Source organism: Streptomyces sp. NPDC001700 (assembly GCF_053596435.1).
This window is the reverse complement of sequence record NZ_JBSFGE010000017.1, coordinates 124523-180723: the sequence shown is the minus strand read 5'-3', so window position 1 is coordinate 180723 and position 56201 is coordinate 124523. Positions and strand designations below refer to the sequence as shown.

Sequence of the window (56201 nt, the reverse complement as noted above, 5' to 3'; positions counted from 1 at the left end):
CCAAGACACTTCAGTACCGGACCGACGGCCCCGAGGACGGGCCCGTACTCGTCCTCGGCCCGTCGCTGGGCACGACCTGGCATATGTGGGACCGCCAGATACCCGAGCTGTCCCGCCACTGGCGCGTCCTCCGCTTCGACCTCCCGGGCCACGGCGGCTCGCCCGCCCACCCCGCCCCCTCCGTCGCGGAGCTGGCCGCCCGGCTGCTGGCCACCCTCGACATGCTGGGCATCGACCGCTTCGGCTACGCGGGCTGTTCGCTCGGCGGGGCCATCGGCGCCGAGCTGGCGCTACGACATCCCCTGAGAGTGGGCTCACTCGCTCTCGTCTCCGCCTCCCCGCGCTTCGGCACCGCCGACTCCTTCCGGCAGCGCGGCGTCGTGGTCCGCACCAACGGCCTCGACCCGATCGCCCGCGCCACCCCCGAGCGCTGGTTCACCCCCACCTTCTCCGCCGCCCAGCCCGCCATCGTCGACTGGGCCGTCCAGATGGTCCGTACGACCGACCCCGGCTGCTACATCGCCGCGTGCGAGGCGCTGGCCGCCTTCGACATCCGGCCCGAGCTGGGCCGTATCGGCATCCCCACGCTGGTGCTGGCCGGGGCCGAGGACCAGGTCACCCCGGCCGCCGACGCCCGCGTCCTGGTGGCGGGCATACCCGACGCCCGGCTCGCGCTCGTTCCCGGTACGTCCCATCTGGCGCCCGTCGAGCAGCCCGCCGCCGTCACCGATCTGCTCGTACGCCACTTCTCCAGCTCGTGGCAGTCCTCGGACCACCCCACCGGGATGACGGCGGTCTCCGCCCCGTCCGTCAAGCCCGTGCTGACGCCCGTGCCGCCGCCGATCACCGCGCCCGCCCCGCCGCGTGCCGCCCCGGCCGCCGCCGTGCCCGCCGGGCCGCCCGTCGAGATCGGCTACACCCAGCCGTCCGAGCCGCTGGGGGACGGCCGCGCCGACCGCTACGACCAGGGCATGAAGGTCCGGCGCGAGGTGCTGGGCGACGCCCATGTGGACCGCGCGGAGTCGCAGGTCGACGAGTTCACCGGCGACTTCCAGGACTTCATCACCCGCTATGTGTGGGGCGAGGTGTGGACCCGGCCCGGCATCGACCGCCGCACCCGCAGCGTGATCACCCTCACCGCCATGGCCGCCCGTGGCCACCTCGACGAGCTGGCCTTCCACACCCGGGCCGCGCTGCGGAACGGGCTGACGCCGACCGAGATCAAGGAAGTGCTGCTGCACACCGGCGTCTACTGCGGGGTGCCCGCCGCGAACTCGGCCTTCGCCGTGGCCCAGCGGGTCATCCGCGAGGAGACCAGCCCCGAGGAGTAGGCGTGTGACGCGGGTGGTGGGGGAGGACAATGATCCCCATGAAGCTCACCAAGAAGGGCCACGCCTGCGTCCACCTGGAAAAGGACGGGCAGCGGCTCGTCATCGACCCCGGCGGGGTCAGCGAAGAGGACGCGGCGGTCGGCGCGGACGCGATCCTGGTCACCCATGAGCACTTCGACCACTTCAACGAGGAGCGGCTGCGGGCGGCGCTCGACGCCAACCCCGGTGCGCGGATCTGGACCCTGGCCAGTGTCGCCGGACAGATCGCGGCGGCGTTCCCCGGGCGGGTGCACACGGTCGGCGAGGGCGACACCTTCACGGCGGCCGGGTTCGAGGTCGAGGTGCACGGCCAGCTGCACGCCGTCATCCACCCCGACATCCCCCGGATCACGAATGTCGGCTACGTCGTCGACGGCTCGGTCTTCCACCCCGGCGACGCGCTCACCGTCCCGGACCGGCCCGTGGAGACGCTGCTGCTGCCGCTGCACGCGCCGTGGAACAAGTTCTCCGAGGTCCTCGACTATGTGCGCGAGGTCGCCCCGCGGCGGGCGGTCGATATTCACGACGCCCTGCTGTCCGACCTGGGCCCGATGGTCTACGGCCGGATGCTGGGCCCGGAGGGCCCGGGCACGGGCGGCGCGGAACACATCCGCCTGACCCCAGGCGAGGACTTGGCTCTCTGAGCGCTCCGAGGGTTGTCAGACCCGGGATGTAAGTTGTCCCCCATGCGCATCGCGACCTGGAACGTCAATTCGATCACTGCCCGGCTGCCCCGGCTGCTCGCCTGGCTGGAGAGCAGCGGCACGGATGTGCTGTGCGTCCAGGAGACCAAGTGCGCCGAGGCCGCGTTCCCGTATGAGCCGCTGCGCGAGCTGGGCTACGAGGCGGCGGTCAACGCCACCGGCCGGTGGAACGGCGTGGCCGTCCTCTCCCGGGTCGGCCTCACCGACGTGGTCTCCGGCCTCCCCGGCGGCCCCGACTACGAGGGTGACCAGGAGCCGCGTGCCATAGCCGCCACGTGCGGTGCCGTGCGGGTCTGGTCGGTCTACGTGCCGAACGGTCGCGAGATCGGCCACCCCCACTACGACTACAAGCTGCGCTGGCTGGACGCGCTGCGGGAGGTTGTGGCCGAGGACGCGAAGGGCTCCCGGCCCTTCGCCGTCCTCGGCGACTTCAACGTCGCCCCGACGGATGACGATGTCTGGGACCGCACCCGCTTCGACGGCCTCACGCATGTGACGGACAAGGAGCGCGAGGCCCTGACCGCCCTGCGCGGCGCGGGTCTGTCGGACGTCGTCCCCCGCCCCCTGAAGTACGACCACCCCTTCACGTACTGGGACTACCGGGAGCTGTGCTTCCCGAAGAACCGCGGTATGCGGATCGACTTGGTCTACGGCAACGCGCCCTTTTCCGACGCTGTCGGGGACGCGTACGTGGACCGCGAGGAACGAAAGGGCAAGGGCGCCTCCGACCACGCCCCGGTGGTGGTAGACGTCCAGCCGTAACCCGTGTGCGGGCCCACCCCAACGCCGCGCCAAACCGGGGCGCCCCCGGAGGCCTCGCGTACGGGTGCGGCCCGGTGCGGTGCGCCTTACCGGGGTGCCCCCGGAGCTTTCGTACGCGGGTGCGGCCCGGTGGCCGGGTTGTGCCCACCCGTTCCTCCCCCAGCTACCGCTGGGAGGTGCCCCCTCCGCGGAACGATTGCCCACAACCGGGGGGCCGACCCGGCGGCGCGGCCTCGGGACCGGGCCGGGGCCCGGGGGCGGAGCCCCGGTGGGGCCGGGGAACGGCCCCACTGGGTTCGGCCGGGCCGGGCCGGGGGCCGGGGGCGGAGCCACGGTGGGGGTTTGGGGGCGAAGCCCCCACGGGGGTCCGGGGGCGGAGCCTCCGGTTTCGGGGAGGGGCGGGGTGGGGAAGTGACCCTCTCAGCCCACCAGCGCGCCGCCTAGCCCCGCACGCCCCGCCCGGGTTCGGGGCGCCGGGGCCGGGCCGGGGATCAGCGTGCGGTCAGGGAGCGTAGGGGGATCGCGTCTGCCATGGCCTGCAGGCCCGCGTCTCCCGGGTGCAGGTGGTCGCCGCTGTCGTAGGCCGGGAGGATCCGGGAGGGGCGCGCCGGGTCGCGGACCACCGCGTCGAAGTCCACGACCGCGTCGAACACCCCACCGCTGTCGCGGATGAAGGCGTTCACCACGGAACGCCGCGCATCCGCGTCGGCGGTGCACAACGCCTCGCCCTCGCAGGGCGTGATCGTCCCGCCGACGACCCGCAACCCCCGGGCGTGCGCCCGCGCGGCGAGGCCGCGAAGCCCCGCGATGACGGACTCGGCAGAGGTGCCCCACCGCAGATCGTTGATGCCCTGGAAGATGACGACCGTACGGGCCGAGGTCTGGGCCAGGGCGTCCCGCTCCAGGCGGCTGCCCGCGCTCACCCCGCTGGTGACCGTACTGACCCCGTCGCCCGGGTAGACGTCCGTGACCACGCGGTTGGCGGAGATGCCGCTGTTGACGACGCCGTACGCGGGCACACCCGCCCCCGGCGCGCGCAGCCGACGGGCGAGGACGTCGGGCCAGCGCCGGTTGGCGTCCATCGTGGACTTGGTGCCGTCGGTGATGGAGTCGCCGAGCGCCACCACCGACCCCGGCCCGCCCCGCACGTCGACCCCGGTGAGGAAGGGCCACGTGGTGAGGGTGCCGGTGTACGCGTCGCCGCCCGCCTCGCCCGTGCGGTCACCACTGCCCGGCGCGCTCAGAAAGGAGCGCTGCGTGGCCTGCGTGTGCACCGGCACCGCGGCGACCGGCCCGGGAAGGTGAATGCTGACCAAAAGGTTCGTGTCCGCCGGTACGTCGAAGTTCACGGGGTCGCTGAAGACCTGCGCGCCCGCCGGGATCGACGTACCGGCCCGCCCCCGGAAGGTCAGCGGCACCGGAGTGCCGTGCGCCGCCGCGCCGTTCGACTGGAGGGCGACCGTGGCGTGGCCGATGTCGACGGGCGCGGCGGCGAAGGTGTTCTCCAGCCGCACCCGCGCCCCCGGCCCGCCCGCGCTGGTGTGCACGACGAGCCGCAGTGTCTGGTCGGTCCACGGCCCGACCTTGGTGTAACCGGCGGTGCTCGCCGCCCAGCTGCCGGTCCAGCCCCGCGCGGGCTGCCGCAGCGAGGCGGCGAAGACGTGCAGATCGGCCCCCGAGCCCGGATCCTTCGGCAGGGTCACCGACGCCACCTCCCGGTCGCCGCGCAGCGGCACCGTCACCGCGTACAGCCGGGCCGCCTCCTGCCGCTGCCCGTCGGCGGTGTTGAGGTGGGGGAGGCCGACCGCCTTGGTGGCGGCGGGGCCCGCGCGCCAGTCGGGCGCGCTGAGGGTGTACGTACCGGACGAACCGTCCCGGTAGCGGACCCGGCCGGTGCCGCTCGCCCCGGCGCCGGGGCCGCCCGGGGAGCTGCTCGCCACCAGGAAGGTGAGCGCGTCGCCGCGCCCCCGCAGCCGGACCTTCTGCCCATCCGCGATCACGTTGTCCGGCTGGCGCCCCGCGCTCCGCGGCCACGTGAGCCGCGCCGCGTCGAGGGCGATGGCGCGCCCGGGCGTCCAGCCCGCGGCGCGCAGGTCCTGCGCGGAGAGGGAGTTGCCCGCTCCGTCGAAGTCCGCCGTGCCCGGCGCCGCGTCGTCGCCGACCGCCCGGTTGTCGAAAAGCCGCTCCAGAGGGAGCGGCTTCGTGGTGGTGGGGCCTTGGGCCACCGAGGGTGCGGCCGGTGCGAGGAGTACGAGGGCGGCACCTCCCGCGACGATCCCGGCCACCGACCATGGTCTGCCGACGCGCATATGTGTCCCCTCTCGTAACCGACCCGACCGGCGATTCGACAGGTGCATGGCGAACGTAGGAAGACGGCCGGGTGTCGTCAAGACAAGCAACGGGTCACGGAGCCCACCGCGCGCCCTGTGGTGCGCCCGTGCGCTTGGTGCGACGCTGAGCTGTATGAACATCCCCTTCCTGGACAACTGGCGCAAGCGGCATGGTGCGGCCTCCGGTACGGCGCTGATGAGCGCCCAGGAGGCGGACCCCCAGGGCGTGGCGCAACTCCTCTCCGAATGCGAACTGCTGCGCGCCCGGGCCGAACAGGCGGGCATCGGGCTCGACGACTCGGCCGGATCGCTGGAGGCGCTGGACCAACTGGTCCCGCGCTGGCGCGACGACCCGGAGGAGTTGCCCTGGCTCGGTAACGACGCCGGGCTCTATCTGGGCACGGTCATCATCCGCACCGTCCCGGGCGCCGTCTGGCAGGTGTGGCCCAATGGCCGCCCCGTGGTCCGGCTCGGCTCCGGCCGGGAGGTCGACGTGGTCGAGGCGGGCCACCAATGGGCCGCCGACGGCGCCCCCGAGCTGTCCCAGCTGTACGCGGAGGTCTCGGAGGCGTAAGCCCCGCCCCCGACCCGGCCCCTAACGGGCGTCATCCGCCCCTCGGTGCGTGTCCTGGCCGAAATGCCGCTTTCGTGCGGATAGTTTGCGCGGTATGCCCGTTGGTGAACCGTTGATCGAGCTGCGCAACGTCAACAAATACTTCGGCGCGCTGCACGTCCTCCAGGACATCGACCTCACCGTCGGCCGCGGGGAAGTGGTCGTGGTCATCGGACCGTCCGGGTCCGGGAAGTCCACGCTGTGCCGGACGATCAACCGGCTGGAGACCATCCAGTCCGGCTCGATCGTGGTGGACGGACGGCCGCTTCCGGAGGAGGGGAAGGAACTCGCGCGGCTGCGGGCCGAAGTGGGGATGGTCTTCCAGTCGTTCAATCTGTTCGCCCACCGGACCGTGCTGGACAACGTGATGCTCGGCCAGGTGAAGGTCCGTAAGCGCGGCAAGGCGGAGGCCGCCCGGCGCGCCCGGGAGCTGCTGGACCGGGTGGGGCTCGCGGACCAGGCGGACAAGTACCCCGCGCAGCTCTCCGGCGGCCAGCAGCAGCGCGTGGCGATCGCGCGGGCGCTGGCGATGGACCCGAAGGTGATGCTCTTCGACGAGCCGACCTCGGCGCTCGACCCGGAGATGATCAACGAGGTGCTGGAGGTCATGCGGCAGCTCGCCAGCGACGGGATGACGATGACCGTCGTCACCCATGAGATGGGCTTCGCCCGGTACGCCGCGAACCGCGTGGTCTTCATGGCCGACGGCCGCATCGTGGAGGACCGCAGCCCGGAGGCGTTCTTCAAGGCGCCGGAGTCCGACCGGGCCAGGGACTTCCTCTCCAAGATCCTCAAGCACTGAGCCGGGCGATGACGCACATGACGCACATGAGGCGCACCCTGACCGTTGTCCTCGCACTGCTCCTCGCACTCACCGGAACCGGCTGCGGCAAGGAGGGCAGTCCGCCCGCCAAGGGCTCGAAGGCCGAGCAGCTGCCGCACTACACGGTGGCCACCGACGTCCGGCTCCCCTCCTCGCCCACCTGGCGCAAGGCCGAGCGGCGCGGCTATCTCAACGTCGGGGTCAAGGAAGACCAGCCCTACCTCGGCGAGAAGGACCCGGCCACCGGCCGCTACTCCGGATTCGACATCGAGATCGCCAAGATGATGGCGGCCTCCCTCGGCTTCCCGCCCCGGAGCATCCGGTTCCGGGCCGTCGCCTCCGCCAACCGGGAAACCGCGCTCCAGAACGGCCAGATCGACTACTACGTCGGCACCTACACCATCAACCCGCTGCGCAAGCGGCTGGTCGGCTTCGCCGGTCCGTACTACATGGCCGGTCAGGCGCTGCTGGTCCGCGCCGATACGGACGACATCCACGGCCCCGCCGACCTGGCGGGCAAGACGGTCTGCTCGGCGGCCGGTTCCACCCCGCTGCAGCGCATCCAGCACGACTACCCGAAGGCCCACGCGGTCGCGTACGACAACTACTCGGTGTGCGTCGACAACCTGCTCAGCTACCAGGTCGACGCGGTCACCACGGACAACGTGATCCTGCTCGGCTACGCGGCCAAGGCGCCCGAGGAGCTGAAGGTCGTGGGCAAGCCCTTCTCCAAGGAGCCCTACGGCATCGGCGTCCCCAGGCGGGACAACGCGCTGCGCTTCGCGCTGGACGACGCCATCGAGGCCCATGAGCGCAACGGCGACTGGAGACGCGCGTACAACGCGACCCTCGGCCTCTCCGGTGTGCCCGCCCCGAAACCGCCCGCCGTCGACCGCTACCACTGAGGTCCGAGCCATGGACGTCCTCACCGACAACTTCTCGCTCTACGGCCGGGGCCTCCTCGGCACCGTCGAGCTGACCGTCTACGCCTCGCTGCTCGCCCTCGCGCTCGGCGTCCTGATGGCCGCCTTCCGGGTCGCGCCGGTCGCGAGCCTGCGCGCCTTCGGCACCGCCTGGGTGGCGGTGCTGCGCAACACCCCGCTGACGCTGCTGTTCTTCGCGGTGATGCTGGGGCTGCCGCGCTTCGGGCTGATCCTGCCGTTCACGGCCTTCGCGGTGCTCGCGCTCGGCTGCTACACCTCGGCGTTCATCTGCGAGGCGGTGCGCTCGGGCATCAACACGGTGCCGGTCGGGCAGGGCGAGGCCGCCCGCAGCCTGGGCATGACCTTCGAGCAGACGCTCGGGGCGGTGGTGCTGCCGCAGGCGTTCCGCGCCGTCATCCCGCCGGTCGGCTCGACGCTGATCGCGCTCGCCAAGAACTCGGCCATCGCCGGGTCGTTCAGCGTCACCGAACTGCTCGGCACGTACAAGCCGCTCAATGAGATGGGCTACAGCATCATCTGGTCCTTCGTCTGGATCGCCGTCGGCTATCTGCTCGTGACCCTGACCATCAGCGCGATCTTCACCGTGCTGGAGAAGCGCTGGGGAGTGCCGCGTTGACCGCCACCGCCGTTCTCTACGACGCCCCCGGGCCCCGTACCGTCCGCCGTCACCGCCTCTACGGGGTGATCGCCACGGTGGTGCTGCTGGCCCTGATTGCCTGGGTGATCTATCTCCTTGTCGACACGGGTCAGTTCGCGTACCGGAAGTGGATGCCCTTCGAGTACGTGGGCATCCAGGAGCTGCTGCTGCGCGGGCTCGCCAACACGCTCAAGGCGTTCGGGCTCGCCGCCGTCCTCTCGCTGGCGCTGGGCGGGGTGCTGGCCGCCGGGCGGCTGTCCGACCACCGCCCGGTGCGCTGGCTGGCCACGCTGGTCGTGGAGTTCTTCCGCGCGATGCCCGTGCTGGTGATGATCTTCTTCGTCTTCGTGGCCCTGAAGGTGCAGCCGCTGCCCGCCCTGGTCACCGGGCTGACCCTCTACAACGGCTCGGTGCTCGCCGAGGTGTTCCGCGCGGGCGTGGCGGCGGTGGATCGGGGGCAGCGGGAGGCGGCGTACTCGCTGGGGCTGCGCAAGACGCAGGTCATGGCGTACGTCCTGGTGCCCCAGGGGGTACGGGCGATGCTGCCCGCGATCATCAGCCAGCTGGTGGTGGCCCTGAAGGACACCTCGCTCGGCTTCCTCATCACCTACGAAGAGTTCCTGCACGCGGGCAAGCTGATCGCGTCCAACCTCGACTACGACCTGCCGTTCATCCCCGTCGTGATGGTCATCTCGCCGGTCTACATCGGGATGTGCATGCTGCTGTCGTGGTGCGCGAACTGGGTGGCGAAGCGGCAGCGGCGCAGCGTGAAGACGGAGAAGGTGCGCGTGGCGCCGCCCGGCCCGGCCGCGCCGCTGCCGGGCGACACCCGCGGTACTTAGTCGCGCACCGGGACCGACAGATACGAGGGGTCGGCCGCCGGGGAGGAGAACGTGAGGTGGGCGCCGTCCGGGTTGTGCTCGATGTAGAGCGGGTCGACGGTGTCGACCACCAGCGCGAGCCGGTGCCCGGCCGGGACGTCGTACGCCGTCGAGAACAGGTCGAGGTCGACCGGGAACGGCTTGCCGGGGGTGCGGTCGTGGAAGGTGACGGGCGCGTTGGTGATGAGCTTGCCGACGCCGAGCGGGCCCACGTCATAGAGGTAGGCGACCGCGGTGCCGTCGGCCTTGTCGCTGGTGAGGGTGGTGTGGAGCTTCACCGTGCCGCGCACGCGCTGCTGGGTCGCGTACGGCCCGGTCTGCCAGACGGCGGCGTACGAGCGCGGCAGCAGCGGGATCGAGGCGAGCGGCGGGAGCTTCAGGAACTGGTCGAGCGCGCCGCTGAGCATGACGGTTCCGGCGTTGGCGCCCGAGTCGTGGTTCGCGGTGACGCTCTCGGTCCGCTCCAGCGCGACCCGGCGCCGCTCCGAGGGCACGGCGGACCAGCTGGCGTAGCCCTCGTAGCCGCCGCCGGTACGGGACATGAGCTGCACCGGCCGCTCGCTGTCGATGCCGTTGCGCTCGCCCTTGAGATAGCGGTCGAGCCAGCGCTTGCTGTGCTCCCAGGTGTCGTTCGGCAGCCCGAAGAGCCCGCCGAACTCGGCGGTCGCGTGGTCGCCCGGCCGGAACTCCAGCCGCTTGGGGCCGGTGAGCTTGTCGTAGAAGTCGGCGTAGCTGTTGGGCGGGAAGATGGAGTCGCCCCAGGCGTTGCCCAGCATGATGGCCGCGCCATTGGCGTTGATCTTGTCGAGGTAGGTGGCCGCCGAGCGCTTGCCGCCCCACTCGATCATCTCCGGTTCCTTGGCCAGGTTGGAGCCGAGGAAGTCCTTCATGATCTGCTGGAATTCATCGCTGGGGCGCCCGGTGAGCGCCCCCGCCCCGCCGAGCAGCCCGGCGGCCTGGGCGTGCTGGGTGCGGCCGCTGTAGATGGACGCGATCAGATCCGCCCAGCCGCTCATCGAGACAACCGCCTTGACGCGCTTGTCGAAACCGGCGGCGAGCAGGCTGATCCCGGCGCCGTACGACACGCCCGCCATGCCGATGTGGTCGGGGTCGGCGGCGGTGTTGGCCAGCGCCCAGTCGATGACTTTCGACGCGTCGGCGACATCGGGTGGCCCGGCCGTCTCGATCCGGCCGCCGGACTGCCAGAAGCCGCGGGTGTTGTAACTGACCACGACATAGCCGGAGTCGGCGAGCTTCTTGGCCTGCGCGAGGTATTCGATCTGCGGCATGGACCAGCTGGTGGGCAGCACGACGAGGGGGTGGCGGCGCGAGGTGTCCGCCGGGGCGACGACGTTGGCGGCCAGCGTGACGCCGCCGTCGCCCGGGATGTCGACGAACCGTACGGAGGTGTCGGCGGCCGCAGTCGTGTGGGGCGCGGTGGGGGCGGCCGTGGCGGCGGGGGCGAGGACGAAGGTCGCACCGGCCAGGACGGTTGCCGAAAGGGAGGCGGCGGCGGTCGTGCGCAGCGCTCGGCGGGCAGGGGTCACTGTAGCTCCAGACGTGGATGCCGTGGGGGGCTGGGGGAGCACCGGTGCAGGCCCGAGGGCCTAAGTGACCTGACGGTAACTCGGCGCCTTACCGCTGGTAATAGGGCGGTAAGTTACGCCTGGGTAACGATGCGGGTGTAGTGATCCCGTGGACCGTCCGCGATGCGGTAACTCGCCTTGGCTCAGGGGGCCTTGGCTCAGCCCTCCTTGAGGGTCGCCTTCGCGGCCGCCCGGCCGCCCGCCGTAGTGGCCGCCTTGGTGACGTCCGCGACCAGCTCGACCACATCCGGGCCGTACGCCTGCGAGTTGACGACCTTCAGCAGCAGACAGAACGAGCCCTGCGAGCCGTACTTGCGGGCCAGCTTGGCGCGGTTGCGCACCAGGTGGCGTACGGCGGCGCGGTGGGTGACCGGGCGCTGCCCGGAGGCCAGGAAGACGGGACGGCCGCCGTCGCCCGCCGTCAGCCGCGCCACCAGGACGTGCTCCAGCTCCCCGGGCTCCGGGCGGTACTCGGTGCCGCCGATGGTGAAGGCGCCCCGGTTCACGCCGGAGTCGTCGCCCGGGTCCACGCTCACGCCCGGCAGCAGGTTCGCCATGTGCGCGGACAGGCGGCGGTGCGCGATCGGATCGCCGACGCAGAACTCGGTGCGCGCGCCGAAGCCCTGCAGCCCGGTGTCGTGCGGGGCCACCTCGGCGTGCGCCCCGCAGTTCTCCACGACGGAGGCGAGCCCGAGCAGCGCGAGGGCGTCATGGCGCGGGATGGACCAGTGCGCCGAGCTGCTGTCCCGGTGGGTGACCAGCACGCATTCCGAGCCGTCCGGCAGCCCGAAGAAGCGCTGCTCACGGGCGCGCCCCCGGCGCCGGGCCGCCGCGTGCACGGCCCAGCCGAGCGCCAGCCCCACGATCAGGGCCGCTCCGGAAGCGATCAGGTCCTGCACGGTGTCAGTCATGGCCGCGCATCGTAGCTGCCATACGGGTGGGTGTTCGAGCGAATCCCAAAGGGGCACTCAAGGGGGCACGCGAGCTGCTACTCAAGATGCCGTTACGGGGCCACCCCAGGGGCGCTCCAGGGGCGCTCCAGGGCCACCCCAGGGACGCTCCGGGATCACTCGCCCTCTGTCGTGAGCATGAGCGTCGCCGGTAGGCTCCCGCTCTCTGCCGTTCGCCAGGAGGTCCGGATGGGGCACGCCGCACGACCAGCCGCAGCAACCAGCAGCGCCACGGCCCGGGGAGCCGTCCGGCACCGGCTGCCCGCGCTCGCCGCGGCGGCCGGGATGGTCGCCGTGCTCGGCGTCGCCCCGGCCGGTGCGCACGCGGCCCCCTCGGGTGCTGACACCCCCGCCAAGACGCCGGTGGCCACCGGCTACGGCGGCGCGGTCTCCAGCGTCGACCCGGACGCCTCGGCGGCCGGGATCGACGTGCTGCGGCGCGGCGGCAACGCGGTCGACGCGGCGGTGGCGACGGCGGCCGCGCTCGGGGTCACCGAGCCGTACTCGGCGGGCGTCGGCGGCGGCGGATACTTCGTCTACTACAACGCCAAGCGGCACACCGTCTCCACGCTCGACGGCCGCGAGACCGCCCCGCACAGCGCGGACAAGGACCTCTTCCTGGACGACGAGGGCAAGCCGCTGCCGTTCGCCGACGCCGTCACCAGCGGGCTCAGCGTCGGCACCCCCGGCACCCCGGCCACCTGGCGGGACGCGCTCCGCGCCTGGGGCACCGAATCGCTCGCCCAGGTGCTGAGGCCCGCCGAGCGGCTGGCCCGCGACGGCTTCACCGTCGACAAGACCTTCCGCCAGCAGACCGCCGACAACGAGGACCGCTTCAAGGACTTCCCGGCCTCCGCGAAGCTGTTCCTGCCCGGCGGAAAGCTCCCCGCCGTCGGCTCGACGCTCCGTAACCCCGACCTCGCCCGCACCTACGCCCTGCTCGCCAAGAAGGGCGTCGGCGCGATCTACAAGGGCGAGGTGGGCCGCGACATCGTCTCCACGGTGCGCAAGCCCCCCGTCGATCCGGAGGCGCGGCGCACCGTGCACCCCGGCGATCTGCGCGCCGAGGACCTGCGGGAGTACGAGGCGAAGCGGCAGGCCCCGACCCGTACGTCCTACCGGGGCCTGGACGTGTACGGCATGGCGCCCTCGTCCTCCGGCGGCACCAGCGTCGCCGAGGCGCTGAACATCCTGGAGCGCACCGACCTCTCCAAGCTCGGCGAGCGCGAGTATCTGCACCGCTTCATCGAGGCCTCCCGCATAGCGTTCGCCGACCGGGGCCGATGGGTCGGCGACCCGGCCGCCGAGAACGTGCCGACCAAGGCGCTCACCTCGCAGCGGTACGCCGACTCCCGGGCCTGCCTCATCAAGCCCGACGCGGTGCTCAAGAGCCCGCTCGCCCCCGGCGACCCGACCGACCCGGGCGCCCCCGGCTCCTGCGACACGCGCGGGCATGCCGCCCCGACGACGTACGAGGGCGAGAGCACCACGCACCTGACGACCGCCGACAAGTGGGGCAACGTCGTCGCGTACACCCTCACCATCGAGCAGACCGGCGGCAGCGGCATCACCGTCCCCGGGCGGGGCTTCCTGCTCAACAACGAGCTGACCGACTTCTCCTTCGCGCCCGCCGACCCCGCCGTCCACGACCCGAACCTGCCGGGTCCGGGCAAGCGGCCGCGCTCGTCCATGTCGCCGACCATCGTCCTCGACGGCCCCAAGCCGGTGCTGGCGCTCGGCTCGCCCGGTGGCGCAACGATCATCACCACCGTGCTGCAGACCCTGCTGAACCATGTCGACCGGGGCATGCCGCTGGTCGACGCGATCGCCGCACCGCGCGCCAGCCAGCGCAACGCCGCCCAGACGGAGCTGGAGCCCGGGCTCTGGAACAGCCCGGAGCGGGCCCGTCTCGAGGCGCTGGGCCACGCCTTCAAGCAGAACCCCGAGATCGGGGCCGCGACCGGCGTCCAGCGGCTCGGCGACGGCCGGTGGCTGGCCGCCGCCGAGACGGAGCGGCGGGGCGGCGGCGCGGCGATGGTGGTGAGGCCCGCGCGCTGATCGCCGGGCCCGCTTCACCCTTCCCGCTTCCCGCTTCCCACAGGAACCTCACAAGGTTGCCTGTCGTGTACGAATCCGGAAATCTACTCGTAGCGCATCAGTATCCAGGTCCGTAGCATGCGGGTGTCGAACGCGGGGGTGGCGATGGCGGGTAGACAACTCCCGGCGGCGATCGAGGAGTTCGCGAGCTATCTGCGTGCGTTGACACGGCGGATCGACCCGGACACGGGCTGGTACGCCGTCTTCGCGCAACGCGACCCGGAGGGGCTGCGGGCCTGTCTGGACGGCGAGGAGATCCCACCGTGGGACGTCGTCCAGGCGCTCCTCCAGGACCTCTCCGCCCAGCGTGGCGCCCAGACGGCGAACGTGGCGGCGGCCCGCGCGGCCACCCTGTACCGCGCCTCGATCACCGTCCACGACGCGGCCCCCGGCACCCGCGAGGCGCTCCGCGCCCGCCTGGCCGCGATGCACCGCGAACGGACCGCCGCCGCCGACCGCGAACGCGAGCTGCAGGCGGCCCAGCGCGCCGGTGCCGACGCCACGACGGACGGCGAGCCCCTGGACGCGGCCCTGGCCTGGGCCCAAGACGACCACCACCGCGCCACGGCCCGCTGCGAAGAACTAACCGCCCGCCTGGAAGCCCTCCCCGGGGCCGCAACCACGACGCCCCCGGGCACGCCACCAGGCCCCGGTCCGGGGCGCCCGGCGGCGGACGCTGCCCCTGCCAGGGAGCCCGCCGGTGCTCCGCCCGGGCCCTGGCCCGGCCCGGAGCCGGGGCGACGGCCGATGGCAGGCACGGATCCCGCCGCACGACCTGCGGGCGCCGCGCCCGGCGAGGCGTCCGGGTCGGGGCGGCGCCCGGCGGGGGGTACAGATTCCGCCGCAAGGCCCGCTGGCACCCGGCCCGGACCGGAGTCGGGACCGGCGCCTGGCCCGGCACCGTGGCCGGTAGCGGGTGCAGAACCCGCCACAGGGTCTACGGGCGCCGCATCTGGAGCGTGGCCCGGAGCGGCAACCCGGCCCGGGCGTCCGGTGGCGGATGGGGATCCCGCCGGAGGGCCCGCAGGTGCCCCGTCCGGGCCGTGGTCCGGGTCGGAGCCCGGAGCGGCGCGTGGCCAGGATCGGTGGCCGGGGGACGGTGCGGATCCCGCCGTGGGGCCTGCGGGCGCCTCGTCTGGAGCGTGGTCCGGAGCGGCAACCGGGCCGGGGCGTCCGGTGGCGGATGGGGATCCCGCCGGAGGGCCCGCTGGTGCCCCGTCCGGGGCGTGGTCCGGTTCGGAGCCGGGACCGGCATCCGGTCCGGGGCCCGGGTCGGCGCCTGGCCCGGATCAGTGGTCGGGGGCGGGCGCCGCCCCTGCCGGAGGGTCCGGGGACGCCTCGCCCGGATCGCGGCCCGGCTCGGGGCCCGGCCCGGCACCGTGGCCGGTGGTGGGCCAGGACCCCGCCGCGCGGTCTGCGACCACCCCGTCTGCATCGGGGCCCGGTCCGGCACGGGGACCCGTGGCGGGGACAGGCCCCGCTGGCCCGGCGTCCGGATCGGCGTCTGGCCAAGATCGGTGGCCGGGGGCGGATGCGGACTCCGCCACAGGGCCCGCGGGTGGCGCGCCCCGGGCGGCATCCGGGCCGGGGCTGGCGGGTGCTGATCCTGGCGATGGGCCCGCAGGCGCGCCATCCAGACCGGCGCCCGGGCCCGCGTCCGGAGCCGGGCGGGCGTCCTGGATGGCGGGTGGGTTGCAGGATCCCTCGATCGCGGGGCTTGCTGGGCGGTCCCAGACGGATGGGTCGCCGTCGCAGGCGGATGGGGCGCCGCCCCCTCGGCCTCGGGGGGCTCGGTTCGCCGCGGCGTACGACGACGCCCCGGGCCCGGCCGCCGAGGCGGCGCCACCCTCGCGGCCGCGCGGGGCGCGGTTCGCGGGGGCTGAGGCCGCGCCCGCGAAGAGTCGGTGGGGCGGGGGGCGGAAGCGGGGGCGGGAGGCGGAGCTGCGGGCTCGGGCCAGTGAGCAGCAGGAGCTGGCCGAGGCCCGGCGGGCGGCCGCCGGGGCCGTGACGCGGCTGGGGCGGCTGCGGGCGGAGGGCCGCAGCGGGGAGGCGCACGCCGTGCTGTGCGAGACGGCCGTCTGGCCCGCCGGGCGGCTGCCGGTGCTGGCGGGGGAGCTGGAGCGGGCGGGGCTCGGGGCCGACGTGGCCACGCTGCTGTGGGAGATGGCCTGCCTGCCGCCCGAGCCGCTCGCCGCCGCCGCGCAGGCACTGATCGCGGCGGGCCGGGAGCCCGACGGGGAGCGGCTGCTGCGGCAGAGCGTCGCCCGGCCCCTGCCCGAGGTGGCGCAGACGGCGCTCGCCCTGCTGGGGAGCGCGGCGCACAGCGAGGTGGCGTTGCTGCTGACGGCGCTCATACGGGCCCGTACGCCCGCCGAGGTGGCCGAGGCGGCGGCCGAGGACCCGGGGGCGCTGGTGCCCCTGCTCCTGGACGCGGCGGGCTCGGTGTCCGCGGGCAGTCAGCACGATCTCGCCCATGCCTTCCGCGTGGCGGGTATCCAGCACACCAGCTGAAGGCCCACCGGCCGACGGTCCCGATTAAGCGCGACATCACACGAAATGTGATCGTCTTCGTTGAGTAACGGCGGCGGTATTGCCAGAGTGGTGAGTGCGCTTCTACGTTCTTCACCACAGCGAGACTCTACGTGCGTAGACACAGGCTGACGACGGGGGCATGCCCCCGGAGCACTGCTGTGAAGGAGCTGATCATGGCCAATCTCGTCCGTGCCGCGCTCGTCCAGTGCACCTGGACCGGCGACACCGAATCGATGATCGCGAAGCATGAGGAGTACGCCCGTCAGGCGGCCGCCCAGGGCGCCAAGGTGATCGGCTTCCAGGAGGTGTTCAACGCCCCGTACTTCTGCCAGGTGCAAGAGCCGGAGCACTACCGGTGGGCGGAGCCGGTCCCGGACGGGCCCACGGTGCGGCGGATGCGGGAGCTGGCCCGGGAGACCGGGATGGTCATCGTGGTCCCGGTGTACGAGGTCGAGGGGTCCGGCTTCTACTACAACACCGCCGCCGTGATCGACGCCGACGGCAGCTACCTCGGCAAGTACCGCAAGCACCACATCCCCCAGCTCAAGGGGTTCTGGGAGAAGTACTACTTCAAGCCGGGCAACCTCGGCTGGCCGGTGTTCGACACCGCAGTCGGCAAGGTCGGCGTCTACATCTGCTACGACCGCCACTTCCCGGAGGGCTGGCGCGCCCTGGGGCTGGCCGGTGCGCAGCTCGTCTACAACCCGTCCGCCACCTCCCGAGGACTCTCCTCGCACCTGTGGCAGCTGGAGCAGCCCGCCTCGGCGGTGGCGAACGCGTACTACATCGCGGCGATCAACCGCGTCGGCACCGAGGAGTACGGCGACAACGACTTCTACGGCACCAGCTACTTCGTCGATCCGCGCGGCCAGTTCGTCGGGGACGTGGCCAGCGACAAGGCGGAGGAGCTGATCGTCCGCGACCTCGACTTCGACGTCATCGACGAGGTGCGGCGGCAGTGGGCCTTCTACCGGGACCGCCGCCCCGACGCGTACGACGAACTGGTCAAGCCATGACCACCGGCGGTGAAGCCATGACCACCGGCGACCAGCTGTACGCACGCCACCGGGCCGTCCTCCCGGACTGGCTGGCGCTCTACTACCGGCGCCCCATCGAGATCACCCACGGCGAGGGACGCCACGTCTGGGACGCGGACGGCAACCGCTACCTCGACTTCTTCGGCGGCATCCTCACCACCATGACCGCCCACGCGCTGCCCGAGGTCACCAAGGCGATCGCCGAGCAGGCGGGCCGCATCCTGCACAGCTCCACGCTCTACCTCGACCGCCCGATGGTCGACCTCGCCGAGCGCGTCGCCCGGCTGTCCGGCATCCCCGACGCGCGGGTCTTCTTCACCACCTCCGGCACCGAGGCCAACGACACAGCGCTGCTGCTCGCCACCACGTACCGCCGCTCCAACCAGATCCTGGCGATGCGCAACAGCTACCACGGCCGGTCGTTCTCGGCGGTCGGCATCACCGGCAACCGCGCCTGGTCGCCGACCAGCATCTCCCCGCTGCAGACGCTGTACGTGCACGGCGGGGTCCGGACCCGGGGGCCGTTCGCTGAGCTGTCGGACGGCGCGTACATCGACGCCTGCGTGGCCGACCTCGAAGACCTCCTCGGCCAGGCACACGGCAACGTGGCCGCGCTGATCGCCGAACCGATCCAGGGCGTGGGCGGCTTCACCTCCCCGCCGGACGGGCTGTTCGCCGCCTTCCGCGAGGTGCTGGACCGGCACGGCATCCTGTGGATCACCGACGAGGTGCAGACCGGCTGGGGCCGCACCGGCGACCACTTCTGGGGCTGGCAGGCCCACGACGCCGCCGGTCCGCCGGACCTCCTCACCTTCGCCAAGGGCATCGGCAACGGCATGTCGATCGGCGGCGTCGTGGCCCGCGCGGAGGTCATGAACTGCCTCGGCGCCAACTCCATCTCCACCTTCGGCGGCAGCCCGGTCACGATGGCCGCCGGTCTCGCCAACCTCAACCACCTCGTCGAGCACGACCTCCAGGGCAACGCCCGCCGCGTCGGCGGACTGCTCATCGAGCGGCTGCGCGCGGCCTGCGCCGGGCTCGACGGCGTACGCGAAGTACGCGGCCGGGGGCTGATGATCGGCGTCGAACTGGTCGAGCCGGGCACCGGCGAGCCGTCCCCCGAGGCCGCCTCGGCCGTCCTGGAGGCCGCCCGCGAGCGCGGGCTGCTCCTCGGCAAGGGCGGCGCCCACAACAGCAGCGTCCTGCGCATCGCCCCGCCGCTCAGCCTCACCGTGGCGGAGGCGGAGGAGGGCGCGGACATCCTCGAAGCAGCTCTCAACACCACCCTGTAGGGAAGGAGTGCGGGCTGATGCCTCGTACCGTGATCCGCGGCGGGCTCGTCATCACCGCCGCCGATGAGACCCACGCCGACGTCCTGATCGAGGACGAGCGGGTGGTGGCGCTGGCCGCGTCCGACAGTGACATCGCGCGCGGCTGGACCGCCGACCGTACGATCGACGCGACCGGCAAGTACGTCATCCCGGGCGGTGTCGATCCGCACACCCACATGGAGATGCCGTTCGGCGGCACCTTCGCCGCCGACACCTTCGAGACCGGTACCCGGGCCGCGGCCTGGGGCGGCACCACCACCATCGTGGACTTCGCCATCCAGACCAAGGGGCACGCCCTGCGGGAAGGGCTGGACGCCTGGCATCTGAAGGCGGGCGGCAACTGCGCCATCGACTACGGCTTCCACATGATCCTCTCCGACGTGGACGAGGGCTCCCTGAAGGAGATGGACCTCCTCGTGGACGAGGGGGTGAGTTCGTTCAAGCTTTTTATGGCCTATCCCGGGGTCTTCTACAGCGACGACGGGCAGATCCTGCGCGCCATGCAGCGCGGCGCCGCCAACGGCGGGCTCATCATGATGCACGCCGAGAACGGCATCGCCATCGACGTCCTGGTCGAACAGGCCCTCGCCGAGGGCAAGACCGACCCCCGCTACCACGGCGAGGTCCGCAAGGCGCTGCTGGAGTCCGAGGCCACCCACCGCGCCATCCAGCTGGCGCGGGTGGCCGGGGCGCCGCTGTACGTCGTCCATGTGTCGGCCGAGGAGGCCGTCGCGGAGCTGACGCAGGCGCGCGACAAGGGGCTGCCGGTCTTCGGCGAGACCTGCCCGCAGTATCTGTTCCTGTCCACCGACAACCTCGCCGAGCCGGACTTCGAGGGCGCCAAGTACGTCTGCTCCACACCGCTGCGGCCCCGCGAGCACCAGGCCGCGCTGTGGCGGGGGCTGCGCACCAACGACCTCCAGGTCGTCTCCACCGACCACTGCCCGTTCTGCTTCACCGGGCAGAAGGAGATGGGCCGCGGCGACTTCTCCAAGATCCCCAACGGGATGCCGGGCGTCGAGAACCGCATGGACCTGCTCCACCAGGCCGTCGTGGACGGCCATCTCACCCGCCGCCGCTGGATCGAGATCGCCTGCGCCACCCCGGCCCGGATGTTCGGCCTCTACCCCAAGAAGGGCACCATCGCGCCCGGTTCGGACGCCGACATCGTCATCTACGACCCGGCCGCCGAACAGACCATCTCCGCCGAGACCCACCACATGAACGTCGACTACTCGGCCTACGAGGGCAAGCAGATCACCGGGCAGGTCGAGACCGTGCTCTCGCGCGGCCTCCCGGTCATTGACGGCCGCGCCTACGCCGGGCGCGCCGGGCACGGCCAGTTCGTCCGCCGCTCCACCTGTCAGTACCTCTAGGGGGCTCGTCCATGGACTTCGGACTCGTACTGCAGACCGATCCGCCCGCGTCGGACGTCGTCGACCTGATGCGCCGCGCCGAGCGCAGCGGCTTCGGCTACGGCTGGACGTTCGACTCCGCCGTGCTCTGGCAGGAGCCGTTCGTCATCTACAGCCGCATCCTGGAACACACCGAGCGGATGACCGTCGGCCCCATGGTCACCAACCCCGGCACCCGCACCTGGGAGGTGACCGCCTCCACGTTCGCCACCCTCAACGACATGTACGGCAACCGCACCGTGTGCGGCATCGGCCGCGGCGACTCCGCGCTGCGGGTCGCGGGCCGCCGACCGAACACCCTGGCCCGGGTCGGCCAGGCCATCGACGCCATCCGCGACCTGGCGGAGGGCCGGGAGGCCGAGGTGGACGGCACCCGGATGCGCATCCCCTGGATCAAGGACGGCCGGTTGCCGGTGTGGATGGCCGCGTACGGGCCCAAGGCCCTCGCCCTCGCCGGGGAGAAGGCCGACGGCTTCATCCTCCAGCTCGCCGACCCTTATCTGACGGAGTGGATGGTCCACGCGGTCCGCACCGCCGCGTCCGACGCGGGCCGCGACCCAGACGCGATCACCATCTGCGTCGCCGCGCCCGCGTACGTCGGGGACGACCTGGCCCACGCCCGGGAGCAGTGCCGCTGGTTCGGCGGCATGGTCGGCAACCACGTCGCCGACCTGGTCTCCCGCTACGGCGACCACTCCGGCGCCATCCCCGAGTCCCTGACCGCGTACATCGCCCAGCGCCAGGGCTACGACTACAGCCACCACGGCCGCGCCGGAAACCCGGACACGGCCTTCGTCCCGGACGACATCGTGGACCGCTTCTGCCTGCTGGGCCCGGCGGAGGCCCATGTGGAGAAGCTGCGCACGCTGCGGGGGCTCGGCGTGGACCAGTTCGCGGTGTACGCGATGCACGACGCGAAGGAGGCGACGATCGACGCGTACGGGAGGGACGTCATTCCCGCGCTGAACGGGTGACCGAGCGGGTGACCGGCCGGGGATAGGCTTGATCCATGCTGAACAGGGTCGTGCGCGCACTCGCCTGCCCCCACTGCGGTGCCGCGCTCACCCAGCGGGAACGGGCCCTCCTCTGCTCCGCCGGTCACACCTTCGACCTCGCGAAGCAGGGCTATGTGAACCTGCTGTCGGGCGCGACGAAGCACAGCGCGGACACCCGGGACATGGTCGACGCGCGCGCCGATTTCCTGGCGGCCGGGCACTACGCGCCCATCGCCGACGCGCTGGTCGCGCTGGCGCGCCGTACGGCCGGTCCCGAGGTGTCCGGCTGCGTCGTCGACATCGGCGGTGGCACCGGCTACTACCACTCCCAGGTCATGGACGCGTTTCCGGACGCCGGGGGAGTGCTGCTCGACATCTCGAAGTTCGCCGCCCGGCGTGCGGCCAAGGCGCATCCGAGGATCGGCGCGGCGGTGGCCGACGCCTGGCAGGAGCTGCCCCTCCAGGACGGCGCCGCCTCGCTGGTGCTGAACACGTTCGCCCCGCGCAACGGCCCGGAGCTGCGGCGGATTCTGGCGCCGGGCGGCGCCCTGCTGGTCGTCACCGCCCGCCCGGGCCACCTCCAGGAGCTGATCGACGCGCTCGGCCTGCTGAGCGTGGACGACCGCAAGGAGTCGCGGCTGACCGACCAGCTCGCCCCGTACTTCACGCTCGCCCGGACCGAGCGGCTGACCCGCACGATGACCCTCGACCACCAGGCGCTGGCCCAACTGGTCGCCATGGGCCCCAACGCCTGGCACCACGACCCCGAGGACGTCCGGGCCTGGGTCCGCAAGCTCCCGGACCCGTGCCCCGTCACCCTGTCGGTCACCCTGACCGCGTACCGCCCGCTGGCTTCCGCCAGATGACGCTGTAACGGAACAGCGCGTGGCGGCGGTACCGGGCGCCGGGCAGCGTCCCGGCGACCAGCGCCCGCATCCGCGGATACGTCACCGGCGGCGGCCACACCGTGGGGGAGGGGTGCTCCCAGTAGCCCTTCACGGCGCGGAGGGCGGTGCCGACGACGACCCCGGCGAGCACATGCGGCAGATCGCGCGGGGTGTCGCGGGCGAGGCCGACGACGGCGAGAACACCGCCCGGGCGCAGCAGGTCGCGCATGCGGGCCAGCCCGGCGGCGGCGTCCATGTGGTGCAGGGTGGCCACGGACGCGATGACGTCGAACGAGGCCGGTTCGAAGGGGTGGGTGAGGAAGTCCCCGAGGACGTAGTCGATGCCGTCGCCCGGGTGCGCGCGGGCCTGGTCGAGGCTGGGGGCGTCGAGGTCGATGCCGGTGACCTGCGGTACGGACCGCCGGAGTTCACGGGCGAGCATGCCCTCGCCGCAGCCGACGTCGAGGGCTTGCCGGGCGCCCTCGGGGACCGCGCGGAGGATGCGGGGGTGGTAATGGATGTTGTGGTTCCATCGCCTGCCGTTCTTCGCCGTCATACGGCCATTCTGCTGGCACCTCGCCGGTGGCCGGTCAGGTTGAGCGCGCGGCGGAACGGGCCAGCACGTCGCCGATCCCCTCGGGGGAGAGCACGTGTTCCACGCCGACCACCGTTCCGCCGACGACACCGGCGGACATCCCCAGCACGCTCTGGGTCAGCGACAGTTGACGGGTGGCCAGGGGCAGGGCCCGCCGGTAGACGACGCCGCGGATCCTGGCCAGCAGGTCGTCGCTGGCGGCGGCGATGGCGCCGCCGATGACGATCCGCGCCGGGTTGTAGACGTGCACGAGCAGCGCCACCACCTCGCCGATCGTCACCGCGGCCTCGCGGACGACCCGTACGGCCCCGGGGTGGCCGTCGCGGACGAGCCGTGCCAGGTCGGCGGCGCCGCGCGGCCGGTCCTGCTCGGCGAGGCCCGAGTCCTCCCGGCGGAGCCGGGCCGCCATCGCGGTGGCCGAGGCCACGGCCTCGACGCAGCCGATGTTCCCGCAGCTGCACACGGTGTCGTCGGCGCCCGGCACCCGTACATGCCCGATGTCGCCCGCCGCTCCCTCCGCGCCGCGGTGCAGTTCGCCGGAGGCCGAGACGAGGCCGCCGCCGATACCGGTGCCGATCTTGATGAAGAGCAGCGGCGCCTCGCTCTCCGGCAGGGCGCGGGCCTCGCCGAGGGCCATGAGGTTCACATCGTTGTCGACGAACGTCCGGCAGCCGAGCCGCTCGGTCAGGGTCCGGCCGACCGGGTAGCCGTCCCAGCCGGGCATGATGGGCGGCCGTACGGGCGTACCGGCGCGCGCGTCGACGGGCCCGGGGAGGCCGACGACGAGGGCGGAGGGCCCATCGCCCGCCGCCGATTCGGCCAGCATGCCGCGAAGCCGTTCGGTCAGCAGGTCGAGCGTCGCCTCGGGGCCCCGCGCCACGTCCAGCGCGATCTCCTCCTGCGCGACGGGGTTCTGCGCCAGGTCGGCGAGGGCCAGCCGGGCGCTGTGGGCGCCGACGTCGGCCACCGCGACCACCCCGGCGCGGGGGTTGAGCGCCAGCCGGAGCGGCGGGCGGCCACGCCCTGGCCGGGTGACGGTTCCGCTCTCGGTGACGACCCCGGCGTCGATCATCGTGTCCAGGTGCCGGGTCACCGTGGAGCGGGCCAGACCGGTCGCCTTGACCAGGTCGGCACGGCTGTCGGCGAGGCCCGACGCGATGAGCCGGGCCAGCGAGCTGTGGACGGGGCCGCCGGTGTTCTGCGCCCGCAGCCCGGCGACCGACAGCCGGGGTATCGGGCGGGGGTCCGACGTCTGCGCTCCCATGACCGTTCCCATGGCCGGTCACCGTACAGCAATTACGGCCGCTTTTATGACTCACAAGACGCATAATTCCATGCCTTGTGAGGCGCTAATCGCCGTCTTAGGCTCACCGCCGTACGACGTCACGGGAGGCTGTCATCACATCTCCACCGCACGGCACAGCAATCGGCACCGCCATCGTCGGCGCCGGGATGATCGGCGCGATCCACCGCAGGGCCGCGGCGCTCGCCGGTGCCCGGATCACCGGCGTCCTGGCCTCCACGCCCCCACGGTCCGAGCAGGTGGCCGCGGAGTGGCAGGTCCCCGCCTACCCGTCCCTGGACGCGCTCCTCGAAGATGACTCCGTGGACGTGGTCCACATCTGCTCGCCCAACGCCACCCACGCGCCCTACGCGCTGCGCGCGCTCGCCGCCGGAAAGCATGTGGTGTGCGAGAAACCCCTCGCGGTCTCCGTCGCGGAGGCGGAGCGCATGGCGGAGACGGCCCGCAGCGGCGGGCTGGTGGCCGCCGTCCCGTTCGTCTACCGCTACCACCCCCTGGTCCGGGAGATCCGGGCGCGCCGGATCGACGGCGAGTTCGGCGGCTGGCATCTGATCCACGGCAGCTATCTGCAGGACTGGATGCTCTCGCCGCAGGCGTCCGGCTGGCGCGTGGACCCGGTGGCCGGAGGCCCGTCCCGCGCCTTCGCGGACATCGGCTCCCACTGGTGCGACCTGGTCGAGTGGGTGTCGGGCGAACGGTTCGCCGAGGTCGTCGCCTCGACGTCGATCGCCGTGGACAAGCGGCCCGCCGCCGGTGCGCGCACCTTCTCGGCCGACTCCCCGGACCCCTCGGCGGAGTACATGGACGTCCGTACCGAGGACTGCGCCGCGCTGCTGCTGCGCACCGCCTCCGGCGTCCTGGCGTCCACCACCGTCTCCCAGGTCTCCGCCGGGCGGAAGAACCGGCTGTGGTTCGAGCTGGACGGCGCGCGGGCCAGCGCGGTCTTCGACCAGGAGAACCCGGAGACCATCTGGCTGGGCGGCGAGGACGGCGCCCGGCTCATCAGCCGCGACCCCGGCCACGGCTCGGCCGAACAGCGGCGTCTGTCGGTGCTGCCGCCGGGCCACGCCCAGGGGTACGCGGAATGCTTCGCGGCGTTCGTCGCCGACACGTACGCCGCGATCGGCGGCGACCGGCCGGAGGGCCTGCCGACCTTCGACGACGGACTGCGCGCCGCCCGCATCACCGAGGCGGTTCTCCGATCCTCCCGTAACAGCTCGTGGACAGAGGTGTGAACGCATGAAACTCGGCTTCCTGACGGCCTGTCTCCCCGGCTGGTCCCTCCCGCGCATCGCGGAGTGGGCCAGCGGCAACGGCTACGAGGCGCTGGAGGTCGCCGTCTGGCCGGGGACCGGCGGCCGCGACTTCGAGGCGAGCCATCTGCCGGTCGCCGACTTCTCGGCGGAGCGCGCGGAGGAGACGCTCGCGCTGTTCGCCAAGCACGGTCTCGACCTGTCCGCGCTCGCCTACTACGAGAACCAGCTGCACCCCGACCCGGAGCGCCGGGCGGAGATCCGTACCCACTTCAAGCACGCGGTGGACGCGGCCTCGGCACTCGGCGTTCGTTACGTCGGCACGTTCATCGGCCGGGACTGGACCAGGCCCGTCGCGGACAACCTCAGGGAAGCCGAGCGGATCTTCCCCGAGCTGGTCGACTACGCGGGCGAGCGCGGTGTGAAGGTCATCATCGAGAACTGCGTCATGGAGGGCTGGCACCCCGACGGCTATCCGGGCAACCTGGCCTACTCCCCGGAGCTGTGGGAGTGGATGTTCTCCCTGGACCTCTACCTCAACTGGGACCCCTCGCACCTCACCTGGATCGGCATCGACCCGGTGAAGACGATCGCGCCCTACATCGACCGCATCGTGCACGCCCAGGCCAAGGACGTCGAGCTGGGCAGCGGCGACCTCGACCGGTACGGCTTCTTCGGCAAGGCCGTGGACCGCCCCGACCCCTGGGACAACGGCTGGTGGCGCTATCGGGTGCCGGGGCTCGGCCAGGTCGACTGGGCGCGCGTCGTGGACCGCCTCTACGAGCACGGCTTCACCGGGACGCTCTCCGTCGAGCACGAGGACCCGGTCTGGGGCGGCACCGACGAGAAGGTCGTCCAAGGGCTGCGCATTGCCCACCGCACCCTGCGCCCCCTGATCATCGACTGAGCCGAGCCCGCCGCCGAAGGCCTGTTCGCGCATTCGGAATGGGGATATCGAGTTCAGGAAGTGGTATCCCCTGGTTCGAAGGTCCCCGATTTCACCGCAGAGGTCGCGGCCTGGCGGCCGCGGCCTTTGGATTCAGCTCGCGCTCGGCGGCGTCTGGGCCGCCTTCTTCGCGGGTCGGCCGCGCTTCTTGGCGGTGGGCGCCTCCGCGGGCCTGGACACCGCCGCGAAGGGCTGAAGTGCCTCCTGGAGGGCCTTCAGGGAATCCGGCCCCAGGTCCACGACCCGGCGCTCCGCCGTCAGGGACGGCCGCACGCCGATGGTGTTGCTGCCGTCCTCGTTCTGCTCCCCGGTCTCGTACTCCTCGTCGACCCAGGTGGGAACCAGGATTTCCACCGAATGCACATCCGAGAGGACATCCGAGATGACATCAGGGTCGAGATCGCACTGAATAACCGTACGTCCGTAGATTCGTGTTTCCACCGTCTGTCCGTTGACGACGACCGACGTGACGGTTTCTTGAACGCCCTCCTCATTCTTCTCGGTTTCCGGGACCTGTACAAAGCGAACTGCCACTGCTTCCCCTTTTCCTGGAGTCGTCCAAATTCTAGCGGGGCAGCCGCTGTTGGCGCCAATCCGGAAATGCGGAAAGCCCCTTCCGGGTGGAGGGGTGCTATTTCGGCGCGCCCGGACGGAAATGCGTGCGTGCTACCAGCAGGTGACCCCGCCGTCCACCAGCAGGTCCGCACCGGTGACGAAGCTCGCCGCGTCACTCAGCAGGAACACGGTCGGGCCCACCATCTCGTCCACCGTCGCCATGCGGCCCAGCGGGGTGTCCGCCTCGAACTGGGCGACGCGTTCAGCCACTTCGGGGCGCAGGTTCATCGGCGTGGCCGTATAGCCGGGGCTCACGCTGTTGACCCGGACGCCGCGGGTGCACCACTCCGTGGCGAGACTCTTCGTCAGGTGCATCACGGCTGCCTTGGACGCGTTGTAGTGGGCCTGGGTCAGTCCCCGGTTGGCGATGGTGCCCGACATCGAGGCGATGTTCACGATGGCACCGCCACCGTTGCGCAGCAGTGCCCGGCCCTCGGCCTGGCAGGAGAGGAACACACCGGTGAGGTTCACGTCCACGACCCGGCTCCACTGCTCCAGCGGCATGTCCTCGGCCGGGGCGGCGTTGGCGATGCCCGCGGCGTTGACCGCGAGCCGGAGGGGGCCCAGGTCGCGTTCGGCCACGGCCACCGCTTCCGCCAGGTCCTCCGCCCGGGTCACATCGGCGGGGAGGGCGACCGCGCGCCGCCCCGCGGCCCCGATCGCCTCGACCGTACCGGCGAGATCGCTGCCCGGCAGGTCCAGGCATCCGACGTCGGCCCCCGTCTCGGCGAGCCCGATGGCGAGCCGCCGGCCGATTCCGCTGCCGGCTCCGGTCACCAGGGCCACGCTGTCGTCGAGGCGGAAGGAGGGGACGGGCATGAGGACTCCTTGAGTGATGCCGCCGCTACGGCGCTTGTCGTTCCGTTCGGTCGGGGCGGCCCGCCAGCCGGCGGGCCACGCCCAGGTCGGTGATCAGGACATCGACCCAGCCGCCCAGCACCGCGGCCCGTATCGCCGCGTACTTGCGGTCGCCGCCGGCCACCGCGACGCGGCGCGGCACGGCGCGGTAGACGTCGGGGGTGATGCCGATGACGCGGTCGTTCAGCTCGGTGTCGAGCAGGGTGCCGTCCTCGTCGAAGAAGTGCAGGCAGATGTCGCCCACCGCGCCGAGCCCGCGCAGCTGTTGCTGGTCGTCGTCGGAGAAGATGTTGCCGCTGCGGCGCAGCAGCGGTGAGGGGTCGAGGCTGCCGATGCCCACGATGGCGATGGTGAGGTTCTTCCACGCCGCGGCCACGCTGCTCACCTTCGGGTCGGCGAGTATGGCGTCCCGGACAGTGGCGTCGGCCACCAGTCCCGGGGCCGACATGAAGACCGGTTCCGCACCGGTCAGCTCGGCGAGCCGCCCCATCAGCCGGGTCGCCTGGACCTGGACTTGTGGATCGCCCACCCCGCCCATCAGCTGGACGACCTCCTCCAGGAATCGCCCGCCCGGCCGGGACCGCATGGCCTCGACCGCCGCGAGCAGGGTGGCGCTCCACGACGAGATGCCCAGCCGGTCGCCCTCCATGAGCGTGGTCTCCAGATAGACCGCGGTCGCCGCGCCGAGCGCCGGGATGACGGAGTCGGCCTCGCCCTCGACGTCGACGACCACCACGTCGCGCAGCCCGTACCGCGCCCCGATCTCCTCCTCCAGTTCGGCGAAGACCCCCTCGGGCGGCACCACGATGGTGCGCACGATCCCGAGTTTGGCGGCCTGGGTGAGCAGCCTGGAGACACGCGCCTGGGAGATGTGCAGCTCCTCGGCGATGCGCGGCTGCCGCATCCCCTGCTCGTGGTAGAGCCGGGCGATCCGGGTCATCAGCCGCAACTGCTCGTCGCTGGTCGCCATGCGCGTGGTGCGGGTCATGGGGGTGCCGGTCCTGTCGCGGTGATTCATAACGGCATCATGCCGTGGCCAGGCGCATGACCGCGGCGTCGGTCGCCTCGGCCGCCGGAAGGACGCCCCGCTGCCGCCCCCGGCTGAGGACGAGCACCCGGTGGGACAGGCCCAGGACCTCGTCGAGGTCGGAGCTGACCACCACGACGGCCATGCCGGACCGGGCCAGGTCCGCGATCACCTCGTAGATCGCGGCGCGCGCACCGACGTCGATGCCGCGGGTCGGCTCGTCCAGGATGACCACCTTGGGCTTGCGCTCCAGCCACTTGGCGATGACGACCTTCTGCTGGTTGCCGCCGGAGAGCGTCCGCACCGGCTGCCCGGCCCGCCCCTTGACGGTCATCAGGCTGATCGCCTCACCGGCGACCGCCGCCACCCGGCGCGGGCTCAGCCAGCCCCGGCGGGAGATGCGGTCGAGGTTGGGCAGGGCCACGTTGTCGCCGATCGACAGGTCCAGGACGGCGCCCTGGCCCTTGCGGTCCTCGGGCACCAGCACCACACCCGCCTCGATGGCGTCTTTGGGCCCGCGCAGCCGCAGGGCCCGGCCGTCGACGGCCACCGTGCCCCCGGTCACCGGATCGACGCCCGCGACGGCCCGCACCAGTTCGGTACGGCCCGCCCCCACGATGCCCGCGATGCCCAGCACCTCGCCTTCGTGGACGCTGAACGACACGTCCTGGAACGAGGGGCCGGTCAGGTTCCGCACCTGGAGCACTTCCCGGGGACGGGCGGTTCCGGTGTCGGGGAAGATGCGTTCGATGCTGCGCCCGACCATCTCCTCCACCAGCCGCACCACCGGCACCTGCGCGGTGTCGTGGGCGGTGACGAGCTGTCCGTCGCGCATCACCACGACGCGGTCGCAGATCCGGGCGATCTCCTCCAGCCGGTGGCTCACATAGACGAAGGACATGCCCTCGCCGCGGAGGGCGTCGATCCGCTCGAAGAGGTGATCGGTCTCCTCACCGCCGAGGGCGGCCGTCGGCTCGTCGAGGATCAGCAGGCGCGCGTTCAGGGTCAGCGCCTTGGCGATCTCAACCTGCTGCTGCTCGGCCACGCGCAGGGTGCGCACCAGACGGGTCGGGGAGATGTCGAGGCCCAGCCGCCGCAGCTGTTCCCGGGCCCGCCGGTTCATCTCGCCGCGGTCGATCCGCCCGCCCCGGCGCAACAGCCGCCCCAGGAACACGTTCTCGGCCACGGACAGGTCCGGCAGCAGGCGCATCTCCTGGTGGATGAGGCCGATGCCGTGGTTGATGGCGTCCCTGGGGGACTTCGGCTCGTACGGCCGTCCCTGCCAGGTCATCTCGCCGGTGTCGGAGGGGAACGTGCCCGCGATGACGTTGGACACGGTGGACTTGCCCGCGCCGTTCTCGCCGAGCAGCGCCACCACTTCCCCTGGGCGTACCTCCAGGTCGAACCGGTCGAGAGCCTGGGTGACCCCGAACCGCTTGGATATCCCCCGTACGACCAGGCCCGGGGAGGGCTCCGCCGCCGGGTGCTGACTGACGTCTCTCATCGTCGCGTCTCCGCCCTGCCGTCCATGCCGCCGTCTGCCGCCGCTGCAGCCGATTACGGGTGGGTGTTGATGAACTGGGTGGCCTTCTTCTTGTCCTTGCTGGTCAGGAGGAAAGCGGGCTGAAGCTGCTCGGCCGGGACCTTCTTGCCCTTGATGATGTCCACGGCGGTGTTCACCGACATCCGGCCCATCTTGCGCGTCTGCTGCACCATGGTGGCGTCGATGGTGCCCTGGCGGACCGCCTTGAGTCCGGCGACGTCCCCGTCGAAGCCGACGATCAGGTGCTTCTTGTGCGAGCCGGACGCCTTGACGGCCTGGGCGGCGCCGAGCGCCATCGCGTCGGCCTGGCCCCACAGGATGTCGATGCCGGGGTGGGCCTGCAGCATGTCCTGGGCGACGGAGTATGCCTTGTCCTGTGCCCAGTCGGCGGGCTGCTGGGACACCACCTTGATGCCGGGCGCCTTCTTGAGCGCCTGGCCGAACCCCTTCTGCCGGTCCACCTGTGGGGTGGTGCCGATCTGGCCCTGGAGGATGGCGAGCTGTCCCTTGCCGCCGGACTCCTTGGCCACGTAGTCGCCCAGCGTCCGTGCGGCCGCGACGCTGTCGCTGGCGATGAACGACTTCCCGGGCTCGCCGGGTGGGTTGCGGTCCACCGTGACCACCGGGATCTTGGCTCGGTTGGCCGCCTTCACGGGGACACCGGCCGCCGTCGCGCCCGCCGGGATGTAGACGATGGCGCTCACCTGACGGCTGATGAAGTCCTGGATCTGGTTGACCTGGGTGGCCGCGTCGCCGCGCGCGTCGGAGACGATGACCTTGATGCCCTTCTTCTTCGCCTCGGCGGTCACGGACTGCTTGATCTGGTTGAAGAAGTCGGCTTGGAGGTTGGCCACGGCCAGCCCGATGGTGATCTGCTTGCCATCGGCGGTCTTCGCACCGTCGCCACCGCGTCCGCAGGCGGTGACGCCGACCACCATGGTGACCGCGATCCCGGTGGCTATCACGACGCGTGTCGTCACTCGTGTCTTCATGGGAACCAACTCCTTGGCTTGTGCCCGAGGGGAAGAGAGGAGAAGAGGGGAGGAGGGGGAGAGAGACGGCGGGGTGCGGTCAGCGCGTCTCGCGGCGGCGGAGCACGTCGAGCATGACGGCCAGCGCGATCACCAGTCCGATGACGATCTGCTGGATGAACGGTGAGACCCCCAGCAGATTGAGGCCGTTGCGCAGGACCCCGATGATCAGAACGCCGAACAGGGTCCCGGTGACCGAGCCGACACCGCCGCTGAGGCTGGCCCCGCCGATCACCACGGCGGCGATGGTGTCGAGTTCGTAGCCGGTGCCCGCGCTCGGCTGGGAGGAGTCCAGGCGCATCGTCAGGAAGATCCCGGCCACGCCCGCCAGCAGACCGGTCACGGTGTAGACCAGCACGGTCCGTTTCTTGACGTCGATCCCGGCGAGCCGGGCGACCTCGGCGCTGCCGCCGATCGCGTACAGGGCACGGCCCCCGCTCCGGTAGCGCATGTACGCCCACCCCGCCACGTACAGCGCGGCGAGCACGGCGGTGCACGCGGTGAAGATGCCGACGTACCGGGTGGTGGACAAGTTGTCGAACCAGTCGGGGAACCCGACGATCTGCTGACCGTCGGTGATGACGTTGGCCAGGCCGCGGGCGATCGACATCATGGCCAGCGTGGCGATGAACGGCGGCAGCTTGGTGTAGGTGATGCCCAGTCCGTTGGCGAGCCCGCACCCGCCCGCGACACCGACCGCGACCACCGCGCTCAGCCACAGCGGCCACCCCTGGTCGTGCGAAAGCCAGCCGACCACCATGGTCGAGAGGGCCAGCACGGCGCCGACGGAGAGGTCGATGCCGCCCATGACGATGACCGCGGTCATGCCCAGCGCGAGCAGACCGAGGACGGCGGTCTGGTCGACGATGTTGAGCAGATTGCTCTGGGTGAGGAAGTACGGCGTCGCGATGAAGAAGACGACGCACATGGCGAGCAGGCCGAGGGCGGGACCGCGCGATCCGGTGAGGACGCCCGTCACCCAGGACGGCAGCCGGTGGCGGTGGGCATCCGAGGGGGGTGGTGGTGCGTCAACGGCCGTTGCGGCGTTGCCGGTGGTGCTCATCGAAACCTCCGAGTGGTCTCCGACGTCGTCGGAGCTAGTTCATGAACATCCCGCCGTCGACGTTGATCGTCTGGCCGGTGATGTACTCCGCCTCCGGTGAGGCGAGGAAGAGCAGCAGGTTGGCGATGTCGTCAGGGGTTCCGGCGCGCCCGAGGGGGATTCCCGCGATCCACTCGGCCATCAGTTCCCCGGGCGCGTAGCCGCCGAGGAGCTGGCCCCACGCGCGGTCGTTGTAGTCCCACATGTCGCTGCCGACGATCCCGGGGGAGTAGGCGTTGACCGTGATCCGGTCCCCGGCCAGCTCCTTGGCCAGGGACTGGGTGAGGCCGACCACCCCGAACTTGCTGGCCGCGTAGTGCGGTGTGTAGACGAACCCCTGGCGTGCCTGTCCCGAGGCCGCGTTGAGGATGCGCCCGCCGCGTCCGTGCCGCCGCATGGCGGCCGCGGCGGCCTGGGCGCACAGGAAGGTTCCGGTGGTGTTGACGGCGAGGACCTTCTGCCAGTCGTCGTGGGACAGGTCCTCGAGCCTGCTGATGGTGATGACGCCCGCGTTGTTGACCAGGACGTCGAGCCGCCCCCAGGCGGACTCGGCGAGCGCGAAGGCACGGGCCACGTCCTCGGGGGAGGTGACGTCCGCCCGGACGCCGAGGGTATGGGTGCCGCTGTCGGCGGCCAGCTCCCGGGCCGTGTCCTCGACGGAGGCGGCCGCGTCCACCAGCAGGACATGGGCGCCCTCACCCGCGAACCGGGCGGCGATGCCCCTGCCGATGCCGCGCGCGGCCCCGGTGACCAGGACGCCCTGTCCCGCGTATCGCGCTGTCATGACGCTCCTTTGACGGCCGAGGGTTCGGGAGTGCGGTGCGGCGCGGCGGTGGCCCGCGGCGGTGGTGGTGGGGTGCGGCCGTCCTCGTCGGCGGCGGTCTTGTCGGCCGTGGCCCGGAGGCGGGCGCGCCGTACCGCCGTGTGCCAGTGCGCGACCCTCCGGGCCCGGGCCGCCTCGTCGCCGTGGGGCGGGTAGCTCTCCCGGGGGCGGTCCAGCCGTTCCAGGGAGGCCCGGTCCCATACCCCGCGGGTCAGCCCCGCGAGGTGGGCGGCGCCCAGCGCCGACAGGTCGCGGGCCAGGGCCCGTTCGACGACCCGCCCGCTGGTGTCGGCCTGGAGCCGCATCAGCACCGGGTTGCCGGTCGGCCCGCCGTCCGCGAGCAGCCGGGTGACGGGGCCGGTCTCCCGCTCGACCGCCGCCACCACGTCCTCGACCTGGAACGCGATCGACTCCAGCGCGGCCCGCGCGAGATGCCCGGCGTGGGTGCCCAGGGTGAGACCGCTGATCAGCCCCACCGCGTTCTCGTCCCACCAGGGGGCACCCAGCCCGCCGAAAGCGGGGACGACGACTACGCCCTCGCTGCTGTCGGCGGCCAGCTCCGCCAGTTCGGCGGGGCCGTGGCCGAGCACGCCTGCCAGCCAGTTCACCGTGGCGCCGGTGGAGCGGACGTTCCCCTCCACCGCCCAGGTCGGGTTGCCACCGGTCTGCCAGGCGACGGTCAGGCACAGCCCGGAGGAGACCCGGGCCGCTGAGGGGACCACGGCCATCACCGACGACCCGGTCCCGTACGTCGCCTTGACCGTCCCCGGCGCCCAGCCCGCGTGGGCGAACAGCGCCGCGTGGGAGTCACCGAGCACCGCGGTGACCGGCACCCCGTCGGCCAGCGGCGCCAGTCCGCGGGTGCTGGGGAACGGGCCCTGCGACGGGACGACCTCGGGCAGCACCTCCGGCGGTACGTCGAAGATCCGGGTCAGCCGCCGGTCCCAGGCGCATCGGCGCACATCGAGCAGCTGGGTGCGCGCCGCGTTGCCGACCTCGATGAGGTGAGCGCCACCGAGCTTGAACAACAGCCAGGAGTCGACCGTGCCCAGGCACAGTTCGCCCGCGCGGCTGCGGCGGCGGTCGGGGTCGTACCGGTCCAGCAGCCAGGCGGCCTTGGGGGCCGAGAACATCGGGTCCAGCGGCAGCCCGCTGACCTCGCGGACCAGCTCCGCGCTGGGCACGGCCCGCAGCAGTGCCGGATCGCCGGCGGTGCGCTTGTCCAGCCAGCTCACCAGCGGACTCAGCGGTTCCCCGGTCGCCCGGTCCCACAGCAGCAGCGATTCGCGCTGGGTGCTCAGGCCGATGGCGGCCACACGCGCGGCGTCCTGGCCGTCGAGGCAAGCGGCGACGGCGCGCCCGCAGCCCGCCCAGATCTCCTGCGCCGACTGTTCGACCCAGCCCGGGGCGGGGGTGGAGAGGTCCAGCGGGACGGAGCCGCGGGCGACGATGTCTCCGCGCCGGTCGACCAGGATCGCCTTGGTCGCGCTGGTGCCCTGGTCGATGGCGAGGACGAGCGGTTCAGCGGTGCTCATGGGACAGCAGCTCCCGGACGGCGACGGCGATGCCGTCGGCGGTCAGGCCGAAGTGTTCCAGCAGGAAGGAGGCGCTGCCGGTGGGAGCGAATCTCCGGGGCACCCCCAGGATCCGCATGGGCACCGGACGGTTCTGGGCGACGAGGCTGGCCACCGCCGCGCCGAGCCCGCCCGTGGTGGTCGCCTCCTCGGCGGTGACGATGCCGTGGGTCTCGCGGGCGGCGCGCAGCACCGCGTCGACGTCCATCGGCTCGACGAAGGTCATGTTCAGCACCCGGAGGCCGATGCCCTCGGTGCGCAGCGCCTCGGCGGCGGTGAGCGCCCGGGAGACCATCGTGCCGACGGCCATCACCGTGATGTCGTCCCCGTCGGTCAGCTGGAGCGAGCGCCCGGGGTGGAACGGCGCGTCCTCCGGGGTGACGGCGGGGATCTTGAACCGGGGGATGCGCAGATAGACCGGGCCGTCGTGGGCGGCCGCCCAGCGTACGGCGGCACGGGTCTGGGCCGGGTCGGCCGGGACCGCGACGGCGAGGTCCGCGATGGCCCGCATCCACGACAGGTCCTCGATCGAGTGGTGCGTCGGCCCCAGTTCCCCGTACGCCATGCCGGGGCTCTGGCCGCACAGGATGACGGGCAGCCCGTTGTAGGCGGCGTCGGTCTTGATCTGCTCGGTGGCCCGGCCGGTGAGGAACGGGCCGGCCGCGCTCACGAAGGGGATGAGCCCGCCGTTGGCCAGCCCGGCCCCGACACCGACGAGGTCCTGCTCGGCGATGCCGACGTTGATCAGGCGGTGGGGGTACAGCTCCCGGAAACGCACCAGGTTGCTCGATCCCACCGAGTCGTTGCAGACGGCGACGACGCGCGGGTCCTCGGCGGCTAGTGCGATCAGTTCCTCGGCGAAGGCCTGGCGGCAGTCGTAGGTCTGGGCGGCGTTCTCGGGTATGAGTCCGGCGGTCATCGGCTCAGCTCCTCCAGCGCGGTGCGCACCTGTACGGCGTCGGGCACCTTGTGGTGCCACTCGACGCGGTCCTCGATGAACGACACGCCCTTGCCCTTGACCGTGTTCGCGATGACCGCGACCGGTCTGCCGGTGGGGGAGGGGCGCAGCGCGGATAGCAGCTGCGCGTGGTCGTGCCCGTTCACTTCGCGCGTCTCCCAGCCGAAGCTGGTCCACTTCTCCGCCAGCGGTTCCAGGCGCTTGGTCTCCTCGGTGCGGGCGCCCTGCTGGAGGCGGTTGCGGTCGACGATCGCGGTGAGGGAGCCGAGGTCGTAGTGGGCGGCGGTCATGGCCGCCTCCCAGTTGCTGCCCTCCTGCAACTCGCCGTCGCCGAGGACGACGTACGTGCGGTACGAGCGGCCCGAGAGCCTGGCGGCCAGGGCGCAGCCGACCGCGACGGGGAAGCCGTGGCCCAGCGGTCCGGTGTTGGTCTCGACCCCCGGGACCTTGGTCCGGTTCGGATGGCCGTTGAGCGCGGAGAGCGGTGCCATGAAGGTGGACAGCTCGGATGTCGGGAAGTAGCCGCAGTGGGCGAGTGTGGCGTACAGGGAGGCCGCGCAGTGCCCCTTGCTGAGGATGAACCGGTCGCGGTCGGGTCCGTGGGGCCGAGCGGGGTCCACGTCGAGCACCCGCCCGAAGAGGGTGACGAGGATGTCGGTCACCGACAGGTCGCCGCCGATATGGCCGAGTTGCGCTTTATCGATCATGTGCACCACGGTCCGGCGCACTTCGGCGGCCAGCCGCTGGAGTTCTCGGACCTGTGCGTCCGGGGCTTCGGTGGCGATGCGGTGACGGCGCGCCCGGAACCGTTCTGCGCCGGCTGGGTCTGTGCTGAGCATCTGAACGTCCTTGCAGTGAATATCTATTCACTAGTGAATTGTGGTGCTGGAAAAGTAGGTCGCGTTTCAGCCATGTGTCAATGGGTTGCGCAGCGGCCGTAGGCGTTCACGCCGATGCCATCGTCCGGCCGCCGCCCGGTCACCGGTTGTCGGCGGCGCGTGATTCGATGACCACATGTTCGATGACTTTCTCGCCAGTGATCTCGCCGAGGTGGAGCAGGCGGTGCGCTCGGCGGCCGCCGTGGAGATCATGCCGCGCTACCGGCAGCTCGCCGCCCACGAGATCGTGGAGAAAAAGGGCCCGCACGACCTGGTGACCACCGCCGACCGGCAGGCCGAGGAGCACCTCACCGCCTCGCTCACGGCGCTGCTGCCCGGTTCGGTCGTGGTGGGGGAGGAGGGCGTGCACGCCGATCCCGGGATCCTCAAGCACCTCGGCGGCGACGCGCCCGTATGGATCGTCGACCCGGTGGACGGCACCCGGCAGTTCGTCCACGGCGAGCCGGGCTTCTCCACCCTCGTCGCCCTCGCCCACCACGGCGAACTCCTCGCCTCCTGGACTTACGCCCCCGCCCAGGACCTGATGGCCATCGCGCGCCGGGGCCGGGGCGCCGTGCTCAACGGCGAACCGCTCCGGGCCGGTGCCCCGGAGCCCGGCACTACGCTCGAAGTCGCCATATCCCACTACGACTTCACCACCGACGGCGAGAAGCGCGCCCTGTCCGGGCTGCGGACCGGTGGCGTGGAGACGCGCCCGTGCGGCTCGGCGGGCCTGGAGTATCTGAACATCGCCCGTGGCCGTCTCGACGCGATCGCCTTCACCTGGGAGAACGCCTGGGATCACGCCGCCGGGCTGCTGCTGGTCGCCGAGGCGGGCGGCGCGAGCGCGACGCTTGCGGACGAGCCGTTCCGTATCGCCGGAGGCAACGCGCTTCCCTTCACGGCGGCGCGGGACGAGGCGACCGTACGGCATATCCTGGGCCTGCTGGCCGCCGCTGGCTGACCGTTTTACGGATCTTCGAGGACGCTGTTCCTCAAGCTGTTCCTCAACGACGAGGAGGAGGCCGACGTGCCGTCGATGCTCGACGCGGTAGTGGTGGGTGCCGGGCCGAACGGGCTGACGGCCGCGGTCGAACTCGCCCGCCGCGGCTGCGCGGTGGAGATCTTCGAGGCCGCCGACGCGATCGGCGGCGGCTCCCGCACCGAAGAGCTGACCCTGCCCGGCTTCCGGCACGACCCCTGCTCCGCCGTGCATCCCCTGGCCATCGGCTCCCCGGCGTTCGACCGGATGCCGCTGGGGCGGCACGGACTGGAGTGGCTGCACCCCGAGCTGGCGCTCGCCCATCCCTTCCCGGACGGCAGCGCGGCCGTGCTGGCCCGCTCGGTCGGCGAGACCGCCCGGTCGCTGGGCCCGCGCGACGCGGGCGCGTACCGCAGGCTGGTCGCGCCCTACCTCGGCAAATGGTCCACCTTCGCCCCCGACGTACTGCGCGCCCAGTGGGACGGGGTGCCGCGCGACCCGCTGACCTGGGCCCGCTTCGGGCTGAACGCCGTTCAGCCGGTCTCGCTCCTCAGCCGCCGCTTCCGTGGCGAGAAGGCGCGGGCCATACTCGCCGGGCTCGCCGGGCACGCCATCGCGCCCACCAGCGCCCCTGCCACCGCCGGTCTGGCCCTCATCTTCGCGATCGCGGCCCATGAGGTCGGCTGGCCGATCCCGCGCGGCGGCTCGCAGTCGATCGCGGACGCGCTCGGCTCGTATCTGCGCGAAAACGGCGGCGTCATCCACACCGGAGCGCCGGTCAAGCGGCTCGACGAGCTGCCCCCGGCCCGCGCGTACATCTTCGACACCTCACCGCGCGCCCTGGCCCGGATCGCCGGGCTCGGCAACGCGTACCGGGGCTACCACTACGGGCCCGCCGCCTTCAAGATCGATTACGCGCTGGACGGGCCGATGCCCTGGACCTCGCCGGAGGCCCGCCGCGCCGGGACCGTCCACATCGGCCCGACGGCGCGCGAGATCGGCACCGCCCTGCGCTCCGCGTTCGACGGCCGCCCCCCGGCCGCCCCCTTCCTGATCTCCGCCCAGCCCAGCCTGCTCGACCCGACCCGCGCCCCCGAGGGCAAGCACACCTTCTGGGTCTACGGTCACGCCCCCAGCGGCTGGACGGGCGACCTCACCGACGCCATCGAGCGCCAGCTCGACCGCTTCGCCCCCGGCTTCCGCGATCTGGTGCTGGCCCGCGCGACGGCGGGTCCCCCCGAACTCGCCGCCCGCAACGCCAACTACATCGACGGCGACATCGCCTGCGGCGCCTTCGAGGGGCTGCAGGCCGTCATCCGCCCCCGGCTGGCCCGCGTCCCCTACGCGACGCCCCACCCCGCCGTCTTCCTCTGCTCCTCCGCCACCCCACCCGGCCCCGGCGTCCACGGTATGTCGGGCCACCACGCGGCGCGTGCGGTGTGGCGGAGGCTGCGGGGCCGTTGACCGCCGGACAGGGCCCAGGACCTAGTACCAGGCGGTCGAGGCCAGGGTCTGGTTGTTGCAGATGAGGACGGCCCGGCTCTGGCGGCCGTTGAGGTTATTGATGATCTTGGTGTAGGCGTAGTTGATGCCCGGGTCGACCGTCTCCAGCACCCACACGATCTGGCTGCCCTCCAGCCGGTTGCTGTGCGCCGCACAGCCCTGCGGGGCGTTCTCGATGCGGGCGAACGAGCCGCAGCCGGAGTTGTAGAAGTACTTGAGGGTGATGGTGCGCCCCTGGTAGACCGCCGTCTTCGTCGCCCCGCCGGGCACATTGGGCTGGGTGTAGCGGCCCGAGCACGAGGTCTGCTCGGGGTACAGGCCTTCGCCGGGCTGATTGCCGTAACTCACGCTCTGCCCGGGTGCGGCCTCGGCCGTCAGCGGGGTCAGGGCCGCCAGGCCGAACGCGAGGGCCGCGCCGAACAGAGTGCGCCGCAGGCCGCGTCGGCGGGGGCCCTTCTCGGTCCGGTTCGTCGTCGAGGTCATGTCCGTCTTCCTCCGGGAGGTCGAATGGAACGAGTGGGCTGAAGTGCCGTTAAGGCTGAAAGCGCCTCCAAGGCTGCCCAGTCACGACCCGGACTTCCATCACCTTCGGTGGGTGCCTAAATAAGCAGGCCAGATCGTAAAGTGAGGAAAATCGGTCGATCAGATGACCCTCCGGGTGTGTCGTGGCATGGCCACTTCACCCTGTGCCCCCCACTATGGGGACGGACCGCTGCACGCAGTACCGGGGGAGGCCACTGTGTTGCGTCTGCACTTCACCCGCGAGGATCTGCTCAGAACCACCGTCGCGACCGGGCCCGACCCGCTGTGGGAGACGGTGCTCAGCGCCAATCTCCTCGGCACCGCCCAGGGCCAGGCCGTGTTCGACCGCTGGCGCCTGCACGCCCGGCCCCGGCTGCGCCGCCTGCCGCCCGGCTCCGTACGCCTCGTCCGCACCCTGGCCCCGCCGCAGGGCCGGTTCCCCGACTTCCTCAACCCGCGCGAGGCCGCGAGCGGCCTCACCGAAGGCATCGACGCCGTGCTGTCCACCCCGCGCCGGAGGCTGCGGCGGGAGATCGGCCTGCTGCGCTCGGCGCCGCCGTGGCTGCGCCCGCTCGCCGAGGGCGAACCCGACGCGCTGCGCACCCTCGGGCGGGCGCTCAAGGGGTACTTCGACGCCGCGCTCGCCCCCTGCTGGACGGCGATACGCGCCGAGGCCGAGGCCGACCGCGCGCTCCGGGCCCGGCCGTTGCTCACCGGGGGCACCGAGGCGCTGCTCGCCAGCCTCGGGCCGACGCTGACCTGGCGTTCTCCGGTCCTGGAGGCGGACTATCCGCTCGACCGGGATCTGCATCTGGGCGGGCGGGGGCTGCTGCTGATCCCCTCGGTGTTCTGCTGGCGGAACCCGATCACCCTGGCCGACCCGGGCCTGCCGCCCGTACTGGTCTACCCCGTGCGGCGCGGCCCCGGCTGGTGGTCGCCGCAGGGCGAGCGTCCCGCCAGCCGGAGCGCCCTCGGGTCGCTGCTGGGCCGGGGGCGGGCCGCCGTCCTGCGGGCGGTCGAGGGCGGCTGCACCACGAGCGAACTGGCCCGGCGCACCGGCGTGACCCCGGCGACCGCGAGCGAGCACGCCCGGATCCTGCGCGACGCGGGGCTGCTGGCCTCCGTACGCGACCGCAACACGGTCCTGCACACGCCCACTCCGCTGGGCACGGACCTGCTGGCCGCGAATGCGCTGGGTGGTTAGTGGGGGATGGTGTCGATGACCTCGCGGGCGCCCTGCCGCAGCAGCGCCACCGCGACCGACGTCCCCAGGGTGGCCGGGTCCAGCGGGCCCGCCCACTCGTGCGCGTCCAGCACCGTCTTGCCGTCCGGGCTGAAGACCCGGGCGCGCAGCGAGAGCCGCCCGTCGCGCTCGGCCTTGGCGTAGCCCGCGATGGGGGAGTTGCAGTGCCCCTGCAGCACGTGCAGCAGCATCCGCTCGGCGGTGATCTCCTTCCACACATCGGCGTCACCGAGCCCGGCGACCGCGTCGATCGTGGTGGTGTCGTCCTCCCGGCACTGCAGCCCCAGCACCCCGGCCCCGATGGGCGGGCACATCGTCTCCACGGGCAGGATCTCGCTGATCACGTCCATGCGGTCGATGCGCTCAAGCCCCGAGACGGCCAGCATCAGCGCGTCGCAGTCGCCCGCCGCCAGCTTCTCCAGCCGCCGGTTGGCGTTGCCGCGCATCGGGACGCACTCCACATGCGGGTGGGTGACGGCCAGTTGGGCCACGCGCCGCACCGACGAGGTGCCGATCCGGGTCCCCTCCGGCATCTGGTCCAGCGTCAGCCCCTCGGGGTGGATCACCGCGTCCCGGAGGTCGTCCCGCTTGAGGTACGCGGCGAAGACCGTGCCCGCGGGCAGCGGCCGGTCTGCGGGCACGTCCTTGATGCAGTGCACCGCGAGATCGGCCTCACCGGCCAGCAGCGCGGCGTCCACCTCCTTGGTGAACGCGCCCTTCCCGCCCAGCTTCGACAGATCCCCCATCCACCGGTCGCCGGACGTCGTGACCGGCACGACCTCCGTACGGATCCCGGGCCGCAGCGCGGCCAGTTCGGTGCGGACCCGCTCGACCTGGGCCAGGGCCATGGGGGAGGAGCGGGAGACGATGCGGATGAGTTCGGCGGACGACATGGCGTAGAGGATAGGCCCTCTCCGGGGCCGCTATTCCCCGGCCCCGGGGAACCCCTCCGCGACCAGCGCGGCAAGGTCGACGTAGGCGTCGAGGGTCCTCGGGGCGAGCCGGTCGAGGTCGATGTCGCCGAGGGTGGCCACGTGGTCGTCGTACGGTACGACCACCACGCCACGGCAGCGGGCCCGGAACCCCTCGACCAGGTCGTCGCTCGGCCGGGCCTCAGTCTCGGACGACCTGTCGATCACGGTGATGGCGTGGCGTACCAGCTCCGCGTGGCCTTCTTCCTCCAGCTTGTCCAGGACCGTGTGTGCGCTCCACCGGTGCTCCGCGAAAGTGGTGGTAACGATCATTAACTGGTCGGCGAGGTCGAAGATTTCCCGTCTGGCGTCGTGGAACGTACCGGTGTCGGCGAGGATGACCGCGTACTGGCTGCTCAGGTCGGCGATCACGCGGCGGTGATCCTTGTCGGAGATCCCCGTGAGGATCTCAAGCCCGGACGGGGTCTGTGTGATGTGAGCCGTGGAAGCGCCGAACGGGCCCGCCTCGGACGCGATGACCGTGTCCTCCCGTTCGCTCGCGAGGATCGAACCGAGCACGTGTGTCGTCGCGGTTCGCCCGGCCCCCACCGGCTTGGTCACGACGATGCGGTGGGTGGTCGTCAGCGGCGTGCGGATGAGTTCGAGTTTGCGTTGTCGCTGCTGCGCCTTGCCGCCGAGGCGGAAGAGGGAGGCCAGACGGCGGGGCCGGGCGGCGTGGGCGGGCGCGGGCTGTTCCGGCATCGGCACCTGGGGGCCGGGGGTGGGTTCGTCCGGGGGGAGGACATACGCGTACTCGCTGTCGTGGACGGAGGTCGGCGCGGACGGCAGACACTGCACGAAGACATCCGCCACCTGACCCGCCGTCGGGCGCCGTTCCGGACGGCTGCTCAGACAGGCGCCGATGATCGCCAGTAGCCGGGGTTCGCGCCACAGCGCCCCCACCTGGCTGAGCTGGGCGGTCGGCTGCGCGTCGGCTATGGCACGGAGAATCGCCCCCAGGGCGTAAACGTTGTCCCCGCGGCTGGGAGCCTCCGGGCTGAAGTCGTCGATGGCCGCGTCCGTCCAGCCGGTCAGCTTCACTGTCCGGCCGACGACGAGCACGCTGTCCGCCGTCAGCGTCCGCAGCACGATGCCCTTGAGCGCGCACATGTTCACCGCCTCGGCGAGGCGCAGGCCGATGGTGGCGGCGTGGACGGCGTCCAGCCGGGGCGCACCCCCGGTCAGGAATGAGGACAGCATCGGGGCCGGGGAGCCGTCGGGGAGGGTGACGAACTCCGTCACGATCCAGGGCGGGGTGAGATTGCAAGCGCTGGCGATGAGCCGTGGCGCGTAGTGCCCGGACATCCGCCGCAGCGCCTCCACCTCGGCCCGCAGTTCCCGGTGGGCGCCCGGGGCGGTGCGGATCACCACATCGCGGGATCTGCGCGCCGCGCGGGCCAGATAGACGTCGTACCCCCCGCTGCCGCCGAGCCTGCGGTAGCTGTCGAACTCCTCGAACGACGGCAGACCGCCGTCCGGTTCCGGGCGCGGATCGGGGGCGGAGGCCACAGCGCTCGGCACCTCGGCGGCCTTCCGGCGGAAGGCCATGAGGGATCGCCAGACCTCGTGCGCGGTGGGGCGGTTCTGCCTCGCCAGGCAGGCCATCACCAGGGCGCGGACCGGCGCCCAGCCCTCGCCGTCCCAGCGCGGCATGTCGTAGTCGTCACGGCGGGGCCGATGCGTGTGGCCGCTGCCACCGAGGCGCAGCAGGATCTCGCCCAGCGCCGCGACGTTGTCCTCGGGGGTCGGCGGGGGGCGCCCGTCCGAGACCGGGGACGGCACGCCGTCGATGCAGGCCGAGGACCAGCCGGTCAGGATGACGTCCTTACCGGCGAGGTGCACGGTGCTGATCGTGAGGTCGCCGTGCGTCATTCCCTCCGCGGCGCACACCCGCACGGCGTCCGCGAGCCGCCGGGCGATCCGGAGGGCGGTGTGCGCGTCCCACTCCGTGGCGCTTGAGCGGAGGAGGTCGTTCAGCCGGTCCGCGACGAAGGGCTCCTCCGCGATCCACGGAGGGTCGTCGCCCAGCCCCTCGCGCAGCAGGGCGCACGCATGGCGTCCGTTCATCCGGCGCAGCGCCTCCGCTTGGACGCCCAGCAGGGCGGCGCCGTAGGGCTGGTGCTCGGGGTGGACCGTGGTGACGACGGCCTCCTCGCCGTACGCGTCCCGGCCCAGGAAGGGGGCGACGCGCAGCCCCGGCGGTCCGGCCCGCAGCACCCGGTACGGACCGATCACCTCCGGATCACGGGTTCCGAGACGGCGCCACTGCCGCGCCGCCGTACTGGTCGCGAACGCCGAGGACTGCGGTGGCGCTCCCAGGCGGGCCGCGAGCCGTCGCTCGACCGTGCTGAACGGGCGGGCGCCGGGTGGGAGGCGGTCGGGGCCCGCCGTGTGGGCCAGCCAGGCGGGGAAGTCGGGGGAGCGGCCCGCCAGTTCCTCCAGGCGGCGGCCGATCGTGCGGCTGGTCGCGACCAGTTCGGCCAGCGGCACGGCGCCCAGCAGCGCCCGCTGGGCGGCGTCGGTGAAGGCGAAGGGCCGGTGTTCGGGCGGCAGCGGGTCCGGGCCCGCCGAGGCGGGCGGCTCGACCGGGCGCATCAGCCCGCCGAGGAACACCTCGGCCAGCCGACCGGTGTCGGACCGCCCGTCCACCGCCTTCTGCACCATCCGCATCACGGGCACCGGCAGCGGGGCGACCGCCGACAGATGGGCCGCCAGCCGGTACGCCTCCGGGGACGCCGCGTCCCGGAAGAGCTGGACCCGGCCCAGCTCATCCACGGGGGAAGGGGACGGGGACGTAGACGAGGCGGGGCGCGCGGCCGTGGGGGCGAGCAGCGGGAGGACGGCCGTACCGCTCGCGGAGGCGATCAGCCGGGCCCAGTCGGCCAGCGGTCCGGCCTCCGGTTCCAGGACGGGCACGGGCACCCCGTCGAACCGGGCCAGCGCGGCGGGCAGTACCGGGTCGGCGACCGCCCAGTCCGCGTTGGCCGAGCCGGGCCTGCGGGTCCGTACCTGCCAGCGCCGCGACCGGATGCCGGAGCTGTCCCACAGCCGGGGCGGCAGGGCGTGCACCACCGCCGTGGGCCCCACCCCCGCCCAGCGCGCCAGCACCTCGCCCATCCGCCCGTCGCGCCACGCGGCCCCCACCCCGTCGCTCACCACCAGCACCAGCGTGTGCCCGGACGGGTCGACAAGCGCCGAGGTGGGGAGGTGGGGCGCGTCCGGGTCGTACGGCCGGGTGCGCAGCGCGGGGGCGCCGCCGCCGCGGGTGTGCAGGCCGAGCACCCGTACGACGCGGAAGGCGCCCGAGCGCTGCAGCACCGTACGCAACTCGACGGCCAGCCGCCGCCACAGCAGCATCGACGTGCCGTCGTCGACGACGAGCGCGAGGTCGAGCCAGCGCTCGCGGGCCGGGCGGGTGACCACGTCCGGCAGACCGGTCTCGGCGAGCGCCGCCGCGGTGGCGACCTCGTCGAACTCCCGCTTGAGGGGGTTGGGCCGGTGCTGTTTGAGGGGGCGCAGGGCGCGGCCGATGGAGAGTTCCTGGTGCAGTGCCTTGTCCTCGGGCACGCGCAGCGGCAGCCCGCGCCGCGCGTCGGGCGGCTCGGCGTCCGCGCCTCCGGGCCCGCCGGGGGTGTGGCCGCCGCCGTAGAGGCCGCGCGGGGTGCGATCGGCGGGGCGACGGTCCGGGGCCTTGGCCTGGCCCTGGTCCTGGGGTGCAGGGGTGGGGCGCGGAGGTGCCTCGCGACGCTTCTGCGGTGGGGGCGGAACGCTCGGCCGGGCGGGCTGCCGGACGGGGGCTACGGCGGCAGGGGCGGCCGGTGCGGCGGGGCGCGCGTCGGGCAGGGGCGCGCCGTCGCGGGTCGCCGCGCGCTCCAGGGGCGCCCCCGCCGCGTCGCGCTCGGGCAGCCGCCCGGCCAGCCAGAGGGCGTCGAGCAGCTCCTCCCGCGACAGATACACGCCGCCGGACGCGAGGACCGTGATGGCCTCGTCCAGCCGCTCCAGCCGCTCCAGCCGCTCCAGCCGTTCAGGACCACCCCCGGTCACGGATCACACCGCCCCGCCCAGCCGGTGCAGGACCGCTTCCAGCAGCCCCCGCGCCGTCACGTCCACCCCGCCAGAGCGCAGGAACACGGCGTTCAGCAGCTGATCGGTGGCCAGCTCGCGCGCCGCGCGCCGCCGCAGGAAGACCTCCAGCAGCTGATCGACCTCCTCCAGCGCTTCCTCCCCCAGATGCGCGGTGACGATCGCCCGCAGCCGCTCCTCGTCGGGGGTGGGCAGTTCCAGCCGTACGCAGCGGCGCAGGAAGGCGGGCGGGAAGTCGCGCTCGCCGTTGCTGGTGATCACGACGACGGGGAACTCCTCGCAGGCCAGACGGCCGCGCCGCACCGTGGCCCGTTCGCCCGCGCGCTCGGTCAGCACCTCCACCACCGACTGCTCCTCCGGCAGCCGGGCCAGCTCGGGGATCTCGAACTCGCCCTCCTCGAACACGGTCAGCAGATCGTTCGGCAAGTCGACATCGCCCTTGTCGAGTTCGTCGACGAGCAGCGCCCGGGGCCGTCCGCCCGGCACCAGCGCGGTGCCCAGCGGGCCGAGCCGTACGAAGGTGCCGATGTCGGGCTCGGCCTCGCCGCGCTCCCGGATGAGGTTGGTCTCGCGCAGCCGCCCGATCGCGTCGTAACGGTAGAGCGCGTCCTGCACGGTGGAGCGGCTGTTGACGGGCCAGCGCAGCACCTCGCCAAGACCCAGCTCGTGCGCGACCGCCCGCGCGAGGGACGACTTGCCGGTGCCCGGGCTGCCGGTGACGAGCAGCGGGCGGCGCAGATGCAGGGCCGCGTTGACCACGTCCGCGTGCTCGGGCGAGATCAGATACGGCGACGGGCGCGCCGCACCGGGCGCCTGTTCGGCCTCCGGGTCGCTGCCGAAGCGACGCCACGGCGGGGCGGGCGGCATCTCCACCCGCCGGGGTACGCCGTCCCCCCGGAACAGCCGCCAGCCCTGCTGTTCGTGCTGTTCCCCTGCGTTCATGGGTGAACCTCCCTTTCGGCCCGCGTCAGCGGACATCGCGCGCGTCTCACCATCACTGCCCGTCACTCCGTGGGGTCCACGAGGTCCAGCCGGGGCAGCGCCCGCCCGGCGTCGGCCCACGCCAGGACCGGACGCCCGGGGTACTCGGCCGGTTTCTGCAGGGTCTTCGTGCGGTATCGCCGTATCTCCTCGGGCAGTTCACGCGCCCGCACCTCGGCGGCGTGCCGCACCGCCGGAGAGCCCGGCTGCCCGCCGCGGTCCCACAGGACCACCGGAACGCCCGCCGCCAGGCACATCTGCACGACCCCCGCCCGCCGGTCGGCCGCGACATCGACCGTGACATGGGCGGTCAGCCGTTCCATCAGCAGCCCGCACACCGCCTCCGGGTCGGGGGCCGACGCGTCGTCGATGTGCACGGGCTCCTCGGCGTCCAGCCGGGCCCAGCGCTCGCGCCACTGGTCCAGCATCGCCTCGCCGTTCAGCTCCCGCAGCTCCGGGCAGTTGACGACCAGCGGATACGGCGCGCCGAGCGGGAGGGGGAGCAGCCCCCCAGCCGGTTTCCAGGAGTCGGCGGGCACCTCCAAGGCGTCCCGGTCCACGATCAGTTCGATGACGAAGCGCGGGCCCGCCGGGTCCGGGCGGCGCAGCGAGCCGACCGCGTCCAGGATCTCCCGGGCCGCCTCCTCCGTACTGCGCGGCCGCTCGCTGTCGTCCGACACCTGGCGCAGCCCGTCCCCGTCGTCGCACCACAGCCGCAGCCGGTAGCGCTCCGGCTCGTCCGGGTCCGCGACCGCCGAGGGGCCGCAGGACGACAGCTTCGCCACGACCCGGGGCGGTGCGAAGCCCCGTTCCGGGCCCCGGGCCCACCGGCGCGCGTCATGGCGGCGGTCCCGCAACGCCGCGTCGTGGACGCCCAGACGGCGGGCCACGGCCTCGTTCCAGTGCCGCAGTTCGGCGCGTTGCGCCGCCGACTGGCAGCAGCCCGCGGACACGAACTCCACGGCGCGCAGCAGCCCCGGGACGGTCATGCCGCCGTCCAGTCCCGCTACGTCCTCGCCCGGCGAACCGTCGCCGTACAGCCCCTCCAGATGGGCGATCAGCGCTTCGAAACGCCCGGTGCCGCCGCACGTCTCGCCGTCGAATCCGGCCAGCAGCGCGCTGGGCAGGGCCGCCAGCGACAGCGCCGCCCGCACCGCCCCGGGGACACCGGCGGCCGAGGCCGGGGGCAGGGCGCGCAGCAGCCGCAGCAGCCACTCGTACTCGCCCGGCGTGAGCAGCTTCGGCAGACCGCGCCGCCGCCCCAGGGCGAGGAGGGCGTCGGCGGTCGGCCCCGACGCCGGGCGCACCGCCTCGACCAGCGCCGGGAGCGCGCGCCCCCGGGAGAGCAGCACCCGGGCGAACTCGTCGGCGGTCGGCGCGCCGTCCGCGCGGTGGTCCAGGCCGCACTGGCGGGCGACCGCGCGGCAGTACCGCACCCAGCCCTCGGACAGCGACAGCGGCCCGTCCAGCAGGGCGGTCAGCTCCGCGTAGACGGGGTGGTCGCGTACGTCCTCGTCGGGGCGCGGCAGGAGGTGGTCCACTCCGGCGTGCCGCAGCTCCCGCGCCACCCGCTGCCAGGGGATGCCCCAGGCGCGCCGCATGCTGCCCTGGATGCGCAGCTTCGCCGTCACGAGCCCGACGACCGCGCTCTCCTCGCTCGACCACAGCGGGCCGCCGCTGTAGGCGGGTTCGACGTCGAGGGTGCGCTCGGCTCCGTCGAAGTAGCCGAACCGCCCGTCGCAGGCGCTCACTTCGGCGTCCGCGAACACCCCGGGCTCGCCGCTGCCGTGCCAGGCGCGGACGAACTGCCGCCGGGCCATGGGGTGCCAGCGCGGCGGCTCGAACGCGAGCGGCAGCGCTCCGGGCGCCAGCCGCAGTACGGCGAGGTCGCCGTTCCACTCGAAGGCGCCCAGGCCGCCGTCGTCCCGCCGGGGCGGGATCCATGCCGTCAGCTCGGCCTCGGCCTCCACGGTGTGCTCCGGGCCGCGCATGCGGACCGGGACGGTGACCGCTCCCGGGTGGTCCGGGGCCAGCATGTCCTTGCCGAGGGCGCTGTTGACCACATGGGCGCAGGTCAGCAGGTGGTGATGGGGCAGCAAGACCCCGGCGCCCGCCGGTCTTCCGTCGTCCTTGGCCAGGATCGACACGGCGGGCCGTGGCGCGGACCCGCGGGGGTGGAACCAGCCCATCGCGTCAGACCGCGGGGTCGGGGCTGGGCGGCTGTTGCGGGGGCTGTTGCGGGGGTGTGGGCTCGCCGGGCGGCGGCTGGTCCGGGGGCCTTTGCTCCTCCGGCCGCCAGGTGGCCGAAATCGTGAGGCTCGCGTTTCCGTTCACCCCCACGATGCCGAGCTTGAGGTCCTGGCCGACCTGCACCCCGAACTGGACGGTGAACTCCTGCGGCGGCTGGGGCGCGGAGCGGACCGCGTCGTGCACGTCCTGGAGCACCGAGCCCAGTCCCTGGAGTACGACGCCCAGACCGGCGTCGGCGAGCGCGGCCGCCGCCCGCGTCCCGCGCCCCACCGGGGTCACGCCGCCTACGCCGCCCACGCTGCCGTGGGCGTCCGCGAGTACCGCGTCTCCCACGGGGGCGATTTCCAGCCGTACGGAGGTGCCGTCTGCCAGAGGTATCTCTCGGTGTTCCGTCACCTCTTCATCATGCCGATCACCAGGCCTCCGGTCTGCTGTTCCGTCGCAAATTCCTCCTACGGGGCGGTCGTTGCGCGGCGGCGGGCGCCGCTCGGACGTCGATGTCGGATTCCCGCGAGCCCGGTGGCGCGCGGTGGCCGATGCTGGAGCCATGTACACCGATACCGACCGGTGCCTCAGGGCCGCACGTGCCAAGGACGCCCGCTTCGACGGATGGTTCTTCATCGCCGTCGTCACCACCCGCATCTACTGCCGTCCGAGCTGCCCGGTCGTCGGTCCGAAGCCCGAGAACATGCGGTTCTACCCGAGCGCGGCGGCCGCCCAGCAGGCCGGGTTCCGGGCCTGCAAGCGGTGCCGCCCCGACGCCAGCCCCGGATCGCCGCAGTGGAACGAGCGGGCCGACCTCGTGGCCCGCGCCATGCGGCTGATCGCCGACGGGGTCGTCGACCGGGAGGGCGTACCGGGGCTGGCCGGGCGGCTCGGCTACAGCACCCGGCAGATCGAACGGCAGCTGCTGGCCGAGCTGGGCGCCGGACCGCTCGCCCTGGCCCGCGCCCAGCGGGCGCAGACCGCGCGGCTGCTGATCGAGACCAGCGGGCTGCCGATGGCGGACGTCGCGTTCGCGGCCGGGTTCGCCAGCATCCGGGCGTTCAACGAGACCGTACGGGAGGTCTTCGCGCTCTCCCCGACCGAGCTGCGCGAGCGCGCCCGCAAGCAGCCAGGGCCCGCCGTGCCGGGGGCGCTGACGCTGCGGCTGCCGTTCCGGGCGCCGCTGTGCCCGGACAACCTCTTCGGCCACCTCGCCGCCACCGCCGTACCCGGCGTGGAGGAGTGGCGCGACGGCGCGTACCGGCGGACCCTGCGCCTGCCGTACGGGCCCGGCGTCGTCGCCCTCGCCCCGCGCCCCGACCACATCGCCTGCCAGCTGTCCCTGGCCGACCTGCGCGACCTGTCCGGGGCGATCAGCCGCTGCCGACGGCTGCTCGACCTGGACGCCGACCCGGCCGCCGTGGACGACCTGCTGCGCACCGACGACCAGCTGGCCCCGCTGGTCGACAAGGCGCCGGGGCGGCGCGTGCCGCGCTCGGTCGACCCGGAGGAGTTCGCGGTGCGCGCGGTCCTCGGCCAGCAGGTCTCCACGGCCGCCGCCCGCACCCTCGCGGCCCGCCTGGTCACCGCGCACGGCGACCCGGTCGCCGACCCCGGCGGCGGCCTGACCCACCTCTTCCCGACCGCCCGGGCCCTCGCCGCACTGGACCCCGAGGCCCTGGCCATGCCCCGCACCCGCCGCGCCACCCTCACCAGGCTGATCGGCGCGCTCACCGAGGAGCGGGTCGCGCTCGGCGTCGGCAGCGACTGGGACGAGGCCCGGTCAGGCCTCGCCGCCCTGCCCGGACTCGGCCCCTGGACCGTCGAACTCATCGCGATGCGCGGCCTGGGCGACCCGGACGCGTTCCTCCCCACTGACCTGGGCGTCCGCAAGGCCGCCGCCGACCTGTCCCTCCCCACCACCCCCGGCGCCCTGACCCGCCACTCCACCCGCTGGCGCCCCTGGCGCGCGTACGCGGTCCAGTACCTCTGGGCCAACGACGCGGCCCACGCCATCAACCGCCTGCCCGCATGAGCAGTACGGACCAGGAGAATCCACCCGTGACCCGCACCCACACCACCGTCGAAAGCCCGTACGGCCCGCTCACCCTCGTGGCCACCGGGGCCGGGCTGTCCGGGCTCTATATGACCGGGCAGCGTCACCGCCCGCCCGAGGAGGCATTCGGCGCTCCCGGGGACCCCGACGAGGACCCCTTCGCCACGGCGATCCGTCAGCTCGCCGCCTACTTCGCGGGCGAGCTGACCGCGTTCGACCTGCCGCTCCACCTCGACGGCACGCCCTTCCAGCGCCGCGTCTGGGACGAGCTGTGCCGTATCCCGTACGGCGAGACCTGGACGTACGGGCAGCTCGCCGACCGCATCGGGCGGCCCACCGCCTCCCGGGCCGTGGGGCTGGCCAACGGCAAGAACCCGGTCGGCATCATCGTCCCCTGCCACCGCGTCGTCGGCTCCACCGGCAGCCTCACCGGCTACGGCGGCGGGCTCGACCGCAAGCGGCGGCTGCTGGACTTCGAGAGGAGCGGCGTCAGCCGCCCCCGTCGGTGATCCGTTCCAGCAGCGCGGGCAGCGCCGTGCCGATGGGTTCGCGGACGACCTCGTCCGCCAGCGCGTCGTACGGCGTCGGCTCGGCGTTGACGATGATCAGCCGGGCGCCGCTCTCGGCGGCCATCCCGGCGAGCGACGCCGCGGGCTGCACTTGGAGGCTGGTGCCGACCGCGATGAACACCTGGCACGCCCGCGCCACCGCGACCGCCTCGGTCAGCACCTCCGGGTCAAGCCCCTGCCCGAACATCACCGTCGCCGACTTGAGGATTCCGCCGCACTCCCGGCACGCCGGGTCCGCCTCGCCCGCCGCGACCCGCTCCAGCGCCTCGTCCATCCCGGAGCGCTCCTCGCAGTGGGTGCACTCCACGACGCGTGCGGTGCCGTGCAGTTCGAGCACCTTGCGCTCGGGCATCCCGGCGAGCTGGTGCAGCCCGTCCACGTTCTGCGTGATCACGCGCACCGGGACCCCCGACCGCTCCAGCCGCGCCACGGCCTCGTGCGCGCCGTTCGGCCGGGCGTGCAGCGCCTTGCTCTCCCTGCGCAGCTGCCAGGAGCGGCGCCGGATGTCCGGGTCGGTCATGTAGAAGTCGTACGTCACGAGCTTCTCGGCCTCGGGGTCGCGCCGCCACAGCCCCTGCGGGCCGCGGTAGTCGGGGATGCCGGAGTCCGTCGAGATGCCCGCCCCGCTGAGGATCGCGACGAGGGGCCGACGTGTCGTCTCGCTGCTCATGCGGTGAGCCTACGCACGGCGTGCGGTCGGCGGCGAGCGCGTTGTTCCGGACCGGTAGAGTCCGCTCCGCACCAGGTCGGACATGGCGTGACGGGGAGAGTGCGAGGATGGGCCGTTTTCTGTGGCTGAGCGGACAGACGCTGAGCAAGAACGAAGAACCGCCGCAGGACGGGCGCGTCCGCTGGGAGATAAAGACGTCCGGCACCGGCCCCGAGGCGGGCCGCGCCTTCCATCCCATCGCCTTCCCCGAGCGCCGCGACCCGCCCGGCGGTGACCTGAAGGCGTACCGCACCGCCTGCAAGGACGGCACCCGCGCCTTCACCCTCTGGGCCGACCAGTACCGCGGTCAGGTCCTCGCGCACGTCGTGACCAAGTCGGCGCTCAAGGGCGGCTCGGCCACGTACGAGGTGCTGGGCGCCGCCGGTGAACCCCTCGCCCTCATCACCCGCCAACCGGCCATGAAGGGCGGCACGGTCCGCACCCGCTGGACCGTCCAGCAGGCGGGCGCGCCGACCGCGGTCGGGCTCAAGGGGCGGGCCTTCTGGTGGTTCATGTGGTGGCTGATCTCGCCCATCCAGCTGGCCATCGCGATCGCCAGCATCCTCGGCGGCGGCGACGTCGCCCGCACCCCGCGCCGCACCAAGTGGCGCGCCGACGGCCGCGTGGTCCTCGACTTCCACAACGGCGTCGGAGCCTTCGAGCTGGAGGTGCTGGCGGACTGGTGGGACGACCGCGTCCTCGCCGCCCTGGTCGCCCTCCTCGGCAGCCACGACGGCTGGCTGGGCAGCCGGTGGGACCTGGCGGCGGACTGACGCCCGTATCGCCCCTCAGAGCGCACGCACGGACTCCTCCCACAGGCGGTCGGCGGCCTCGGGGTCGAGGGCGAAGGGGGCTACGCCGTTCATGAACTCGGCGGTGACCGGTGTCATGGACGGCCGCCGGGGGACCGGCAGTGCCTCGGCGCAGTCGGCGAAGTACCGCCCGGTGACACCCTCCAGCAGGGGCGAGACCGCCAGGAGGACCGTGGTGGCCGCGCCTTGCTCCAGCGTCTTGCGCAGTCCCTCCTCAAGGGTGACGCCCGAGGGCGCGCCCATGTGGCGGGTCAGGTTGGTCGGGACGGAGCCCGGGGAGAGGGCGTTGACGGTGATGCCGTCGTCGGCCCAGCGGGCGGCGGCGCCGACGGCGAAGAGGATGTTGGCGGTCTTGGACTGGCCGTACGCCTGCCAGGGGTCGTAGGGCCGGAACGCGCAGTGGATGTCGCCGAAGACGACCGGCGAGAGCAGGTGCGCGGAGGAGCTGACCGCGACGACCCGGGCGCCGTCGGCTGCCGCCAGGGCCCGCCGCAGGCCCACCGTGAGGGCGAAGTGCCCCAGGTGGTTGACGGCGAATTGGGTCTCCCGTCCTTCGGGTGTGAGCCGCAGTTCCGGCAGGGCCATGACGCCCGCGTTGTCGACCAGCACATGGAGCGGCCCGTCCCAGGCGGCGGTGAAGTCCGCGACCGAGGCGCGGTCGGCCGGTTCGAGCCGCGCCACGCGCACCTCCATGTTGCCCGTGGCGTCGGTGATACCGGCGGCGACCGCCGCACCGGCGGTGAGGTCGCGGACCGCGAGGGTGACCTCGGCTCCGGCGGCCGCCAGCACCCGGGCGGTCTCCGCGCCGATGCCGGAGGACGCCCCGGTGACGATGGCCCGCTTCCCGGGCCGTCCGGCGGCCGTACGGTGGACGGCATGGTGAGCGACCATCGGGCGGACACCCCGCTCGGCGCGTACTTGCGGGCCCGCCGTGAGCTGATCCGCCCGGAGGACGTGGGCCTGCCCTCGGCCGGGCGGCGCCGCGTACCGGGGCTGCGCCGGGAGGAGCTGGCGCTGCTGGCCGGGATCAGCGCCGACTACTACCTGCGCCTGGAGCAGGGGCGCGACCGGCACCCGTCCGCCCAGGTGGTCGACGCCCTGGCCCGTGCGCTCCGGCTGGACGACGACGCCACCGCGCATCTGCACCGCCTCGCCGCGCCGGTCCGTCCGCGCCGCCGCGCGCCCTCCCGCCGTCAGTGTGCCGTGGCCCGAGGGCGAGCGGCCCCGCCGCGCGGGTGTCTCCTCCTTCGGTGTCAGCGGCACCAACGCCCACCCACGGCCGCTGGGAGGCCAGCACCGAAAGCTCGGTCGCCGTGCTGCGCGGGCTCGTCGGCCCCGATGTGGACGACCCGGCGCTGATCGAACTCGTCGGCGAGCTGTCCGTACGCAGCGAACGCTTCCGGCGGCTCTGGGCCCGGCACGATGTCCAGCCCAAGCGCAGCGGCCTCAGCACGATCATGAACCCGCAGGTCGGCGAGTTGGAACTGCGGCATGAGAAGCTGCCGGTCCCCGACACCGACCGCCAGATCCTGGTCATCTACCACGCGGAGCCGGGCACCCCCACCGCCGAACGCCTCGCGCTGCTGGCCTCCCTCGCCGCGCCGCCCACACCTACGCCTGCCTCGCCAGGCGATGCGTACGAACCGCGAGGTCGCTGACGCGGGCTCCGTCGAAGCCGAAGACCGCGCTGCGGATCCGGTCCTCCAGCGGCTCCGTCCACTGCGGCGGGAGGGCGGCCGCGCCGCACAGTACGCCCGCGACGGAGCCCGCGGTGGCGCCGTTGGAGTCGGTGTCCAGGCCGCCGCGCACGGTCAGGGTGATGGTGGCGGTGAAGTCGCCCGCGCCGTAGAGGAGCCCGGCGGTGAGGACGGCGGCGTTCGGGACGGTGTGGATCCAGGGCAGACCGCTCGTCTCGCGTTCCAGCTGGTCCAGCGCGTCCGACCAGGTCACGCCCGCGTCGTACAGGGACGCGGCGCGGCGCACCGTACGGGCCAGGCGGCAGCGCGGCGGGACGCGGTTGAGGGCGGCCTCGACCGCCGTACGCGGGCCGTCGGCCGTGAACGCGGCGGCGATCAGCGCGGCCGCCCACATCGCCCCGTACACCCCGTTGCCGGTGTGGGACAGCACGGCGTCGCGGCGGGCCATGGCGGCGGCGCGGGGCGGGTCGCCGGGGTTGACCCAGCCGTGGATGTCGGCGCGGATCAGGGCGCCGATCCACTCCTGGTAGGGGTTGTCGACGGTCGCGGTCAGCGGGGGCCGCACCCCGGCCGCGAGATTGCGGTACGCGGCCCGCTCGGCGGTGAACGTCTGCAGATACGGCAGCCGCAGCAGCCACATCTCGCCCACCTGCTCGGTGGTGAAGCCGAAGCCGTGGGTCTCCAGGAGGTGCAGGCCGAGGACGGTGTAGTCGATGTCGTCGTCCCGCGCGCTGCCGTGGATCCGGCCGCGCACGCACTCCTGCCACTCGGGGCGCAGCTCGAACTCCACCGGGTCGGGTGGCGGCTCCAGCGTGGGCAGGTAGTCGGTGAGCGGGAGGGCGTCGGCGCGGCGCAGATAGCGGTCGATGCGGTCGCGGGTCCAGACGTCGCCGCGCTCGATGGGCTTGCCGAGCATGTTCCCGGCGATGCGGCCGAGCCAGCCGCCGAGGGTCTGGTCCGCCAGTGCGCTGTCGCTGCCGCTGTGGCCCATGTGTCTGGTGTACCCGGATGATGTGGGTGTACCGGGTCGCCGTCCCAGCGGATAGGGTCAGGGCGGCTTCGACCGCCTGAGCGAAAAGCAAGGGGTACCAGGGTGACGGACGCTGCGAAGGCCGAGGCGACGGCAGAAGTGAAGACGTGGGCGCAGGGGCAGGCGACGCCCCCGACGCGGGTGCTGATCGCCGCCGACAAGTTCAAGGGCTCCCTCACCGCCGTCGAGGTCGCCGAACGGGTGACGGCGGGGCTGCGGCGCGGCTGGTCCGGCGGTGACGACCTGCTGCGCATCGACGCGCTGCCGGTCGCCGACGGCGGCGACGGCACGGTGGACGCGGCGGTCGCGGCCGGGTTCGAACGGCGCGAGGCGCGGGTGACCGGGCCGCTGGGCGCCCCGGTCACGGCGGCGTACGCGCTGCGCGACGGGACGGCCGTGGTGGAGATG

General features: G+C 72.9%; 49 protein-coding genes and 1 pseudogene (2 of these 50 running past the window's edge). 26 read left to right on the top strand and 24 right to left on the bottom strand.

Annotated elements, in window-relative coordinates; all coding sequences use genetic code 11:
• The 3 genes in view from pcaDC to ACWC5C_RS28860 are tightly spaced (at most 42 nt apart) and all read left to right on the top strand, a layout consistent with a single transcriptional unit that may run on beyond the window.
• Positions 1-1331, top strand: partial view of a bifunctional 3-oxoadipate enol-lactonase/4-carboxymuconolactone decarboxylase PcaDC gene (pcaDC, locus tag ACWC5C_RS28870; RefSeq protein ID WP_450880018.1) — the 3' portion only. 10 nt of this gene lie to the left of the window's left edge; the window shows 1331 of its 1341 coding nt (coding positions 11-1341); its start codon lies off the left edge, out of view; its stop codon occupies positions 1329-1331.
• Positions 1332-1369: 38 nt separating this feature from the next.
• Positions 1370-2014 (top strand): MBL fold metallo-hydrolase, encoded by a 645-nt coding sequence (locus tag ACWC5C_RS28865; RefSeq protein ID WP_450880016.1) that lies wholly within the window; start codon positions 1370-1372, stop codon positions 2012-2014.
• Between the two features lie 42 nt (positions 2015-2056).
• Complete coding sequence (locus tag ACWC5C_RS28860; RefSeq protein WP_450880014.1) at positions 2057-2836, top strand: exodeoxyribonuclease III; 780 nt, start codon at positions 2057-2059, stop codon at positions 2834-2836.
• 491 nt (positions 2837-3327) lie between these two features.
• Here ACWC5C_RS28860 and ACWC5C_RS28855 read toward each other — a convergent pair whose 3' ends face one another.
• Positions 3328-5145, bottom strand: coding sequence for an SGNH/GDSL hydrolase family protein (locus ACWC5C_RS28855; protein WP_450880012.1), 1818 nt, complete (start codon positions 5143-5145; stop codon positions 3328-3330).
• A gap of 154 nt (positions 5146-5299) precedes the next feature.
• On the opposite strand from ACWC5C_RS28855, the gene ACWC5C_RS28850 reads away from it, so the two are divergent.
• The 5 genes from ACWC5C_RS28850 (at position 5300) to ACWC5C_RS28830 (ending at position 9025) form a co-directional block, all read left to right on the top strand.
• Entirely contained in the window at positions 5300-5740 is a 441-nt protein-coding gene (locus ACWC5C_RS28850) for a DUF6278 family protein (protein WP_450880010.1), read from the top strand.
• Positions 5741-5834: 94 nt separating this feature from the next.
• Positions 5835-6581, top strand: a complete 747-nt coding sequence (locus ACWC5C_RS28845) for an amino acid ABC transporter ATP-binding protein (RefSeq protein ID WP_450880008.1) — start codon at positions 5835-5837, stop codon at positions 6579-6581.
• Between the two features lie 8 nt (positions 6582-6589).
• Positions 6590-7507 carry a glutamate ABC transporter substrate-binding protein gene (locus ACWC5C_RS28840; RefSeq protein ID WP_450880006.1) on the top strand — a complete coding sequence of 306 codons (918 nt, stop codon included), beginning with the start codon at positions 6590-6592 and terminating at the stop codon, positions 7505-7507.
• A gap of 10 nt (positions 7508-7517) precedes the next feature.
• Positions 7518-8162 carry an amino acid ABC transporter permease gene (locus ACWC5C_RS28835; RefSeq protein ID WP_385446698.1) on the top strand — a complete coding sequence of 215 codons (645 nt, stop codon included), beginning with the start codon at positions 7518-7520 and terminating at the stop codon, positions 8160-8162.
• Positions 8159-9025: an amino acid ABC transporter permease gene (locus tag ACWC5C_RS28830; protein ID WP_450880004.1), complete on the top strand. Its 867-nt coding sequence runs from the start codon at positions 8159-8161 to the stop codon at positions 9023-9025. The genes ACWC5C_RS28835 and ACWC5C_RS28830 overlap by 4 nt, the downstream gene beginning before the upstream one ends.
• On the opposite strand, the gene ACWC5C_RS28825 is transcribed toward ACWC5C_RS28830, so the two are convergent.
• Together ACWC5C_RS28825 and ACWC5C_RS28820 are read right to left on the bottom strand one after the other, a co-directional pair.
• Positions 9022-10611, bottom strand: coding sequence for an alpha/beta fold hydrolase (locus ACWC5C_RS28825; RefSeq protein WP_450880003.1), 1590 nt, complete (start codon positions 10609-10611; stop codon positions 9022-9024). The two genes, ACWC5C_RS28830 and ACWC5C_RS28825, sit on opposite strands and share 4 nt — an antisense overlap.
• A gap of 197 nt (positions 10612-10808) precedes the next feature.
• A complete protein-coding gene (locus tag ACWC5C_RS28820; RefSeq protein ID WP_450880001.1) occupies positions 10809-11561 on the bottom strand; it encodes a hypothetical protein in 753 nt (250 codons plus the stop codon).
• Positions 11562-11885: 324 nt separating this feature from the next.
• Here ACWC5C_RS28820 and ggt point away from each other — a divergent pair, with 324 nt between their 5' ends.
• The 7 genes from ggt to ACWC5C_RS28785 all read left to right on the top strand — a co-directional run bounded on the left by ggt (position 11886) and on the right by ACWC5C_RS28785 (position 21873).
• Positions 11886-13658 carry a gamma-glutamyltransferase gene (ggt, locus tag ACWC5C_RS28815; RefSeq protein WP_450880057.1) on the top strand — a complete coding sequence of 591 codons (1773 nt, stop codon included), beginning with the start codon at positions 11886-11888 and terminating at the stop codon, positions 13656-13658.
• A 1731-nt stretch (positions 13659-15389) separates the two neighbouring features.
• Positions 15390-16208: a hypothetical protein gene (locus tag ACWC5C_RS28810; protein WP_450879999.1), complete on the top strand. Its 819-nt coding sequence runs from the start codon at positions 15390-15392 to the stop codon at positions 16206-16208.
• Positions 16209-16402: 194 nt separating this feature from the next.
• Positions 16403-17245 carry a nitrilase-related carbon-nitrogen hydrolase gene (locus ACWC5C_RS28805; RefSeq protein ID WP_450879997.1) on the top strand — a complete coding sequence of 281 codons (843 nt, stop codon included), beginning with the start codon at positions 16403-16405 and terminating at the stop codon, positions 17243-17245.
• Positions 17242-18558, top strand: coding sequence for an aspartate aminotransferase family protein (locus ACWC5C_RS28800; RefSeq protein ID WP_450879995.1), 1317 nt, complete (start codon positions 17242-17244; stop codon positions 18556-18558). Before ACWC5C_RS28805 ends, ACWC5C_RS28800 begins: the two co-directional genes overlap by 4 nt.
• Positions 18559-18575: 17 nt before the next feature.
• Entirely contained in the window at positions 18576-19973 is a 1398-nt protein-coding gene (gene hydA, locus ACWC5C_RS28795) for a dihydropyrimidinase (RefSeq protein ID WP_450879993.1), read from the top strand.
• Positions 19974-19984: 11 nt separating this feature from the next.
• Positions 19985-20986: a TIGR03842 family LLM class F420-dependent oxidoreductase gene (locus tag ACWC5C_RS28790; RefSeq protein ID WP_450879991.1), complete on the top strand. Its 1002-nt coding sequence runs from the start codon at positions 19985-19987 to the stop codon at positions 20984-20986.
• 35 nt (positions 20987-21021) lie between these two features.
• Positions 21022-21873: a putative RNA methyltransferase gene (locus tag ACWC5C_RS28785; RefSeq protein WP_450879989.1), complete on the top strand. Its 852-nt coding sequence runs from the start codon at positions 21022-21024 to the stop codon at positions 21871-21873.
• Here ACWC5C_RS28785 and ACWC5C_RS28780 read toward each other — a convergent pair.
• On the bottom strand, positions 21833-22450 hold the full coding sequence (locus ACWC5C_RS28780) for a class I SAM-dependent methyltransferase (RefSeq protein WP_450879987.1): 618 nt from the start codon (positions 22448-22450) through the stop codon (positions 21833-21835). The two genes, ACWC5C_RS28785 and ACWC5C_RS28780, sit on opposite strands and share 41 nt — an antisense overlap.
• A 34-nt stretch (positions 22451-22484) precedes the next feature.
• Positions 22485-23753, bottom strand: coding sequence for an ROK family protein (locus tag ACWC5C_RS28775; RefSeq protein ID WP_450879985.1), 1269 nt, complete (start codon positions 23751-23753; stop codon positions 22485-22487).
• A gap of 134 nt (positions 23754-23887) precedes the next feature.
• Here ACWC5C_RS28775 and ACWC5C_RS28770 point away from each other — a divergent pair, with 134 nt between their 5' ends.
• Both ACWC5C_RS28770 and ACWC5C_RS28765 read left to right on the top strand, forming a co-directional pair.
• On the top strand, positions 23888-25027 hold the full coding sequence (locus ACWC5C_RS28770) for a Gfo/Idh/MocA family protein (RefSeq protein WP_450880055.1): 1140 nt from the start codon (positions 23888-23890) through the stop codon (positions 25025-25027).
• Positions 25028-25031: 4 nt separating this feature from the next.
• Entirely contained in the window at positions 25032-25952 is a 921-nt protein-coding gene (locus ACWC5C_RS28765; protein WP_450879983.1) for a sugar phosphate isomerase/epimerase family protein, read from the top strand.
• Between the two features lie 132 nt (positions 25953-26084).
• Here the strand turns inward: ACWC5C_RS28765 and ACWC5C_RS28760 are convergent, their stop codons facing one another.
• The 10 genes from ACWC5C_RS28760 to ACWC5C_RS28715 all read right to left on the bottom strand — a co-directional run bounded on the left by ACWC5C_RS28760 (position 26085) and on the right by ACWC5C_RS28715 (position 36361).
• A complete protein-coding gene (locus ACWC5C_RS28760; protein WP_450879981.1) occupies positions 26085-26345 on the bottom strand; it encodes a hypothetical protein in 261 nt (86 codons plus the stop codon).
• A 312-nt stretch (positions 26346-26657) separates the two neighbouring features.
• Positions 26658-27425 (bottom strand): SDR family oxidoreductase, encoded by a 768-nt coding sequence (locus ACWC5C_RS28755; RefSeq protein ID WP_450879979.1) that lies wholly within the window; start codon positions 27423-27425, stop codon positions 26658-26660.
• Between the two features lie 25 nt (positions 27426-27450).
• Positions 27451-28452, bottom strand: coding sequence for a sugar-binding transcriptional regulator (locus ACWC5C_RS28750; RefSeq protein ID WP_450879977.1), 1002 nt, complete (start codon positions 28450-28452; stop codon positions 27451-27453).
• 37 nt (positions 28453-28489) lie between these two features.
• Positions 28490-29995, bottom strand: coding sequence for a sugar ABC transporter ATP-binding protein (locus tag ACWC5C_RS28745; protein ID WP_450879976.1), 1506 nt, complete (start codon positions 29993-29995; stop codon positions 28490-28492).
• 53 nt (positions 29996-30048) lie between these two features.
• Positions 30049-31026, bottom strand: coding sequence for a substrate-binding domain-containing protein (locus ACWC5C_RS28740; RefSeq protein WP_450879974.1), 978 nt, complete (start codon positions 31024-31026; stop codon positions 30049-30051).
• Positions 31027-31105: 79 nt separating this feature from the next.
• A complete protein-coding gene (locus ACWC5C_RS28735; RefSeq protein WP_450879972.1) occupies positions 31106-32128 on the bottom strand; it encodes an ABC transporter permease in 1023 nt (340 codons plus the stop codon).
• 34 nt (positions 32129-32162) lie between these two features.
• On the bottom strand, positions 32163-32951 hold the full coding sequence (locus ACWC5C_RS28730; protein ID WP_450879971.1) for an SDR family oxidoreductase: 789 nt from the start codon (positions 32949-32951) through the stop codon (positions 32163-32165).
• Entirely contained in the window at positions 32948-34525 is a 1578-nt protein-coding gene (locus ACWC5C_RS28725) for an FGGY family carbohydrate kinase (RefSeq protein WP_450879969.1), read from the bottom strand. The genes ACWC5C_RS28730 and ACWC5C_RS28725 overlap by 4 nt, the downstream gene beginning before the upstream one ends.
• Positions 34512-35483, bottom strand: coding sequence for a transketolase family protein (locus ACWC5C_RS28720; RefSeq protein WP_450879967.1), 972 nt, complete (start codon positions 35481-35483; stop codon positions 34512-34514). Before ACWC5C_RS28720 ends, ACWC5C_RS28725 begins: the two co-directional genes overlap by 14 nt.
• Positions 35480-36361 carry a transketolase gene (locus ACWC5C_RS28715; protein ID WP_450879965.1) on the bottom strand — a complete coding sequence of 294 codons (882 nt, stop codon included), beginning with the start codon at positions 36359-36361 and terminating at the stop codon, positions 35480-35482. Before ACWC5C_RS28715 ends, ACWC5C_RS28720 begins: the two co-directional genes overlap by 4 nt.
• 175 nt (positions 36362-36536) lie before the next feature.
• Here ACWC5C_RS28715 and ACWC5C_RS28710 point away from each other — a divergent pair, with 175 nt between their 5' ends.
• Positions 36537-37364 carry an inositol monophosphatase family protein gene (locus ACWC5C_RS28710; protein ID WP_450879963.1) on the top strand — a complete coding sequence of 276 codons (828 nt, stop codon included), beginning with the start codon at positions 36537-36539 and terminating at the stop codon, positions 37362-37364.
• Between the two features lie 75 nt (positions 37365-37439).
• Positions 37440-38846 carry a phytoene desaturase family protein gene (locus ACWC5C_RS28705; protein ID WP_450880053.1) on the top strand — a complete coding sequence of 469 codons (1407 nt, stop codon included), beginning with the start codon at positions 37440-37442 and terminating at the stop codon, positions 38844-38846.
• Positions 38847-38867: 21 nt separating this feature from the next.
• Here the strand turns inward: ACWC5C_RS28705 and ACWC5C_RS28700 are convergent, their stop codons facing one another.
• Positions 38868-39368: a hypothetical protein gene (locus tag ACWC5C_RS28700; RefSeq protein ID WP_450879961.1), complete on the bottom strand. Its 501-nt coding sequence runs from the start codon at positions 39366-39368 to the stop codon at positions 38868-38870.
• Positions 39369-39624: 256 nt separating this feature from the next.
• Between ACWC5C_RS28700 and ACWC5C_RS28695 the strand changes: the two genes are divergently transcribed.
• Entirely contained in the window at positions 39625-40611 is a 987-nt protein-coding gene (locus tag ACWC5C_RS28695; protein ID WP_450879959.1) for a winged helix-turn-helix domain-containing protein, read from the top strand.
• Here the strand turns inward: ACWC5C_RS28695 and hemC are convergent.
• From hemC to ACWC5C_RS28670, 5 genes are all read right to left on the bottom strand, one after another.
• The gene (gene hemC / locus ACWC5C_RS28690; protein WP_450879957.1) at positions 40608-41543 is read right to left on the bottom strand and encodes a hydroxymethylbilane synthase; all 936 of its coding nucleotides are present in this window, start codon (positions 41541-41543) and stop codon (positions 40608-40610) included. The genes ACWC5C_RS28695 and hemC overlap by 4 nt on opposite strands.
• 30 nt (positions 41544-41573) lie before the next feature.
• On the bottom strand, positions 41574-45665 hold the full coding sequence (locus ACWC5C_RS28685) for an SAV_2336 N-terminal domain-related protein (protein WP_450879955.1): 4092 nt from the start codon (positions 45663-45665) through the stop codon (positions 41574-41576).
• 3 nt (positions 45666-45668) lie between these two features.
• Complete coding sequence (locus ACWC5C_RS28680) at positions 45669-46646, bottom strand: AAA family ATPase (protein ID WP_450879953.1); 978 nt, start codon at positions 46644-46646, stop codon at positions 45669-45671.
• Between the two features lie 62 nt (positions 46647-46708).
• Positions 46709-48874 (bottom strand): VMAP-C domain-containing protein, encoded by a 2166-nt coding sequence (locus ACWC5C_RS28675; RefSeq protein WP_450879951.1) that lies wholly within the window; start codon positions 48872-48874, stop codon positions 46709-46711.
• A gap of 4 nt (positions 48875-48878) precedes the next feature.
• Positions 48879-49331, bottom strand: coding sequence for a CU044_2847 family protein (locus tag ACWC5C_RS28670; RefSeq protein WP_450879949.1), 453 nt, complete (start codon positions 49329-49331; stop codon positions 48879-48881).
• A gap of 151 nt (positions 49332-49482) precedes the next feature.
• Here ACWC5C_RS28670 and ACWC5C_RS28665 point away from each other — a divergent pair, with 151 nt between their 5' ends.
• Both ACWC5C_RS28665 and ACWC5C_RS28660 read left to right on the top strand, forming a co-directional pair.
• Positions 49483-50955, top strand: a complete 1473-nt coding sequence (locus ACWC5C_RS28665) for an AlkA N-terminal domain-containing protein (protein ID WP_450879947.1) — start codon at positions 49483-49485, stop codon at positions 50953-50955.
• Positions 50956-50981: 26 nt separating this feature from the next.
• Positions 50982-51485: a methylated-DNA--[protein]-cysteine S-methyltransferase gene (locus ACWC5C_RS28660; protein WP_450879945.1), complete on the top strand. Its 504-nt coding sequence runs from the start codon at positions 50982-50984 to the stop codon at positions 51483-51485.
• Here the strand turns inward: ACWC5C_RS28660 and ACWC5C_RS28655 are convergent.
• On the bottom strand, positions 51466-52215 hold the full coding sequence (locus ACWC5C_RS28655; RefSeq protein WP_450879943.1) for an SIR2 family NAD-dependent protein deacylase: 750 nt from the start codon (positions 52213-52215) through the stop codon (positions 51466-51468). The genes ACWC5C_RS28660 and ACWC5C_RS28655 overlap by 20 nt on opposite strands.
• Positions 52216-52322: 107 nt before the next feature.
• Here ACWC5C_RS28655 and ACWC5C_RS28650 point away from each other — a divergent pair, with 107 nt between their 5' ends.
• Entirely contained in the window at positions 52323-53027 is a 705-nt protein-coding gene (locus ACWC5C_RS28650; protein ID WP_450879941.1) for a hypothetical protein, read from the top strand.
• 15 nt (positions 53028-53042) lie between these two features.
• Here the strand turns inward: ACWC5C_RS28650 and ACWC5C_RS28645 are convergent, their stop codons facing one another.
• Positions 53043-53957, bottom strand: a complete 915-nt coding sequence (locus ACWC5C_RS28645) for an SDR family NAD(P)-dependent oxidoreductase (protein ID WP_450879939.1) — start codon at positions 53955-53957, stop codon at positions 53043-53045.
• Here ACWC5C_RS28645 and ACWC5C_RS28640 point away from each other — a divergent pair.
• Both ACWC5C_RS28640 and ACWC5C_RS28635 read left to right on the top strand, forming a co-directional pair.
• Positions 53943-54149: pseudogene (locus tag ACWC5C_RS28640) on the top strand (helix-turn-helix domain-containing protein); the annotation flags it as partial. The gene ACWC5C_RS28645 and the pseudogene ACWC5C_RS28640 overlap by 15 nt on opposite strands.
• A gap of 167 nt (positions 54150-54316) precedes the next feature.
• Complete coding sequence (locus ACWC5C_RS28635) at positions 54317-54724, top strand: MmyB family transcriptional regulator (protein ID WP_450879937.1); 408 nt, start codon at positions 54317-54319, stop codon at positions 54722-54724.
• On the opposite strand, the gene ACWC5C_RS28630 is transcribed toward ACWC5C_RS28635, so the two are convergent.
• The gene (locus ACWC5C_RS28630) at positions 54678-55754 is read right to left on the bottom strand and encodes an ADP-ribosylglycohydrolase family protein (RefSeq protein ID WP_450879935.1); all 1077 of its coding nucleotides are present in this window, start codon (positions 55752-55754) and stop codon (positions 54678-54680) included. The two genes, ACWC5C_RS28635 and ACWC5C_RS28630, sit on opposite strands and share 47 nt — an antisense overlap.
• A gap of 180 nt (positions 55755-55934) precedes the next feature.
• Between ACWC5C_RS28630 and ACWC5C_RS28625 the strand changes: the two genes are divergently transcribed.
• On the top strand, positions 55935-56201 hold the 5' portion of the coding sequence (locus tag ACWC5C_RS28625; protein ID WP_450880051.1) for a glycerate kinase. It continues 867 nt past the right edge of the window; only the first 267 of its 1134 coding nucleotides appear in the window; it begins with the start codon at positions 55935-55937; the stop codon falls past the right edge of the window.

What these genes read in the sequence shown, in the direction of transcription:
- ACWC5C_RS28865 (WP_450880016.1), top strand. Translation starts at nt 1,370, where the DNA reads ATGAAGCTCACCAAGAAGGGCCACGCCTGCGTCCACCTGGAAAAGGAC.
- ACWC5C_RS28860 (WP_450880014.1), top strand. Translation starts at nt 2,057, where the DNA reads ATGCGCATCGCGACCTGGAACGTCAATTCGATCACTGCCCGGCTGCCC.
- ACWC5C_RS28855 (WP_450880012.1), bottom strand. Translation starts at nt 5,145, where the DNA reads ATGCGCGTCGGCAGACCATGGTCGGTGGCCGGGATCGTCGCGGGAGGT.
- ACWC5C_RS28850 (WP_450880010.1), top strand. Translation starts at nt 5,300, where the DNA reads ATGAACATCCCCTTCCTGGACAACTGGCGCAAGCGGCATGGTGCGGCC.
- ACWC5C_RS28845 (WP_450880008.1), top strand. Translation starts at nt 5,835, where the DNA reads ATGCCCGTTGGTGAACCGTTGATCGAGCTGCGCAACGTCAACAAATAC.
- ACWC5C_RS28840 (WP_450880006.1), top strand. Translation starts at nt 6,590, where the DNA reads ATGACGCACATGACGCACATGAGGCGCACCCTGACCGTTGTCCTCGCA.
- ACWC5C_RS28835 (WP_385446698.1), top strand. Translation starts at nt 7,518, where the DNA reads ATGGACGTCCTCACCGACAACTTCTCGCTCTACGGCCGGGGCCTCCTC.
- ACWC5C_RS28820 (WP_450880001.1), bottom strand. Translation starts at nt 11,561, where the DNA reads ATGACTGACACCGTGCAGGACCTGATCGCTTCCGGAGCGGCCCTGATC.
- ggt (WP_450880057.1), top strand. Translation starts at nt 11,886, where the DNA reads ATGGTCGCCGTGCTCGGCGTCGCCCCGGCCGGTGCGCACGCGGCCCCC.
- ACWC5C_RS28805 (WP_450879997.1), top strand. Translation starts at nt 16,403, where the DNA reads ATGGCCAATCTCGTCCGTGCCGCGCTCGTCCAGTGCACCTGGACCGGC.
- ACWC5C_RS28800 (WP_450879995.1), top strand. Translation starts at nt 17,242, where the DNA reads ATGACCACCGGCGGTGAAGCCATGACCACCGGCGACCAGCTGTACGCA.
- hydA (WP_450879993.1), top strand. Translation starts at nt 18,576, where the DNA reads ATGCCTCGTACCGTGATCCGCGGCGGGCTCGTCATCACCGCCGCCGAT.
- ACWC5C_RS28790 (WP_450879991.1), top strand. Translation starts at nt 19,985, where the DNA reads ATGGACTTCGGACTCGTACTGCAGACCGATCCGCCCGCGTCGGACGTC.
- ACWC5C_RS28785 (WP_450879989.1), top strand. Translation starts at nt 21,022, where the DNA reads ATGCTGAACAGGGTCGTGCGCGCACTCGCCTGCCCCCACTGCGGTGCC.
- ACWC5C_RS28780 (WP_450879987.1), bottom strand. Translation starts at nt 22,450, where the DNA reads ATGACGGCGAAGAACGGCAGGCGATGGAACCACAACATCCATTACCAC.
- ACWC5C_RS28775 (WP_450879985.1), bottom strand. Translation starts at nt 23,753, where the DNA reads ATGGGAGCGCAGACGTCGGACCCCCGCCCGATACCCCGGCTGTCGGTC.
- ACWC5C_RS28765 (WP_450879983.1), top strand. Translation starts at nt 25,032, where the DNA reads ATGAAACTCGGCTTCCTGACGGCCTGTCTCCCCGGCTGGTCCCTCCCG.
- ACWC5C_RS28755 (WP_450879979.1), bottom strand. Translation starts at nt 27,425, where the DNA reads ATGCCCGTCCCCTCCTTCCGCCTCGACGACAGCGTGGCCCTGGTGACC.
- ACWC5C_RS28750 (WP_450879977.1), bottom strand. Translation starts at nt 28,452, where the DNA reads ATGACCCGCACCACGCGCATGGCGACCAGCGACGAGCAGTTGCGGCTG.
- ACWC5C_RS28745 (WP_450879976.1), bottom strand. Translation starts at nt 29,995, where the DNA reads ATGAGAGACGTCAGTCAGCACCCGGCGGCGGAGCCCTCCCCGGGCCTG.
- ACWC5C_RS28740 (WP_450879974.1), bottom strand. Translation starts at nt 31,026, where the DNA reads ATGAAGACACGAGTGACGACACGCGTCGTGATAGCCACCGGGATCGCG.
- ACWC5C_RS28735 (WP_450879972.1), bottom strand. Translation starts at nt 32,128, where the DNA reads ATGAGCACCACCGGCAACGCCGCAACGGCCGTTGACGCACCACCACCC.
- ACWC5C_RS28730 (WP_450879971.1), bottom strand. Translation starts at nt 32,951, where the DNA reads ATGACAGCGCGATACGCGGGACAGGGCGTCCTGGTCACCGGGGCCGCG.
- ACWC5C_RS28725 (WP_450879969.1), bottom strand. Translation starts at nt 34,525, where the DNA reads ATGAGCACCGCTGAACCGCTCGTCCTCGCCATCGACCAGGGCACCAGC.
- ACWC5C_RS28720 (WP_450879967.1), bottom strand. Translation starts at nt 35,483, where the DNA reads ATGACCGCCGGACTCATACCCGAGAACGCCGCCCAGACCTACGACTGC.
- ACWC5C_RS28715 (WP_450879965.1), bottom strand. Translation starts at nt 36,361, where the DNA reads ATGCTCAGCACAGACCCAGCCGGCGCAGAACGGTTCCGGGCGCGCCGT.
- ACWC5C_RS28710 (WP_450879963.1), top strand. Translation starts at nt 36,537, where the DNA reads ATGTTCGATGACTTTCTCGCCAGTGATCTCGCCGAGGTGGAGCAGGCG.
- ACWC5C_RS28705 (WP_450880053.1), top strand. Translation starts at nt 37,440, where the DNA reads ATGCTCGACGCGGTAGTGGTGGGTGCCGGGCCGAACGGGCTGACGGCC.
- ACWC5C_RS28700 (WP_450879961.1), bottom strand. Translation starts at nt 39,368, where the DNA reads ATGACCTCGACGACGAACCGGACCGAGAAGGGCCCCCGCCGACGCGGC.
- hemC (WP_450879957.1), bottom strand. Translation starts at nt 41,543, where the DNA reads ATGTCGTCCGCCGAACTCATCCGCATCGTCTCCCGCTCCTCCCCCATG.
- ACWC5C_RS28680 (WP_450879953.1), bottom strand. Translation starts at nt 46,646, where the DNA reads ATGAACGCAGGGGAACAGCACGAACAGCAGGGCTGGCGGCTGTTCCGG.
- ACWC5C_RS28675 (WP_450879951.1), bottom strand. Translation starts at nt 48,874, where the DNA reads ATGGGCTGGTTCCACCCCCGCGGGTCCGCGCCACGGCCCGCCGTGTCG.
- ACWC5C_RS28665 (WP_450879947.1), top strand. Translation starts at nt 49,483, where the DNA reads ATGTACACCGATACCGACCGGTGCCTCAGGGCCGCACGTGCCAAGGAC.
- ACWC5C_RS28655 (WP_450879943.1), bottom strand. Translation starts at nt 52,215, where the DNA reads ATGAGCAGCGAGACGACACGTCGGCCCCTCGTCGCGATCCTCAGCGGG.
- ACWC5C_RS28650 (WP_450879941.1), top strand. Translation starts at nt 52,323, where the DNA reads ATGGGCCGTTTTCTGTGGCTGAGCGGACAGACGCTGAGCAAGAACGAA.
- ACWC5C_RS28645 (WP_450879939.1), bottom strand. Translation starts at nt 53,957, where the DNA reads ATGGTCGCTCACCATGCCGTCCACCGTACGGCCGCCGGACGGCCCGGG.
- ACWC5C_RS28630 (WP_450879935.1), bottom strand. Translation starts at nt 55,754, where the DNA reads ATGGGCCACAGCGGCAGCGACAGCGCACTGGCGGACCAGACCCTCGGC.